42 protein-coding genes are annotated in these 49899 nt (G+C 43.3%); 38 read left to right on the forward strand and 4 right to left on the reverse strand.

Features of this window, described 5'->3' with window-relative positions; genetic code table 11:
* Positions 1-329: 329 nt before the first annotated feature.
* From AB5903_RS12600 to AB5903_RS12770, 35 genes are all read left to right on the forward strand, one after another.
* Entirely contained in the window at positions 330-2858 is a 2529-nt protein-coding gene (locus tag AB5903_RS12600; protein WP_005652812.1) for a glycoside hydrolase family 88 protein, read from the forward strand.
* A gap of 26 nt (positions 2859-2884) precedes the next feature.
* Positions 2885-5650, forward strand: a complete 2766-nt coding sequence (locus AB5903_RS12605) for a glycosyl hydrolase (RefSeq protein ID WP_368117901.1) — start codon at positions 2885-2887, stop codon at positions 5648-5650.
* On the forward strand, positions 5647-7482 hold the full coding sequence (locus AB5903_RS12610; protein WP_368117894.1) for a silent information regulator protein Sir2: 1836 nt from the start codon (positions 5647-5649) through the stop codon (positions 7480-7482). The genes AB5903_RS12605 and AB5903_RS12610 overlap by 4 nt, the downstream gene beginning before the upstream one ends.
* Positions 7483-7540: 58 nt before the next feature.
* Positions 7541-9061 (forward strand): glycoside hydrolase family 28 protein, encoded by a 1521-nt coding sequence (locus AB5903_RS12615; protein ID WP_117666772.1) that lies wholly within the window; start codon positions 7541-7543, stop codon positions 9059-9061.
* Positions 9062-9192: 131 nt separating this feature from the next.
* On the forward strand, positions 9193-10659 hold the full coding sequence (locus tag AB5903_RS12620) for a rhamnulokinase family protein (protein ID WP_117902113.1): 1467 nt from the start codon (positions 9193-9195) through the stop codon (positions 10657-10659).
* Positions 10660-10690: 31 nt separating this feature from the next.
* A complete protein-coding gene (locus tag AB5903_RS12625; protein WP_368117895.1) occupies positions 10691-11944 on the forward strand; it encodes an L-rhamnose isomerase in 1254 nt (417 codons plus the stop codon).
* 90 nt (positions 11945-12034) lie between these two features.
* Positions 12035-13066, forward strand: a complete 1032-nt coding sequence (rhaT, locus tag AB5903_RS12630; RefSeq protein ID WP_005652803.1) for an L-rhamnose/proton symporter RhaT — start codon at positions 12035-12037, stop codon at positions 13064-13066.
* Between the two features lie 35 nt (positions 13067-13101).
* On the forward strand, positions 13102-13911 hold the full coding sequence (gene rhaD, locus AB5903_RS12635; RefSeq protein ID WP_005652802.1) for a rhamnulose-1-phosphate aldolase: 810 nt from the start codon (positions 13102-13104) through the stop codon (positions 13909-13911).
* A gap of 11 nt (positions 13912-13922) precedes the next feature.
* The gene (gene fucO / locus AB5903_RS12640; protein ID WP_368117896.1) at positions 13923-15077 is read left to right on the forward strand and encodes a lactaldehyde reductase; all 1155 of its coding nucleotides are present in this window, start codon (positions 13923-13925) and stop codon (positions 15075-15077) included.
* Between the two features lie 17 nt (positions 15078-15094).
* Positions 15095-16417 carry a glycoside hydrolase family 105 protein gene (locus AB5903_RS12645; RefSeq protein WP_005652800.1) on the forward strand — a complete coding sequence of 441 codons (1323 nt, stop codon included), beginning with the start codon at positions 15095-15097 and terminating at the stop codon, positions 16415-16417.
* Between the two features lie 147 nt (positions 16418-16564).
* Positions 16565-17491, forward strand: a complete 927-nt coding sequence (locus AB5903_RS12650) for an AraC family transcriptional regulator (RefSeq protein WP_005652799.1) — start codon at positions 16565-16567, stop codon at positions 17489-17491.
* A gap of 242 nt (positions 17492-17733) precedes the next feature.
* On the forward strand, positions 17734-20976 hold the full coding sequence (locus AB5903_RS12655) for a TonB-dependent receptor (protein WP_117741578.1): 3243 nt from the start codon (positions 17734-17736) through the stop codon (positions 20974-20976).
* A gap of 17 nt (positions 20977-20993) precedes the next feature.
* On the forward strand, positions 20994-22973 hold the full coding sequence (locus AB5903_RS12660) for a RagB/SusD family nutrient uptake outer membrane protein (protein ID WP_117741603.1): 1980 nt from the start codon (positions 20994-20996) through the stop codon (positions 22971-22973).
* Between the two features lie 131 nt (positions 22974-23104).
* Positions 23105-24394, forward strand: a complete 1290-nt coding sequence (locus tag AB5903_RS12665; protein WP_272710871.1) for a polysaccharide lyase family 1 protein — start codon at positions 23105-23107, stop codon at positions 24392-24394.
* A gap of 115 nt (positions 24395-24509) precedes the next feature.
* Positions 24510-27371 carry a glycoside hydrolase family 2 TIM barrel-domain containing protein gene (locus AB5903_RS12670; protein WP_368117897.1) on the forward strand — a complete coding sequence of 954 codons (2862 nt, stop codon included), beginning with the start codon at positions 24510-24512 and terminating at the stop codon, positions 27369-27371.
* Between the two features lie 134 nt (positions 27372-27505).
* A complete protein-coding gene (locus AB5903_RS12675; RefSeq protein ID WP_117741575.1) occupies positions 27506-29653 on the forward strand; it encodes a hypothetical protein in 2148 nt (715 codons plus the stop codon).
* A gap of 196 nt (positions 29654-29849) precedes the next feature.
* Positions 29850-33134 (forward strand): DUF4450 domain-containing protein, encoded by a 3285-nt coding sequence (locus tag AB5903_RS12680; RefSeq protein WP_272710869.1) that lies wholly within the window; start codon positions 29850-29852, stop codon positions 33132-33134.
* Between the two features lie 23 nt (positions 33135-33157).
* Entirely contained in the window at positions 33158-33424 is a 267-nt protein-coding gene (locus AB5903_RS12685; protein WP_368117898.1) for a hypothetical protein, read from the forward strand.
* 156 nt (positions 33425-33580) lie between these two features.
* A complete protein-coding gene (locus AB5903_RS12690; protein WP_005652754.1) occupies positions 33581-34846 on the forward strand; it encodes a site-specific integrase in 1266 nt (421 codons plus the stop codon).
* A gap of 1 nt (position 34847) precedes the next feature.
* Positions 34848-35645 carry a hypothetical protein gene (locus AB5903_RS12695; RefSeq protein ID WP_005652752.1) on the forward strand — a complete coding sequence of 266 codons (798 nt, stop codon included), beginning with the start codon at positions 34848-34850 and terminating at the stop codon, positions 35643-35645.
* An 87-nt stretch (positions 35646-35732) separates the two neighbouring features.
* Positions 35733-36041, forward strand: a complete 309-nt coding sequence (locus tag AB5903_RS12700) for a helix-turn-helix domain-containing protein (protein ID WP_005652751.1) — start codon at positions 35733-35735, stop codon at positions 36039-36041.
* A gap of 14 nt (positions 36042-36055) precedes the next feature.
* Positions 36056-36334: a hypothetical protein gene (locus AB5903_RS12705; protein WP_259830816.1), complete on the forward strand. Its 279-nt coding sequence runs from the start codon at positions 36056-36058 to the stop codon at positions 36332-36334.
* Complete coding sequence (locus AB5903_RS12710) at positions 36327-36617, forward strand: hypothetical protein (protein WP_005652475.1); 291 nt, start codon at positions 36327-36329, stop codon at positions 36615-36617. Before AB5903_RS12705 ends, AB5903_RS12710 begins: the two co-directional genes overlap by 8 nt.
* Entirely contained in the window at positions 36614-37936 is a 1323-nt protein-coding gene (locus AB5903_RS12715; RefSeq protein ID WP_368117899.1) for a DUF3987 domain-containing protein, read from the forward strand. The genes AB5903_RS12710 and AB5903_RS12715 overlap by 4 nt, the downstream gene beginning before the upstream one ends.
* Before the next feature lie 125 nt (positions 37937-38061).
* Entirely contained in the window at positions 38062-38943 is an 882-nt protein-coding gene (locus tag AB5903_RS12720) for a BT4734/BF3469 family protein (RefSeq protein ID WP_005652473.1), read from the forward strand.
* A 2-nt stretch (positions 38944-38945) separates the two neighbouring features.
* Positions 38946-39137, forward strand: a complete 192-nt coding sequence (locus AB5903_RS12725) for a hypothetical protein (RefSeq protein WP_005652471.1) — start codon at positions 38946-38948, stop codon at positions 39135-39137.
* Between the two features lie 33 nt (positions 39138-39170).
* A complete protein-coding gene (locus tag AB5903_RS12730) occupies positions 39171-39776 on the forward strand; it encodes a hypothetical protein (RefSeq protein ID WP_005652470.1) in 606 nt (201 codons plus the stop codon).
* 12 nt (positions 39777-39788) lie between these two features.
* Complete coding sequence (locus AB5903_RS12735; RefSeq protein ID WP_005652468.1) at positions 39789-40052, forward strand: hypothetical protein; 264 nt, start codon at positions 39789-39791, stop codon at positions 40050-40052.
* A 110-nt stretch (positions 40053-40162) separates the two neighbouring features.
* Positions 40163-40498, forward strand: coding sequence for a hypothetical protein (locus AB5903_RS12740; RefSeq protein WP_005652467.1), 336 nt, complete (start codon positions 40163-40165; stop codon positions 40496-40498).
* On the forward strand, positions 40495-40893 hold the full coding sequence (locus tag AB5903_RS12745) for a hypothetical protein (RefSeq protein WP_005652465.1): 399 nt from the start codon (positions 40495-40497) through the stop codon (positions 40891-40893). The genes AB5903_RS12740 and AB5903_RS12745 overlap by 4 nt, the downstream gene beginning before the upstream one ends.
* 18 nt (positions 40894-40911) lie before the next feature.
* On the forward strand, positions 40912-44934 hold the full coding sequence (locus AB5903_RS12750) for a hypothetical protein (RefSeq protein ID WP_005652463.1): 4023 nt from the start codon (positions 40912-40914) through the stop codon (positions 44932-44934).
* Between the two features lie 148 nt (positions 44935-45082).
* Positions 45083-45637 carry a hypothetical protein gene (locus AB5903_RS12755; protein WP_005652461.1) on the forward strand — a complete coding sequence of 185 codons (555 nt, stop codon included), beginning with the start codon at positions 45083-45085 and terminating at the stop codon, positions 45635-45637.
* Between the two features lie 14 nt (positions 45638-45651).
* Entirely contained in the window at positions 45652-45969 is a 318-nt protein-coding gene (locus AB5903_RS12760; protein WP_005652459.1) for a hypothetical protein, read from the forward strand.
* A gap of 217 nt (positions 45970-46186) precedes the next feature.
* Positions 46187-46372: a type II toxin-antitoxin system HicA family toxin gene (locus AB5903_RS12765; RefSeq protein ID WP_005652458.1), complete on the forward strand. Its 186-nt coding sequence runs from the start codon at positions 46187-46189 to the stop codon at positions 46370-46372.
* A gap of 93 nt (positions 46373-46465) precedes the next feature.
* Entirely contained in the window at positions 46466-46861 is a 396-nt protein-coding gene (locus AB5903_RS12770) for a type II toxin-antitoxin system HicB family antitoxin (protein WP_005652454.1), read from the forward strand.
* A 247-nt stretch (positions 46862-47108) separates the two neighbouring features.
* Here AB5903_RS12770 and AB5903_RS12775 read toward each other — a convergent pair whose 3' ends face one another.
* The 4 genes from AB5903_RS12775 to AB5903_RS12790 form a co-directional block, all read right to left on the reverse strand.
* On the reverse strand, positions 47109-47507 hold the full coding sequence (locus tag AB5903_RS12775; protein ID WP_005652452.1) for a hypothetical protein: 399 nt from the start codon (positions 47505-47507) through the stop codon (positions 47109-47111).
* Between the two features lie 167 nt (positions 47508-47674).
* The gene (locus tag AB5903_RS12780) at positions 47675-47878 is read right to left on the reverse strand and encodes a hypothetical protein (protein WP_005652450.1); all 204 of its coding nucleotides are present in this window, start codon (positions 47876-47878) and stop codon (positions 47675-47677) included.
* 3 nt (positions 47879-47881) lie between these two features.
* A complete protein-coding gene (locus AB5903_RS12785; protein WP_005652449.1) occupies positions 47882-48091 on the reverse strand; it encodes a hypothetical protein in 210 nt (69 codons plus the stop codon).
* Between the two features lie 31 nt (positions 48092-48122).
* Positions 48123-48395 (reverse strand): helix-turn-helix domain-containing protein, encoded by a 273-nt coding sequence (locus tag AB5903_RS12790; protein ID WP_005652447.1) that lies wholly within the window; start codon positions 48393-48395, stop codon positions 48123-48125.
* Between the two features lie 194 nt (positions 48396-48589).
* Between AB5903_RS12790 and AB5903_RS12795 the strand changes: the two genes are divergently transcribed.
* From AB5903_RS12795 to AB5903_RS12805, 3 genes are all read left to right on the forward strand, one after another.
* Positions 48590-48889 (forward strand): hypothetical protein, encoded by a 300-nt coding sequence (locus AB5903_RS12795; RefSeq protein WP_368117900.1) that lies wholly within the window; start codon positions 48590-48592, stop codon positions 48887-48889.
* 16 nt (positions 48890-48905) lie between these two features.
* Positions 48906-49088, forward strand: coding sequence for a hypothetical protein (locus AB5903_RS12800; protein WP_005652444.1), 183 nt, complete (start codon positions 48906-48908; stop codon positions 49086-49088).
* Positions 49089-49194: 106 nt separating this feature from the next.
* The gene (locus AB5903_RS12805; RefSeq protein ID WP_005652442.1) at positions 49195-49374 is read left to right on the forward strand and encodes a hypothetical protein; all 180 of its coding nucleotides are present in this window, start codon (positions 49195-49197) and stop codon (positions 49372-49374) included.
* Positions 49375-49899: the final 525 nt, after the last annotated feature.

A 49899-nucleotide genomic window follows, 5' to 3' on the forward strand; every position in this document is an offset into this window, starting at 1 on the left:
ACGCCATAAAGATAGGGGTGGTCTTGATTTTTTCATATCCCACTGGCATATAAATCGTGATTTATATCTAAATTTGCGACAACTTCAGACAGGTAGCCTGAAAAACTCAGTGTGGGGTAAGTGCAAGCTGTCTGCGTGCGGTTTATCTCTGGCTGCCGTAAGAGAAACGGCAAGTATAACCGTGTCTTGGGCGGGGTGGAGTTGGTGATAAACGACAAAAACAATAAGAGAACTGCCAAAAGGCTCAGAGTCCGTTTGCCGTGAAGCTCTTATTTTTGCAATACAGAATAAAGTTCATTTCTTAATTCTATTAAAACTATCAAAGGCACATGAAAAAACTACTTGGATTAATTTCCTTTCTTTTAGTATTGGCAGGTTCCGTTTCTGCCAAAGTGGTACTTCCGGCTATCTTTTCCGACAATATGGTATTGCAGCAAAACGCGCAAGTCAATTTGTGGGGAAAGGCAACGCCCGGTGAACGGGTTTCGGTAAAAGCGTCATGGACGGATAAAACCGTGACAACCAAGGCTGCGGCTGACGGCAAATGGACTGTGAAGCTGAAAACGCCTGCGGCTGCAAAAGGGCAGTCTGTTACGGTGAGCGGTGAGAATACGATTACTATTAATAATGTACTGGTAGGTGAAGTATGGCTCTGTACCGGACAATCCAATATGGAATATCCGGTTTCCAGGCATCCCGATAAAAAATGGATGACCGGTATGATAACGGAAGCCGAGGAGATGAAGGACGCGGATTATCCGGAACTTCGTCTGTTCCGGGTGGAACATCAGTTGGCTCCCGACGGTGAAATGGATGACTGTCAAGGCCGGTGGCTGGTGTGCACGCCGAAAAACCTGTATGACTTCTCGGCTGTGGGATTCGTTTTCGGACGCCGGTTGCATAAGGAATTGAATGTGCCGGTAGGTATGATACAGTCTACATGGGGAGGTACGCATGCGGAATCGTGGACGAAAATGAGTGTTATGAAGAACAATCCGCTCTATGCAGATGTACTTGAAGATTTTGCTTTGAAGAATGTGAAGCAGGAGAAGGGATATTGCAAGGTCCCCGCTACGCTTTGGAACGGTATGATTCATCCTATTCTGGGATATACGGTGAAAGGAAATATCTGGTATCAGGGAGAATCGAATGCCATTCGTCATGAAAAATATCAGCAGGTATTCACCAATATGATTAACAGCTGGCGGAAAGAATGGAAGCAACCCGACATGCCGTTCTATTTCATGCAGATTGCTCCGCATAAAGGACAGCCGGCCGGTATTCGTGAAGCACAGCTCAAAACATGGCAAAGCGGGCTGAAGAATGTAGGCATGGCGGTTGTTACGGATGCGGCGGATTCTACGGATATTCATCCGCGTAATAAGCGCGTGGCGGGTGAACGCATGGCTTTGTGGGCGCTTGCCAAACAATATGGGAAGGATGTGGCATACTCCGGCCCGCTTTTCAAAACGATGAAAGTCAGCGGCAATAAGGCTGTATTGAGTTTTGAATATGCCGAAGACGGTTTGATGACACCTGAGAATGCTCCGGTCAAGGGCTTTCTGGTTGCGGGAGCCGACCGGCGTTTCTATCCGGCGGTGGCTGTGATAAAAGGCAGCCGGCTGGAAGTTTCCGCTCCGCAGGTGGCGGAGCCGGTTGCCGTACGTTACGGCTTTTGTAACTTCTTCCGTGTAAATCTTTATAATAAGTCGGGTTTGCCCGCAGTGCCTTTCCGTACGGATACATGGGAACAAGGCTCGTATGCGCGTTGGTTTGCCGACTCCGAGATGATGCGTTTCCCGCAGGCTTACCGGTTGGATCACGGCAAGCGTCTGTTCTTCGGTTATGCCCAGGGAGTGGGTTGCTGCGCCATGTTGCAGATGTGGAAGATAACGGGCGAACGTCGTTATTATGATTATGTGAAGCAATGGGCCGACTCTCTGATTAATGAAAAGGGGGAAATCCATCTGTATGATAAGTCCACTTATAACCTGGATTTCATTAACTCCGGAAAGGTGCTGTTTGACCTTTACCGTGAAACCGGCGACCAACGATATAAAGCGGCAATGGATATCCTTATCAAACAGTTGAAGAACCAGCCCCGTACTTTGGAAGGCGGATTCTGGCATAAACTGATTTATCAGCATCAGATGTGGCTGGACGGACTGTATATGGCTTCTCCGTTTATGGCGCAGTATGGTGCGGAATTCAATAAACCGGAATGGATTGATGAGGCGGTGAAACAGTTCCGTCTCTGCCATAAACATACCTATGATGCCAAGACAGGACTGTATCATCATGCGTGGGACGAAAGCAAGAGCCAGCGTTGGGCGAACCCGGAAACCGGACATTCTCCCAACTTCTGGGGGCGCAGTATAGGCTGGTGGTTTATGGCGCTGGTAGATGCTTTGGACTATATACCCGAAAATCATCCGGGACGTGCCGACATGATTGGCTATATCCGCGGATTGGCGGAGACATTGCCGAAATATCAGGATAAAGCGGGACTTTGGTATCAGGTTATCGACCAGCCTAAACGCAAGGGTAATTTCCCTGAGGCATCCGTGACCACCCAATGTATGTATGCTTATGCAAAAGCAGTGAATAAAGGATATATCGATGCCGGATACCGCGCTGTAGCGGAAAAGGCTCTGAAGGGCTTGAAAGATAAATTGCTGGTGGAGAAACAGGACGGAACGCTGACTCTGACCCGTTGTTGCCAGGTTGGCGGTTTGGGAGGTCATCCGTATCGCGACGGAAGTTTTGAATATTATATAGGTGAAAAGATGAGAGATAATGACGCCAAAGCAACGGGACCGTTCATTATGGGATGTCTGGAACTGGAGAAAATAAAATAGGTATGAATCGATTGTTTTGTATTGCCATGTTTGCATTTTGTGCAGTTTTTTTGTCTGCACAAGATGTTTCGTGGCCGGAGATTGGTTTGGATGCCAAACCGGCTGCACGCTGGTGGTGGATGGGAAGTGCGGTGGATAAGGAAAACCTGACCCGTAATCTGGAAGCATATGCTGCGGCGGGAATGGGTACGATGGAGATTACTCCGATTTATGGCGTACAGGGAAATGATGCGAAGGATATTCCGTTTCTCTCCCCCCGATGGATGCAGATGCTGCAATATACGGAAAGTGAAGCGTCCCGTCTGGGCATGCAGATTGATATGAACACCGGTACCGGCTGGCCTTTCGGAGGCCCTGAAGTGGGGATAGAGGATGCCGCCTGCAAACTGTTTGTTACGGAATATCGGTTAGAAGGCGGGAATACGCTTGATCAGAGAATAGAGGTTGCCGATAAAAAACAAAAGCCTTATGCCAAACTGGAGCGTCTGATGGCCTTTTCCGATACGGGGAAGTGTCTGGATTTGACGGATAAGGTAAAAGACGGAATGTTATGCTGGAAAGCTCCGAAAGGGAACTGGCGTTTGATTGCCGCCTTTTGCGGCAAGACTTTGCAGAAGGTGAAGCGTGCGGCACCCGGCGGTGAGGGGTATGTGATGAATCATTTCTCGGCCCGTGCCGTGAAAAACTATCTCGGACGCTTTGAACGCGCTTTTGACGGAAAGTTCAAGGATACGGCAGGTGGTGCTACAGCTTATCCCCATAATTTCTTTAACGACTCCTATGAGGTTTACGGGGCGGACTGGTCGGAAGGACTTTTTGATGAGTTTCTGGCGCGTCGCGGTTATAAACTGGAAGAACACCTGCCGGAGTTTCTGGCGGCAGGGGAGCGTTCGGACAAGACCCGGCGCATCATCTCCGATTATCGTGAAACTCTCGGTGAACTGTTGCAGGAGAATTTCACCCGTCAGTGGACGGAGTGGGCACATCGGCACGGGGCTAAAACCAGAAATCAGGCTCATGGCTCGCCGGGAAATCTGATAGACCTTTATGCCACGGTGGATATTCCGGAGTGCGAAGGTTTCGGTTTGTCTGATTTCGGTATACGGGGATTGCGTAAGGATTCGCTGACGCGTCCCAATGATTCCGACCTCTCCATGTTGAAATACGCATCTTCGGGCGCTCATATTGCCGGTAAACCTTATACCTCTTCGGAAACTTTTACTTGGCTGACGGAACATTTCCGCACTTCTCTGTCACAGTGCAAGCCGGATATCGACCTCATGTTCGTTTCCGGCGTCAATCATACTTTTTTCCATGGTACGACTTATTCTCCTGCTGAGGCTGCCTGGCCCGGCTGGAAGTTTTATGCTACAGTGGATATGAGTCCGACGAACAGCATCTGGCGTGATGCGCCTGCTTTCTTTCAATATATATCCCGTTGCCAGAGTTTTTTGCAGATGGGACAGCCGGATAATGACTTCCTTGTGTATTTGCCGGTATATGATATGTGGCAGGAGCAGGACGGACGTCTGCTGATGTTTGATATTCATAAAATGGCACGGCGTGCTCCGGGTTTTATAGAAGCGGTGCACCGCATTAACGATGCCGGTTATGATATGGATTATATTTCCGATAACTTCATTCGTACGGCCACCTGCCGTGATAAGAAAATTGTGACGTCAGGCGGAACAGCTTATAAAGCATTGGTTGTTCCCGGTGCACGTTTAATGCCTGCGGACGTACTTGCCCGCCTGCTCGAATTGGCAAGAGAGGGGGCGACTGTTGTGTTTCTGGACCGGTATCCGGAGGATGTTCCGGGGTATGCCAGGTTGGAACAGCGCCGTACGGACTTTAAGGGTACTCTGGAGCAGGTAAAGAAATTAGGAAATAAGCAAGGTAAAGGTAAGACGGTGTTCTTCGGTACGGATTATGTCCGTACACTGGCGCAGACTGCTGCTATACCGGAAGCGATGAAAACTTCTTTTGATTTGAGTTGTATCCGTCGGAAGAACCCGGAAGGTTATCATTATTTCATTTCCGCACTGACCGGAAAAGATACGGAAAGTTGGATACCGTTGGCTGTGCCTGCACGTTCGGCCATGCTTTATAATCCGATGAACGGTGTTTCCGGCAAGGCTCGTTTGCGTCAGAAGGATGGAAAGACGGAAGTTTATTTGCAATTGGCCTCCGGAGAATCTGCCATATTGAAAACTTTTACGGAAGCTGACGTACAAGCTCCGGAATGGAAGTATCAGACTGCTGCACGGGGAGCTGTCGAACTGTCCGGCTTATGGAACCTGCGGTTTGTGGAAAGCGCTCCTGCGGTACATAGTGTGCCGGATTCCGTTGCTTTGGGCTCATGGACGGATTTATCCTTTGAAGGTGCTAAAACGACGATGGGAACAGGCTGTTATACAACCACTTTTGTGATTGAAAATCCGGCCTCGGCCCAGGACTGGTTACTCTCACTTGGCGATGTCCGTGAAAGTGCCCGTGTACGTATCAATGGCCGGAATGTTGCCACTTTATGGGCTGTGCCCTATTGTTGCTCCGTCGGGCAATACCTGTGTCCGGGAAAGAATACTTTGGAAATAGAAGTAACCAATCTACCTGCCAATCGCATAGCCGATATGGATCGCCGTGGAGTGAAGTGGCGCATCTTCAAAGATATAAATATTGCAGCGCTTGGTTATAAAAAAGGGACTTATGCCGGTTGGGAACCTGTGCCAAGCGGATTATTAGGCCCTGTACGTATTATACCACTGAAGATAACTAAAAACGAAATGCAATGAAAAAAATCAGTCTGGGCGGAGTAGCGCTTGTTTGCGCTTTCTGCTCCTTATATGCTCAAGACCCGCGTGAACGAAACTATTTCTATGAAATCCTTGATCCTAAGCATGAACCGAAACCGTTGGTAGAGGGATTTGCCCAAGAGCGGATTACTGAAAATTTAAATCGCGGACTGGCGGTTGCCCCTTCCCGGGACGGCAAATCCGTGTATCTCAGCTGGCGTTTGCTGGCATCGGATGCTCCCGCCACGGCTTTCCATGTATATCGTGAGGTGGGCGGAAAGGCTTGCCGCCTGACGAAAAAGGCCGTTTCCCGTACTTGTGACTTTGTGGACACCGCTCCTCATGCACAAGCCGTCTATTGGGTGGAAGCTGTTGTCAAAGGACAGAAGCCGGTTGTATCGAAAAAACGGAAGGTCGTGTTATCCGATTTGAAGCCTTATACATCTATCCGCTTGAAAGATAATGCAAAAGCAGGAAAGATAGCATTGGCCGACCTGAACGGGGACGGAACTTATGATTATATCGTCCGTACTCCCGAAACGAACGTAGATCCGGGCATGCCGGGTGATACTACCGGGAAAACGTATAAAATATCCGCTTATTTGAGTGACGGTACTTACCTATGGACATACGATATGGGACCGGGGATTGAACCGGGTATCTGGTACTCGCCTTTCATCGTATACGATTTCAATGGTGACGGTAAGGCTGAGGTGGCGATTAAAACAGCGGGTACTGACTATGTGAAAAACGAGAAAGGACGTGTTTGCGGCGGGAGTGAATATCTTTCCGTACTGGACGGCATGACCGGACAGGAGATAGACCGGGTGGATTGGCCTGAGCGCAATGACCGTTACGGAAATCTGATTCGTCAGAATCGTAACCAGATGGGGGTTGCCTATTTAGACGGAAAGACCCCGTTTATATTGGCGGCACGCGGCACTTACAAGCTGATGGTTGTGGATGCCTGGATGTTGAAAAACGGTAAATTGGAACGTGCATGGCGTTGGGACGGTGATGAGGAGAATCCTATTGTCCGTAGTATGGGTGCGCACAGCATGGTTACTGCCGATGTGGACGGTGATGGCCGTGATGAGGTTATGTTAGGTTCCTGTATGCTTGATGATAACGGAACACTTTTGTGGTCTTCGGGCTTGGGACATAGCGACAAGGCATATCTTTGCAAGTTGCATCCCGATAGGGAAGGCATGCAGGTGTTTATGGTAAGTGAACCCAAAAAGGAAGATGGCCGTGGCGTTTCAGTAGTGGATGCGGCTACGGGTAAATTGATATGGAGCATCGGTCATACTACTTATCATGTAGGTGACGGTATGGTAACGGATTTTGATCCTGTTCATCCCGGTTTGGAGTGTTTTGCCAGCGAAGACCGTAAGGGGGGAAGTACCGACAGATATTTGCTTACTGCCGACGGAAAGAAACTGCAAGTAGCTCAAGATGAGATTCCCGGCTGCCGTAACTGGATATGGTGGGATGCTGATTTGTTGCGTGAGACATTTAAGGGAGACGATAACCGTTGGGGAGCAGGCTCCTCTTCCGGTGGACGTAGTCAGAGCATCTGGAAATGGAAAGGTGAGATATTAACGGAAAATATCAAGGGGGATATATTACTGATGGCTGATGTGGAAGGTGACTGGCGCGAGGAACTGATAACGGCTTTGCCCGGCGAACTGCGTATTTACCGCACCGATATTCCTGCGACAGACCGTAGGGTAACGTTGATGCAGGACGCTTTGTACCGTAGTTATGTGGCCCATCGTAGCATGGGGTATCCTCAAGCACCCGTACCGTCTTATTATTTAGGAGATAATTAATACATGTATCGGAATAAGATGTTTCGGTATGTTTGCTAACTTTAAAACGCTATTAAGAATGACAAAACCATTGTATGTAATTGCTGCTGTTTGTTTATGGATATTCAGTTCTTGCCAGTCTACGGACTATAAATATGAAGCTGTCTATCGTAACCTGCCTTTTGACATGCCTCGTGTGGAAGCGCCGAGATTTCCTGACCGTACGGTCAATCTGAAAGAGTTTAATGCCGTCGGTAATGGGGAAACTCTATGTACATCGGCCTTTGCCGATGCAATCAATGCTCTTTCCGAACAAGGGGGAGGACATCTTGTTGTTCCTGCCGGTGTTTGGCTTACAGGGCCGATCGTATTGAAAAGTAATATCGACTTGCATTTGGAAAAAGGGGCTGTTATCCTTTTCTCTCCTGATGTGGACCTCTATCCTTTGGTGGAAACAGTGTTTGAGGGGTTGGATACCCGCCGTTGCCAGTCTCCGATTTCCGGCCGTAACCTGGAAAATGTAGCTATAACCGGCGAAGGGGCAATTGACGGAAACGGCCATTACTGGCGTCCGTTGAAGCGTGAGAAGGTTACGGAGAGCGTCTGGAAGCAGACAACAGCCCGTGGCGGTGTATATAAACGTCCTACCTACTGGTTCCCTTATCCTGAAACTTTGAAAGGGGATACTATCAGCAATATGAATGTCCCCCAGAATCTGAAAACGGAAGAAGAGTGGCAAAGTGTCCGTCATTTCCTTCGTCCGGTGATGGTGAGTCTGATAGAGTGTAAGAATGTGTGGTTGCAAGGGGTGATTTTCCAGAACTCTCCGGCATGGAACCTGCATCCGCTGATGTGTGAGAATGTGCTGGTTGAAGATGTGCAGGTGCGTAATCCGAGCTATGCGCAGAACGGTGACGGACTGGATTTGGAATCTTGTAAAAACGCGCTGATTGTGAATTCTACCTTTGATGTGGGGGATGACGGAATCTGTCTGAAAAGCGGTAAGGATGAAGATGGCCGCCGTCGTGCACGTCCTTGCGAAAATGTAGTGGTAGATGGCTGTACGGTATTTAAAGGCCATGGCGGTTTCGTTGTCGGCAGTGAGATGAGTGGCGGGGTACGTAATGTATCCGTCAGCAATTGCCAGTTCCTGGGAACGGATGTGGGACTACGTTTTAAGAGCAAGCGCGGTCGTGGTGGTATTGTTGAAAATATATGGATTACCAATGTGTCTATGATGGATATTCCGACCGAACCGATTACTTTCAATCTTTATTATGGTGGAAAATCTGCCGTTGAAGTGTTGGAGAGCGGTGAAAAAGTTCCGGCTAAAGTAGAGCCTCTTCCTGTGGATGAAACAACTCCTTGTTTCCGGAATATTCATGTGAAGAATTTGGTATGCGCAGGCGCCCGTCGTGCATTGTTCTTCAACGGTATCCCGGAAATGCCGATTGAAAATGTGGTTTTGGAAGATGTTGATATAACTTCCCGATTGGGAGCCGAATTTGTTTATAGCAAGGCCGTTACGATGAAGAACGTAACCATCCGGAATACGGAAGGCGAGCAAATTGTCACCCGTTTTTGTGAGGATGTGAAATAGAAGACCGGATGTGGTAATAGCGGATGAAACGGATTGTCAAATCTGACACCCTTTCAGTCAAAATAAGTACAAGGAATAGGGGATGATTCCCCTATTTTTGTATCATGAAATAGCGACTAAAACTAATTACCATGAAACAATGTTTTTTTGCGGTCGATTTGGGAGCTACCAGCGGCCGTACCATCTTGGGAACTTTCACACCGGAAGGATTGGAAATGGAAGATGTGAATCGGTTCCCGAATCATCTGATTGAAACCGGCGGACATTTTTATTGGGATATATATGAGCTTTACCGGCATATTATCGAAGGACTGAAAATAGTCGCTCAGAAGAAGGATGTGGAAATTACTTCCATCGGTATTGATACATGGGGAGTGGATTTTGTCTGTGTAGGTAAAGACGGCGGATTTCTTCGTCAGCCTTATTCGTACCGTGATCCTCATACAGCCGGAGCGCCTGAGGCTTTCTTTAAAAAGGTTGCCCGTAAGCAGGTCTATGAGTGGACGGGTATTCAAGTGATGAATTTCAACTCTTTGTTCCAGCTTGATACATTGAGACGTAATAATGACAGTGCATTGGCCGCTGCCGATAAATTGCTTTTTATACCGGATGCTTTGAGTTATATGCTGACCGGTGAAATGGTAACGGAATATACCATTGCCAGTACGGCGCAGTTGGTCAATGCAAACACCCGTAAACCGGAAGATGCTTTATTGCGCGAACTCGGACTGACGGAAAGTAATTTCGGCCGTTTTGTTTATCCCGGTGAGAAAATAGGAACATTGACAAAGGAAGTACAGCGCATGACCGGATTGGGAGATATACCTGTAATTGCAGTTGCCGGGCATGATACGGCTTCTGCTGTGGCTTCGGTTCCTGCAATGAATCCTGATTTTGCCTATCTGAGCAGCGGAACCTGGTCTTTAATGGGAGTGGAAACGAAGGGGCCGGTTATTACAGAGGAAACCGAATCTTTGAATTTTACGAATGAAGGCGGTGTGGATGGCACTATCCGTCTATTGAAAAATATTTGTGGGATGTGGCTGTTGGAACGCTGCCGTGCGGCGTGGGGACAGACATCTTATCCGGAACTGATAGCCGAAGCGAATGCCAGTGAGCCGTTCCGCAGTCTGATTAATCCTGATGATGTCCTGTTTGCTAATCCTGCCGATATGGAACAGGCTATACAGACGTTCTGTTCGGATTCTCATCAGCCTGTTCCGCAGACACGGGGGCAAATTGTACGTTGTATCTTTGAGAGCCTTGCTCTGCGCTATCGTCAGGTTTTGGATAATCTTCGCACTCTTTCTCCTCATCCGATAGAGACACTTCACGTTATTGGCGGAGGAAGCCGTAATGAATTATTGAACCGTTGGACAGCCAATGCTGTCGGTATTCCTGTTGTGGCAGGCCCGTCTGAGGCTACGGCAATCGGTAATATCATGATTCAGGCATTGGCGGCGGGAACGGCAAAAGATATTGCTTCCATGCGCCAGTTGATCAATCGTTCTATTTCTTTGGAAACTTTCTATCCGGAAGATACGGACGTGTGGGATGCCGCATATTTACACTTCAAACAGGTGACAATGAATCATTAATGTTTAAAATAATATTAAATAAATCAGTATCATGAAAGAAGAATTAATAACAAAGGCTTATGAAGTGGCAAAGGAACGTTATGCTGCTCTTGGGATAGATGTGGAAAAGGTAATGGAACAGCTCCAGAAGGTTGCAATCTCCATGCACTGCTGGCAGGCCGATGATGTTATCGGCTTTGAGTCGGGCAGCTCGCTGACCGGCGGTATCCAGACTACAGGTAATTATCCCGGTAAGGCCCGTAATATGGAAGAATTGCGTAGCGACATCTTAAAGGCCGCTTCTTATATACCGGGCAAACATCGCTTGAATCTGCATGAAATTTACGGTGATTTCGGCGGTACGTTTGTTGACCGTGACCAGGTGGAAGTGAAACATTTTGAAAGCTGGATGCAATGGGCGGCTGAAAACGGGATGAAACTGGATTTCAACTCGACTTCTTTCTCACATCCTAAAAGCGGTAACTTGTCTTTAGCCAATCCGGATAAAGGCATCCGTGATTTCTGGATTGAACATACCAAGCGCTGCCGTGCCATTGCGGAAGAGATGGGACGCCGTCAGGGCGATCCTTGCATCATTAATCTTTGGGTACACGACGGTAGCAAGGATGTTACGGTAAACCGTATGAAATACCGTGAACTGTTTAAAGACTCTCTCGACCGGATTTTTGCTACGGAATATAAAAATATGAAGGACTGTCTGGAATCTAAAGTATTCGGTATCGGTCTGGAAAGCTATACAGTGGGCTCTAATGAATTCTGTGTAGGTTATAGCGTGCAACACCAGAAACTGATAACAATCGATACGGGTCACTTCCATCCTACGGAGAGTGCTGCTGATAAAGTTTCGTCCATGTTGCTGTTCGTACCCGAACTGATGCTTCATGTAAGTCGTCCGATACGTTGGGATTCCGACCATGTGACTATTATGGATGACCCGACTCTCGAACTCTTCCAGGAGATTGTCCGTTGCAATGCTTTGGACCGTGTACACATCGGTCTTGATTATTTCGATGCTTCCATCAACCGTATAGGCGCTTATGTCATCGGCACCCGTGCCGCACAGAAATGTATGTTGCGGGCATTGCTGGAACCGTTGGCTAAACTTCGCGAGTATGAGGCTGCCGGTCAGGGCTTCCAGCGTCTTGCCCTGTTGGAAGAAGCTAAAGCTTTGCCTTGGAATGCCGTTTGGGATATGTTCTGTTTGAAGAATAATGTTCCGGTAGGTGAAGAATTCATTGCTGAAATAGAAAAATACGAAGCTGAGGTTACATCCAGACGTAACTAAGTTTATCAGAGTTAGTGATAGTGTTTAGCGGGGAAAGCATATCTTTGCCCGCTACTTTCATTACTCATAGAACATTAACCGTTGATTATCATGAATACACTAATAGGATTATTAATTATCGCTGTGGGAAGCTTTGGGCAGAGCAGCTCGTATGTACCTATCAATAAAGTCAAAGGTTGGTCCTGGGAAAACTTCTGGTTGGTACAGGGCATTTTTGCCTGGCTTGTTTTTCCGCTGCTCGGCGCTTTACTTGCCATTCCTGCCGATGGCAGCCTGATAGAACTTTGGGGAGCCGGTGGTGCATTGCCGGCTATTATTTACGGTGTCCTTTGGGGTGTCGGCGGTCTGACATTCGGATTGAGTATGCGCTATTTGGGCGTTGCTTTAGGACAAAGTATAGCTTTGGGTACCTGTGCCGGTTTCGGAACCCTGTTCCCGGCTCTGTTTGCAGGGAAAGATTTGCTGCACGGTGACGGTCTGATGCTCCTTATTGGTGTTTGCATCACTTTGGCGGGAATTGCCATTATCGGTTATGCGGGCAGCCTACGCTCCAGAAATATGAGTGAGGAGGAAAAAAAGGCTGCCGTGAAAGATTTTGCGTTGACAAAAGGGTTGCTGGTTGCTTTGCTGGCAGGTGTGATGAGTGCCTGTTTTGCCCTCGGCCTGGATGCCGGAACGCCTATTAAGGAGGCGGCGCTGGCAGGTGGGGTGGCTCCGTTGTATGCCGGACTTCCTGTTATCTTTCTGGTAACTTTGGGCGGGTTCTGTACGAATGCGGCTTATTGTATCCAGCAAAATATAAAGAATAGGACGGGTAAGGAGTATTTGTCGGTCAGCGGTGATGTCCTTGTGAATAATGTTTTGTTCTGTGCTCTTGCCGGAGTATTATGGTATTCGCAATTCTTCGGTCTGGAAATGGGTAAGAGTTTTTTAGGCGGCAGTCCGATATTGCTTGCATTTTCCTGGAGTATACTGATGTCGCTGAATGTTACATTCAGTAATGTCTGGGGAATCCTGCTGAAAGAATGGAAGGGGTGCGGTTCCCGTACAATAGGCGTATTAATATTGGGATTGGCCGTTCTCATTGCTTCTATCATTGTAGTGGCGATGGCGCAAGCATGAAAATAATATCTAATAAACTGTAATTAAATAGACACATGAAATCAATTCTTGAAAATCGTCCCGAATTGGCTTATGAAGTCAATCAAGCGGCAGAAGTGGCCGGTTATCTTTGGCAAAAAGGTTGGGCGGAACGTAATGGTGGTAATATAACTTTAAACATCACTGAATATGTAGATGATGAAATCCGGGCTTTGCCGGCTATCAGCGAAGTAAAACAGATAGGAAAGGTACTCCCTTATCTGAAAGGTTGTTATTTTTATTGTAAAGGTACTCAGATGCGTATGCGTGATTTGGCACGTTGGCCTATGGCAAACGGTTCAATCATCCGTATTCTGGATGACTGTGCCAGCTACGTAATTATAGCAGACCAGCCTGTAATGCCTACATCGGAATTGCCTTCTCATCTTGCCGTGCATAATTATCTGCTTGAAAAAGGCTCTCCTTACAGAGCATCCTTGCATACACATCCTATCGAATTGATTGCTATGACCCATAACAAGAAGTTCCTGGAGAAGGATGTGGCTACCAATCTGCTTTGGAGTATGATTCCGGAAACAAAGGCGTTCTGTCCTCGTGGATTGGGTATAATCCCTTATGAATTGCCAAGTTCGGTAAAATTGGCTGACGCTACTATTGAGGCTTTGAACGATTATGATGTAGCTATGTGGGAAAAGCATGGAGTCTTTGCTGTAGATGTGGATATTATGTCTGCTTTTGACCAGGTAGATGTGTTGAATAAATCTGCACTGATTTACATTGCAGCTAAAAACATGGGCTTTGAACCGGACGGAATGAGTCAGGAACAAATGAAAGAGATGACCGTGGCTTTTAATTTACCCAAATAAAAATGAAGTATATGTACAGAATGATATTGAACGAAACCTCTTACTTCGGAGCAGGCTGTCGGAAAACAATTGCGGTGGAAGCCATGCGTAGAGGTTTTAAGAAAGCGTTCTTTGTGACAGATAAAGACCTGATCCGTTTTAAAGTCGCAGACAAAATAATTGAAGTTTTTGAAAAGAATCGTATTCCTTATGAGCTTTTCAGTGATGTAAAGGCAAATCCGACGATTGCGAACGTACAGAATGGCGTATCCGCTTTTAAAGCATCCGGTGCTGATTTTATTGTAGCGCTGGGCGGTGGCTCTTCCATTGATACGGCAAAAGGTATCGGCATTGTTGTGAATAATCCGGATTTTGCAGATGTGAAGTCATTGGAGGATGTAGCTGCAACCCGTCATAAGGCTGTCCCGACTTTTGCATTGCCTACAACGGCTGGAACAGCCGCTGAAGTCACTATCAATTATGTGATAATTGATGAGGATGCAAAGAAGAAGATGGTCTGCGTAGACCCTAATGATATTCCGGTTGTGGCGATTGTAGACCCGGAACTGATGTATTCCATGCCGAAAGGGCTGACTGCTGCAACAGGAATGGACGCTTTGACGCATGCCATTGAAAGCTATATAACACCGGGCGCCTGGGCGATGTCCGATATGTTTGAGTTGAAAGCCATCGAAATGATTGCCGCTAATCTGAAAGCTGCGGTAGACGATGGCAATGATGTCGCTGCTCGCGAAGCGATGTCACAGGCTCAGTACATTGCCGGTATGGGATTCAGTAATGTAGGTTTGGGTATTGTTCATTCCATGGCGCATCCGTTGGGCGCTCATTATGATACTCCGCATGGAGTTGCCAATGCATTGCTGTTGCCCTATGTGATGGAATATAATGCAGAGTCTCCGGCTGCCCCCAAATATCTTCATATAGCTAAAGCTATGGGAGTAGATACGGTGGGTATGACCGAGGCAGAAGGAGTGCGTGCGGCTGTGGATGCAGTCCGGAAGCTGTCATTGAGCATTGGCATTCCTCAAAAACTACATGAGATAAATGTAAAAGAGGAAGACTTGCATCAATTGGCTGTTGATGCCTTCAATGACGTTTGCACGGGCGGTAATCCTCGTCCTACTTCTGTCGAAGATATTGAGACTTTGTATCGTAAAGCTTTTTAATTATAATTTGAATTACCATGAAGAAAACTATTATTTCATGTGTGCTGTTTTTAACAGCCGTCACTGCTTTTTCGCAAACACCAATGAAGACGGCAGCAGAAGCTAAGCTTTCGGCTTCTGACCTTGCTGTGAAAATAGCAGACCGTATCCTTGCAACTACTACTTATGAGTTTAAGAATACCAAGACCGGTAAAACCTATAAGTCTGTCAAGAACTTGCCTTTGGATATGAATGTCAAGGTTGCATGTAAATACAATAATTGGCATTATACCAATGGAGTAACCCATATCGCTTTAATGGAATTGGCCGATAAAACGGGAGCGAAGAAGTATGATGATTATGTTCTTAAAAATATGAATTTCGTATTTAACGAGGGTAATCTTGATTTCTTTAAGAAGCAGTATGAGCAGGCAATGAAAAATGAAGGATGGTATGGCGTTCGTAAGTTGAGTTGGCACATGATATTCCGTGGAAAGCGTTTGGATGATAACGGTCCTATGGGAGCCAGCCTGATTGACCTGCAGATGAAGCATCCGAATAATTCTTTCTTGAATTATATTAATGAAACAGCCGAGCACTTGAACTATGGCGAGCCTCGTTTGGCTGACGGTACTATTGCCCGTATCTGGCCTCATGAAAATACCATCTGGGCTGATGATGCTTTCATGGCTATCTCTTTCCTTGCACGTATGGCTAAGATGACCGGTGACATGAGTTATATCAATGATGCTGCCAATCAGGTAATCAAATATCACAAATATTTGTGGTGTCCCGAAAAACGGATTCTCTATCATTGCTATCATACGGATACGGACGAGCACGGTGTTGCTCATTGGAGCCGTGCCAACGGTTGGGTTTTCATGGCAACTGCCGATTTGCTTGCAGTGATGCCGCAGAATCATCCTATGCGTCCTGAGGTTTTGGAGTGCTTCCGCCGTCAATGTAGCGGTGTAGTGCGTTATCAGGGTAAGAACGGTCTTTGGCATCAGCTTCTTGATAAGGAAGATTCCTATGAGGAAATTACGGGTACGGCCATGTTTGTTTTTGGTATCGCACGTGGTGTAAAGCACGGTTGGCTGCATCCTGATTTCATTTATGCTGCCGAGCAGGGGCTGAAAGGAATGATGACACTGATGTCCGACAAAGGCGATGTGACCAAAATCTGTGTCGGAACGGGTATCATGCCGTCGCCTGCATACTACTACAACCGTCCTACCCAAGAGAATGATCCGATGGGTGAAGGACCTGTTCTCCGCGCATTGATTGAAATGATGGATGCGCCGAAGTATACAGAGATTAAGGCTGAACAGCAATACGATAAAATTGTAGTCAAAAAGTAATAATCCTTTTAGATAGTATGTTAATCCCGTCTGGAAACACAAAGATACTTCCAGACGGGACTTTTTTTATTAAATCTTCCATAGGTATCTCTTATTTCACAAATATTTCCTATTTTTGTCCCGAATCCATCATGAAGGACACGTGGTATGACTAAGAATTACAATGATTTAGGAGTGGAATTTAAGTACCTTATCGTAAATGACATGGACCAAAAGTTTGGTCTGTGGGTAAATACTGTCGGCTTTCAATCCATTCAGCCGGACTCTCCGTATCCATTGAAGGATCATCCTTCCGGTTATTTCTTTAATGCCCAGAAAGGACGTGTCTTGCGTGAGTATCAATTGGTTTATATCACGAAAGGACGGGGATTGTTTTCTTCGGAAACAACGCCGGAAAAGCAGGTATGCAAAGGACGTCTGATGGTATTGTTTCCCGGTCAATGGCATACTTATCACCCTTATCGCCAAACCGGATGGAACGAATATTATATCGGTTTTGAAGGTCCTGTCATTGATAATCTGGTGAAAGGCGGTTTCTTGTCTAAAGACAATCAAGTGCTTGAGGTGGGTTTGAATGAGGAGTTGGTGTCTCTTTTTTCCCGTGCTTTGGAAATAGCGGAAGCGGATAAAATATCTTCCCAACAGTATCTTGGCGGTATAGTGCTGCACATAGTAGGTATGATACTGTCCATTTCTAAAAATAAAATTTTTGAGGTGGGCGATGTTGATCAGAAGATTGAGCAGGCCAAGATTATAATGAATGAGAATGTCTTTAAGGATATTGATCCTGAAGAGTTGGCTATGAAATTGAATATCAGCTATTCCTGGTTCCGGAAAGTATTCAAGGACTATACAGGTTATGCACCGGCTAAATATTTCCAGGAGTTGAAGTTGCGTAAAGCCAAACAATTATTGGTTGGTACTTCTCATTCCGTTAAAGAGATTTCTTTTATGCTCGATTATAAGTCTACCGAACATTTCTTTTCATTATTTAAAAAACGCACAGGGTTTACCCCATTGGAATATCGCTCTTTTGGTCGGGAGACTGAGGTGGAGAACGAGGATTTTGATTAATGTCAAAATGAATAGTCTACTATCAAAATTGTTATAAAAACTTTGATTGTCAGATTTTTATTGGGTGAAAAGCTTCTTTTTTCTTAGGAGAAAGTCAAAAAAGAAAGTATTTGTGTCAGCAGTTATATTTTTGTAAGGTATGATTATATTTATTTTTGCGCTTACAAGTTCGATACTCAATAATAGTTGTATCGGGCTGTTAATCTTGAATTAATTAATCAACCAATTTATATTAATAGTCTATGAGAATTTTACACAAAAAACTATGCTTGTTGATGCTTCTATTAATAAGTTTTCCTTTTAGTCTTTTTGCTCAGAACAAAACAATTACAGGTACAGTTCGTGATGCAGTGGATGTCGTGATTGGCGCTTCTGTTATGGTAAAAGGCAATACTGGTGTTGGTACTATTACTGACATGGATGGTAAATTTACTCTCTCTTTGCCAGCTTCTGCAAAGGAACTGGTCGTTTCGTTTATCGGTTATGATAACCAAACAGTGGTGATTGGCAACAAAACCCACTTTGACATTACATTGAAAGAATCTTCAGTAATGTTGGAAGAAGTGGTTGCAATTGGCTATGCAAAGGTAAAGCGTAAAGAATTAACAGGCTCTTCCGTTTCTGTGGGTAGTAAAGAATTGGCTATGGCTCCCGTTACAACTGCTGCACAGGCATTGGCAGGTAAAGCTGCTGGTGTTAATATAGTTCAGCAAAGTGGAGCTCCGGGTGCTGAAGTTAATATTACTGTACGTGGTGGTACATCTATAACACAAGGTACACAACCGTTATATATTGTAGATGGTTTTCAAATGGAAAACGGTCTTCAAAATGTTGACATAAATGATATTGAGAGTATTGATGTGATGAAAGATGCTTCTGCTACAGCTATTTATGGTGCTCGTGGTTCAAATGGTGTTGTTTTAATTACTACGAAATCTGGTAAATCGGGAAAAACCGAAGTTTCTTATAATGGATTTGTTAGTTTTGACCGTCTCGGCAAGAAATTAGATTTGCTGGGTGTAGAAGATTATGTAAAGTACCAGTATGAGTTTCAGTTGCTTCGCGGCAATCAAAGTAGTTTTGCCAATCTATTTGGAGGAAATATCAATGATGCAGATTTTTATACGGGTGCTTATAGCCGTATTGCTCAAGAATATGGTAATCGCGCAGGTATTGATTGGCAGGATGAAGTTTTTGGCTCTACAGGTGTTACGCAGAATCATAACGTAAACATAACCGGTGGTACTGAAAAGACTAAGTATATGTTAAGTTATAATTATACTGGTGAAGATGGTATTATGGATAAGCATGGCTATCAGAAGAATAGTATCCGTGCTAAAATCAATCACGAATTGTGGAAAGGTGTACGTTTTGATTTTTCTTCAAGTATGCAGATGACTAAAGTTGAAGGTGGTGGCTCTTTAGGTGGAAAATTGAAGCAGACTATTTTGCAACCAATTACAGGTGGTGTGAAGTTTACTGAAGAAGAAATGTTGAATAAGGATTTGTCTGACGCGTATTCTGATATGCCGGGTGCTGATAATTATGATATTAATAATCCTTTGTTGGACAATATGGCTATTGCACAAGAAAAGTATACCCGTATGGCTACTGTAAATGCAGGATTGGAAATTGATTTAATGAAAGATTTGACATTTCGTACGGCCGCTAGCTATATGTGGCAACAGATTCGCGAGGATTATTGGGATGACGGCTCTACCAGACAGGCTGATGCAAATCAAAGTCCTTATGGATATGGTTATCGTAATAACGGTGAAAAGTTTTCTTGGCAGGTTACGAATACATTAAACTATTCGTTTAATTTGGATGATAATAAACATAACTTTAGCGTTTTGTTGGGACAAGAGACTTATTATCAAGAGAAAATGAATTTAGATAATGAGTACCGTAAATTTCCTTCTGGTAATTTTGAGCTAAACGATGTGGCTATGGGTACTCCTTATGAATGGAAATCAGGAAAGAATAAGGAAGGTTTGGTTTCTGTTTTTGGTCGTTTGTCATATAATTTTAAGGAACGTTATTTATTTACAGGTACATTACGTGCTGATGGTTCGTCCAAGTTTGCAAGAGGAAACCAATGGGGTATTTTTCCCTCTGCTTCAGCTGCATGGCGTATTTCAGAAGAGGAATTCTTGAAAGATGTTGATTTCTTGAATAATTTGAAATTACGCGTAGGTTATGGTACGGCCGGTAATAATAACATTGATGATAATATGTATACTACGGGCTATGGTTCAGGTCATTACGGTATAGCAGGTCAAGATTATATCACATTTGTTCCAGGTTCAACATTGGGAAATAAGGATCTGAAATGGGAAAAAACTACTACTACTAATGTAGGTTTGGATATTTCGTTATTCAACAGCCGTGTAAACTTAGCTTTGGACTGGTATAATAATGAGTCTTCTAATCTTTTGATTAAAAATAAAATTCCTACTACTACAGGTTATGCAGACCAATATCAGAACTTAGGTTCTATTCGTAACCGTGGATTTGAAATAGTATTGAATACAACCAATATTCGTACTAAGGATTTTACTTGGAGTACAGATCTTAATATTGCTATCAATCGCTCTAAAGTATTGGAACTATATGGAGATGAGAGTTTGGATTATTTTATACAAGACTATGAGTCGCGCATGGGGTATAAGATTGAGGTAGGAAAACCATTGGGACAATACTATGGACTTCTGTATGACGGAGTATATACAACTGATGACTTTAACCAGCAGGCTGATGGTACTTATAGAATAAAAGACGGTGTCGCTTCTTTGAAAGGACTTGATCGTAAGAAAATTAAACCGGGCGATGCCAAGTACGTTCCTACAGCTGGTGAAACAGATAGCAATGGTAATCCTGTATGGTCAACAAACGATCGTACTGTGATAGGAAATGCAGCTCCAAAATTTACCGGTGGATTGAATAATACTTTTACCTACAAAGGTTTTGACCTTTCTATTTTTATGAATTTTGTAGTAGGAAATGATGTTTTCAATATGAGTACACAACGTTTTATAGGCCCTTATCTGTCTAATCAGAACTCATTGGCGATTATGAAAAACCGTTTTACATTGGTTGATCCGCAAACAGGTAAGGAAACTACAAATTTGGCTCGTTTGGCAGAGTTGAATCCTGGGCAATTTGGCAAAAATGTAATGTGGAATATTTCAGAGAATAATAAGACTGCTATCAGTGATCATAGTAGCTATTATATTGAAGATGGTTCTTATTTACGTTTTAGTACAATAACTTTAGGGTATACGTTCCCTAAACAATGGATACAAAAAGCAAAATTAAGTAATGCACGTATTTATTGTACATTGAATAATATTGCTACAATTACAGGTTATAATGGTTACGATCCGGAAGTATCCGCTTCAAGTAGTGCATTGACTCCTGGCATTGACAATTCGGCTTATCCCCGTTCAAAGAGTTGGGTTTTAGGCGTTAATTTAACATTCTAATTATCGAAATGAAGGTCATGAAAAAAATAATAACTATTTTAACTGCGTCAGCATGCTTGTTGACATTTACTTCTTGTCAGGACTGGCTGGATATGCCTTCCGAATCAAAAGCTGATAGTGAGACACTGTTTGAAAATCTTGGACGTGCAGAAATGACTGTAGTTGGTGCTTATCCTAGCTTGTTTACTCAAGAATTAGGTTATCAACTATTAGAAGGAACAGATGAATCTAGTTCTTCAGAAACTAATTCTAAGTATAATGTTTCCAATTATGATTATACTTCTACTTCTTCGATGTTGAATTCTACATTTTCAAGTATGTATAAGGCAATAGAATACAGTAATGTCTGTATTAAAAATTTGCCGTTAATGAATGTGGCAGAAGGAGAAAAAAAGAAACGTGATGCTCTTTTAGGCGAAGCATTGGCTATTCGTGCCTATGCTTATTGGAATTTGGTACGTTTTTATGGTGATGTTCCTTATTCTAACATACCTACTTCTGAGTTGAATAGTTATAGTTCATCTCGTGTAAGTCGAGATGAAATTTGGGATAACTGTGTGAAAGATCTGCAAGATGCAATAGAATTGTTGCCTTGGAAAAGTGAAGGAATGGTAAGCACTCCGGAACGTTTCACTAAAAATTCTGCTTATGGTATTTTAGCGCGTGTGGCATTGTATGCAGCCGGATATTCTTTGCGCTGGGATTTGAATACTGTGCCCTATGATGCAGCAACTGTTAGAATAGCACAACGTGATGATCAAAATCGCATCAAAGAACTTTATCAGATAGCTGCTGATGCTTGTTACGAAATAATAAAGCAAAAGGAAAATGATTTGTTGGATAGTTATGAAGAGGTATTTCGTGATTTAGCAACCAAAGAGTATAATAAAGAAACGATGTTGGAATATGGTTGGTATGGTGCAAATTCGTCGGATGTACGTACTGGTTATGTAAATGGTATTCCTACAAATGGTTCTGGTGGCACTTTTGGTAAAGGTGGTGCACAAATGATAGCAATGCCTACTCTTTATTTTGAATATGCCGATGGTGACCAACGTCGTGATGTTTCTGTATGTAATTATGGCATTTATACAGATGGCAAGTATCAAATGAATACATATATTGGCGCAGGGGTAGGTAAATATCGTATCAATTGGTGTAAAGACAGAGGTACTTCCGATAGTCGCCGCGATATTAATTTCCCGTTATTGCGTTATTCGGATGTACTGTTGATGTATGCAGAGGCATTGAACGAATTAAATGGATATGCTACTCCAGATGCCGTTGATGCTTTGGAAAAAGTCCGTTTGCGTGCTTTTAAGAAAGATGCAAGTAAGATTAAGCCTATACCTACGGAGTATACAGCTTTCAAGAATGAAATTATTTTAGAACGCAAGTTGGAACTGTCTAATGAATCTTTGCGTAAAACAGATTTAACGCGTTGGGGAATTCTTTATGATCATTTGATGGCTGAAAAAGATAAATTATACCAGTTGGCAAGACGTGAAGGTAAATATGCAGATGTTGATGTCTACCGTGCCTATAAAGGCGGTAAAGCTGTTTACCAAGATCCTACAGTCGCTTTGCCTTATATTACATTAAAGGAATCAGATTTTTCAAAATTTGGTTTAACTAACGATGAAATCAAAACGCTGAAAATCCAAAATGATGGAGTAAACGGTGGTTTTGTAGAAAAGGAGGTTTATGAGGATGTAAATGGCAATATTTATTTAACAAAAGATGACATGCCTGAGGCGCAGCAGGAGAATGCTACTGCCGTAACTTATACTATTTTAAATATGTTCGGTTGTCACACGATTAAAAACAAGGGTGGACTTTCTGTTGAGCAGGTGGAAGGTATAAGTGATGTAAATAACTTCATTACTAATATGTTCTATGGTTTGGAAAAGAATAAAGTAGAGATTCTTCCGTTCAGTACAACAGCTATTATTGATGTTAATCCTGGTTTAAAAGATCAGCAACATCCTTGTTACTAAAAGTAATGATTGGATATTAGATTAGTAAAGAGAAAAGGTGGATACTCGGTACTTGAGTTCCACCTTTTCTATATTATATTTAACCCAAAAACGGAATATACTTTATGCCTTTTCAATAAAAAACTTGTTTTATGAAGAAAGTTTGTTTTAGCATTATCTTGCTTATTGTAGCTTTTTCTGTGCAAGCGCAATCTCTTGCTTTTCCTGGTGCTGAAGGTTATGGCAAATACACTACTGGCGGACGTGGTGGACGAGTATTAATAGTAACCAACTTGAACGACAGCGGCGAAGGAAGTTTGCGGCATGCTGTAGAGCAAACAGGAGCGCGTATCGTAGTCTTTGCCGTAGACGGTAATATTGAATTGAAATCTCCACTTCGAATAAATAACGACAGCATTACCATAGCCGGTCAATCTGCTCCGGGTGATGGAATCTGTTTAAAGGACTATCCGTTAATTGTTAATGCAAGCAATGTTATTATCCGTTATGTCCGAGTCCGTGTGGGCGATCGCTATCGCTTAGATAGTGATGGTTTGAGTGGAGGACGTTATGGGCAGAAGAATGTAATTCTGGATCATATTTCTGTAAGCTGGAGTATAGACGAATGTCTTTCTATCTATAAAACAGAAAATCTTACCGTACAATGGTGTCTGGTAACACATAGCCTGAATTCTTCAGTCCATACGAAAGGTAATCATGGATTTGGCGGTATTTGGGGAGGGTATAAGGCTACATTCCATCATAACCTGTTGGCAAATCATGCCAGCCGTAATCCCCGGTTTTCTTCTGTCGATGGAACTAAATGGGTAGACTATCGTAATAATGTGGTGTATAATTGGGGATTTAAAACTGCCTATGGTGGTGGACATCATGGTGAGATAAATATGGTGGGTAATTATTATAAGCCGGGGCCTGCCTCTCAGCATCATCGTTTACTTGATGTGGCTGAAGACGGTACCGGCCGTTACTATGTGGCAGAAAACGTAATGGAAGGGGATGATACTGTGACTTATGACAACCATCGTGCTGTGATGGATAGATTTTCTTGTTTGGTTGATAGTCCTTTTCCGTATGAGCCCATTGAAGAAGATATACCGGTGGTGGCCTATCATAAGATATTAAAGGAGGTAGGGTGTAGTTTCTCGCGTGACATGTACGATAAAGAAGTTTTGCGCCAAGTAAAGAAAGGGCTTGGAACATTTGGTCTAAAAGGGATTATCAATTCTCCGAAAGAGGTAGGCGGATGGCCTGTGTTGAAAGTTGGAAAGCCTTTACGTGATACTGATGCGGACGGAATGCCTGACGTGTGGGAACGTCGGTACGGATTGAATGCGGATGATGCCTCTGATGCTTCCACCTATACGTTGGATAAGAATTATACTAATATTGAGATTTATCTGAACGGACTTTTGGAAAAATGAACATTATTTCCCTTGGTATTTCTGACTCTGTACAAAATCAATATATTACTTACACTGATTTTATATTGAATTCAAATTTATTATTTTCGAGAATTAAAATCCATATAAAAGAAGTATGAATATAAGAATCTTTTTTACTGTTTTAGGACTATTGTCCGCTCTTTGCGTATGGTCTCAGCAGACAGAGCGCCGTTATCTTTCCGGTACCGGACTGGGCGATGGCGTAACCTGGCAGTTTTATTGTTCCGAGGGTAGGAACAGCGGGAAGTGGAGCAAGATAGAAGTGCCTTCTCAATGGGAACTGCAAGGTTTTGGTGAATATACCTACGGGCGTTGGTATAAGAAGAAAGGGGTTAAGAATCCCAGTATAGAAGAGGGGATTTATCGTCATACATTTCGTGTACCGGAAGATTGGAGAGGTAAGAACATACGTTTGTGGTTTGATGGGGTTATGACAGATACGGATGTGATTGTAAACGGAGTTTCGGCCGGAGAAACACATCGGGGCGGATTTTATCGTTTTTCCTATGACATAACTTCTTTGTTGAAATATGGTGCTGCCAATAAGCTGGAAGTACGGGTAAAAAAACATTCTGGAAATAAGTCGGTGAATGCGGCCGAACGTAAGGCGGACTGGTGGTTGTTTGGGGGGATTTACCGTCCTGTATGGTTAGAAGCCAAACCTCAGACACGTATCGAACATATTGCAGTGGATGCGAAAATGGATGGGGAAATGCAGCTTTATACCGAGCTGAAAGGAGTGAGAGGCAAGGAAAAATTAACGGCAGCTTTACATCCTTTGGATGGAACGGACGTTTGTTCGGAGGTTTGGACGTGGGACGTGGGGCATGACAGTGTGTTTGCTCATATTTGGAAAAATGTAGAACCTTGGACTCCGGAAAAACCTCGGCTTTACAATCTCATTGTTACCTTGCGGAATGAAGAAGGGGAGGCTTTACACCGGACATCTGTCCGCGTCGGATTCCGTACCGTTGACTTTCGTCCACGCGACGGTGTTTATCTGAATGGTACGAAACTGGTGATGAAAGGCATAAACCGTCATTCTTTTCACCCCGATGGCGGGCGTACCACCAATAAGGAACTCAGCATTCAAGATGCCCTGCTCATTAAAGAAATGAATATGAATGCCGTGCGTTCCCATTATCCACCCGATGAGCATTTTCTGGATGCTTGTGATTCGTTGGGATTGCTCTATATTGATGAACTTGCGGGCTGGCAGAATGCTTACGACACTGTTACAGGCAGCAAGTTGGTAAAAGAAATGATAGCAAGGGATGTAAATCATCCATGTATCGTACTTTGGAGCAATGGAAATGAGGGCGGGTGGAACATGGCTACGGACAAACTGTTCTACCGTTATGATCCGCAGCGCCGTCATGTCATCCATCCTTGGGCGGACTTTGATGAATTGGATACACACCATTACCCGGCTTACCTGACCGGTGTAGGCCGTTTCACCAACGGATATAAGGTTTTCATGCCGACAGAGTTTATGCATGGTCTGTACGACCAGGGACATGGAGCCGGACTGGAGGATTTCTGGGCGCGATATACGGCACACCCTTTGTTTGCCGGAGGTTTTTTATGGGCATATAGCGATGAAGCTGTACGCCGGACAGACTGTAATGGCATTTTGGACAGTGAAGATTATAATGCGCCTGATGGTATTGTAGGTCCTTATCGGGAGAAAGAAGGCAGTTTCTATTCCGTACGGGAAATATGGTCGCCTATAAAGATAAAGCCTCTCCAGCTAACGCCTTCTTTCAATGGTCGTTTTTTAGTGGAGAACCGTTATCTGTTTACTAATTTGAAGGAGTGTTCCATGCGCTATCGCGTCCTTTCCTATCCTTCCCCGCTACAGAGCCGGGCAGAGGGATGCACAGTAGACAGCGGCCGGGTGAATTTGCCTGCTTTGGAACCGGGTGAAACCGGATATGCCTGTATAGCTGCATGGGAGAATCCGGAAATCCGGGAAAAATTCTTCTCTAAGGGAGATGTTTTGGAATTGGAGGCTATAGGAGTGGATGGAAAGAGCGTGTGTACACGTACGTATCCCATCAGTTTTGCGAAAAGCTATTTTGAAGGGCAACTGGCTTCTTTGAAAAGAACAGGAAAAGGTTGTTGCGTGAACGAGACTGATTCTTTAATAACGTTGTGTTCCGATTGGGTGGACATATCCTTTCGCCGAAACGATGCTACCATATATTCTGTATTGCGGAAGAAAGACAACCGGATAATTCCGTTGAAAGACGGTCCGCTGCCTGTAGGAATGCAAATGAAACTGGTGTCCCTTTCCGCTCGTATGGAGCAGAGAGGTGATGCTGTCCTTTGTGCCCGTTATCGGGGCGGAGCGGATTCCGTTGTGTGGCGTTTGCGTCCGGACGGGCTGTTGAAGATGGATGCCGTATTGCTGAACCGGGCATCGGGCGGTGATGGCTTTGATGATGCTTTTACGGATAATGCCATACTTAACTTCGGGTTTACCTTCTCTTATCCTGAAAGCGAATGTACAGGTATGCGTTGGTTGGGGCGCGGTCCTTACCGTGTGTGGAAGAACCGTATTCCGGGCACGAATTACGGTATCTGGCAGAAAGACTTTAATAATACTGTTACCGGAGAGAGTGCGGACAAACTGGTCTATCCGGAATTTAAAGGGTATCACGCCAATCTTTATTGGGCCACAATTCAAGGCAAGCAGAATGCTTTTACCGTCTATGCGGCTACGGACGGAGTGTTCTTTCGTGTATTCACTCCGGATGAACCTCGTGGGCGTCAGGATGGTATCCATACAATGCCGGACTTTCCGGCCGGGGATCTTTCTTTCTTATTGGATATTCCCGCCATTCGCTCTTTCAAGCCGATAAGTCAGCACGGGCCGCAGAGTCAGCCTGGAACTATCCGTATCAAAAAAGGGGATGAGGGATTGAAACTGGAGTTGGCATTTGACTTTCTGTGACAGCTTGGGCAGTGTATGCCCGATAATCATTTCTCTTAGCATTTCCGCCAAACCGGACAGAATCGGTTTGGCGGAAATGCGTTATCTTTGCTTCGTTCACAACTATGAGATATATTACTTACACTAAAAATACCATGAAAAAACTGTTTTATTCTCTACTTGCAGTCGTCTTGGCAGCTTGCGGTTCGGAAAAGCAAGCGCCGATAGATCGTGAGGCGCTGGTTGCCCGTAACAACCCTCAGGTATCTTCGTTTGATTCGTTGGCGTCGTTGTCGGTCGGCAACGGTGAGTTTGCCTTTACTGTGGATGCTACCGGTCTACAGACTTTTCCTTCAGTATATAAGAAAGGCGTGCCATTGGGTACGCAAAGTCAATGGGGCTGGCATAGTTTCGGTAATCCCAATAAATACAAACCGGAAGAATACTTGAAAGAACACGATTTCGGTCGTGGACATAAAGAAATATACGCTTGTCAGTTTAAAGAAGACGGACGTCAGAAAGAAGCTTCCAATTGGTATCGCATGAACCCTCATCGCCTGCATTTGGGTATCGTGGGACTGGAGTTGGGCGATGATGTGAAGACTTCTGACATTACCGATATTGCCCAGACATTGGATATGTGGAACGGTGTCATCAACAGTCACTTCACACTGAAAGGTAACGCCTTTGATGTACAGACCGTATGTCATCCGCAAATGGACATGATTTCAGCCAGTATCACCAGTCCGGCACGTGCTGGGGTGAAACTGCATTTTCCATACCCTACGGGCGCTCATGCCGATGATGCCTGCAATTGGGATGCCAACAACAAACACACTACAGATATAGTCTTTGAGAATGCGCAAAGTGCAGTTCTCAAACGTACACTCGATTCTACCGTTTATTATGTATCTCTGCGTTGGGAAGGAAAAGCTTCCCTCAAGGAGAAGTCTGCAAACTATTTTGTACTGACACCGGCGGAAGATAAACTCGCTTTTTCTTGCAAGTTTACGTCTGCTTTTCCCGGAACTGTATTCGAGAGTGAACCGGCTGTCTATACATCTGCCGATACTCTGCCTACTTTCGCCGAAACTCTGGCAGCCGGCAACAGCTATTGGAACAATTTCTGGAAGAACGGTGCGGCTGTAGACTTCTCACATTGTACCGACCCGCGTGCCAAAGAACTGGAACGCCGTGTCGTATTGAGCCAATACCTGCTCGCCATTCAGTCGGCAGGCAGTGTTCCGCCGCAGGAAACAGGACTGACCTACAATTCATGGTTTGGCAAGTTCCACCTCGAAATGATATGGTGGCATCAGGCTTGGCAGGCACTTTGGGGGCATCCCGAATTGCTGGACCGCACACTCGGCTGGTACGAAACGGTAGAACCTGTTGCCCGTGAGATAGCCCGCCGTCAGGGATTCGACGGAGTGCGTTGGATGAAAATGACCGATCCCAGCGGAACGGAAGCTCCGTCTAATGTAGGCAGTTTCCTGATTTGGCAGCAACCGCATTTTATCTATTTGGCCGAACTCGTTTACCGTGCCAATCCTTCGGATGAGGTGATTAAGAAATACAATCATCTGGTGCAGGAAACTGCAAAGTTCATGTATTCTTTCGCCACTTACGATGAATTCCATGGACGTTTTATCCTGAAAGGCGCTATTCCCGCACAAGAAACATTGCGTGCGGCTACTACCATCAATCCGCCGTTCGAACTCTCTTACTGGCATTATGCCATGAATGTGGCTCAGCAGTGGCGTGAACGTGCCGGTGAAAAGCGTAATCTGGAATGGGATGAGATGATAGACAAACTCTCTCCGCTGGCCTATAATGAAGACTGCCTTTATCTGGCTGCCGAAAATGCAGTGGATACTTACAAGGATATCCGTTTCACCAGCGACCACATGGCAGTGCTTGGCTCTGTGGGTATCCTGCCGATGAACAAGCTGATACGTGCTGACTATATGAAGAATACGCTTCATTGGGTGTGGGACAACTGGAACTGGGGCAAGACATGGGGCTGGGATTACCCGATGACCGCTATGAATGCCACTCGGCTGGGTGAACCCGAAAAGGCTGTAGGCGCCTTGCTGATGGATAAGCGCACCAATACCTACTTGTTGAACGGACACAATTATCAGGACGGACGTCTGCGTTGCTACCTGCCGGGCAATGGCGGCTTGCTGACTGCCGTAGCGCTGATGTGTGCCGGTTGGGACGGGTGTGAGGTGAAGAATCCCGGTTTCCCGCAAGACGGTACATGGGATGTGCGTTGGGAAGGATTGAAGCCGATGCCATAATTGCCTCTTTGTATATAAATATTATTATATATAACTAATCTGGGACTACTCCGTACTACCCCTTTTCTGAATAGCTTGCAGAAGGGGTGCATTCAGTATACGACTGATATAGGTTCAGTCGTATACTGAATGTATTTCAATCGTATAGTGAATGGCTTTCAGTTATGCCTTCATCCTTTGAATTAAATAAAACCTTATGAACCGTATTTCTGTTTTTGCAATTATTTTTACTCTGTTTATCCCTTTGGGGGCTTACGCGCAATATGCTTCTTCGTCTAAAACTCCGAAGAAAGCAGGTGATTTGATAGAATCCACTTCCTACAATGACCATAAGCGGGGAGCTCCCCGTATGTTGCAATACTTGCCGTCCGGTGAAGAGTTTGTCTGCGTCAACGGCAAGAACCGCTACACACGTGCTTTGTATGGCGGACATACGGCATGGCGCCTGGAAACCGGTGACCGTCCGATATTTGCCACGTATGTCAAGAACGACTGCCGTAATATCCGTTTTCGCCTGCACCTGCCGGACGGTACGGTTACACCGTTGGAAGAAACCGATTGGTGTGAGGCGCGTTATAATCCGGGTACACGTACGTATGCCTTGAAAGACAAGGCATGGGGAGAAAATTGCAGCCTGAAAGTTTCCGTATTGGCAAGTCTTACGGAAGAGATGGCCGTTTGGGAGCTTTCCGGTGAGTTGCCTGCCGGCTGCGAGCTGGAAGTGCTGAATTCGCCCATCCGCCGGAAGAAGCTTTCCCGTAGCGGAGATATGGGGGCAGACCCGCCGGGATGTTTTGAGCCGGCAGAAGACGGCACAGTGCTGCAAATACTGAAATGCCGCTTTCCGGCCGACGGGCATTTGTATGTGGGCATTTCCGGTAATGAACTGAAGGAAATGCAGGATGGTGGTGTACAGTATCTTGCCCTTCAAAAGGCTTGCCGTGAACTGTCCGGACGCATCAGAATCACTACTCCCGATTCTTATTTCAATACGCTTGGCGGTGCACTTGCCGTTGCTGCCGATGGTATCTGGGGGGAAGAGGGCGTGTGGCTGCATGGAGCTGTCGGCTGGCGTATGCCGTTGAGCGGCTGGCGTGCCGCATACGTAGGCGATGTGTTGGGCTGGCACGACCGGGCACGCACTCATTTCGACAACTATGCTGCCAGTCAGGTGACCGAAGTTCCCAATACGATTCCGCATCCGGCACAGGATTCTGCCCTTGCGCTTGCACGTTCAGCCAAGATATGGGGAACACCGCAATACAGCAACGGATATATCTGCCGCAATCCTCGCCGTAACAATCAGATGCACCATTATGACATGAACCTCTGTTACATAGACGAACTGTTGTGGCACTTCAACTGGACGGGCGACCTTGAGTATGCCCGCCGCATGTGGCCGTTGCTGACACTGCATCTTGCTTGGGAAAAACGCAACTTCGATCCGGACAACGACGGCTTGTACGATGCCTACGCCTGCATTTGGGCAAGCGATGCGCTGTATTATAACAGTGGCGCCGTTACGCACAGCTCTGCCTATAATTATCGCGGCAATAAACTGGCTGCACTGATTGCTGAGAAGATAGGCGAAGCCCCCACACCCTATCGGGAAGAGGCCGATAAGATATTGAAAGCGCTCAACACCCGTCTCTGGTTGCCGGAGAGAGGACATTGGGCGGAATTCCAAGATTTCATGGGTCATCGCCGTCTGCATGAAGATGCTGCCGTATGGACCATCTATCACGCTCTCGACAGCGATGTGGCCGATCCGTTTCAGGCATATCTTGCCACAAGTTACATAGACCGTGAAATTCCTCATATTCCTGTCGTAACTTCGGATGATGTGCTTGCCGCCGATGCTGTTTTGCCTGTCAATGCAGGCCCGTACGCTCATTGGCAGGAACAGTTGAAGGCAGCGGGTGCTGCCGTCAATGCCGGAAAGTATGCCACTGTGGCCACTACCGACTGGATGCCGTATTCATGGAGCATTAACAATGTAGCCTTTGCCGAAGTGATGCACACGTCGCTCGCTTATTTTCAGGCAGGACGCAGAGAGGCAGGTTTCAAATTGCTGAAAAGTTCTGTTCTGGATGGCATGTACCTGGGCGATAGTCCGGGCAATTTCGGGCAGATAAGTTTCTATGATGCTGCCCGGGGCGAATGTTACCGCGACTTCGGCGACCCTATCGGAGTGGCTTCCCGCGCATTGATTCAGGGGCTTTACGGAATCTTGCCCGATGCTTTGAACGGTCGTCTGCTGATAAAACCCGGTTTCCCGGAAGAGTGGGAGTATGCTTCACTGCATACGCCGGATATAGACTTTGACTTTAAAGCGGGCGAAGTGGCTACCGGTAAGTATTCTTCCCGCGACTGTTCGCTTTATACCGTTACACACCGTTTGCCTGCCGTACGGAATCTGGAATTGCAATTCCCAGCACGTCGTTCGGCTGTGGCGCGTTTGACAGTAAACGGCCAGAATGCAGCGTGGAGACTGGTTGAAAATTCAGTTGGACGGCCCATGCTTTCCGTTTCCGTTCCTGCTGCTTCCGATGAGGAGGTAACAATCAATGTCGCTTGGGAAGGAGAGTTGCTTGAAGCTCCTGCTTCTGTCGATGCTTATCCTGCAACTCGCGTCCGTAAGGCGGGACCCGTCAGTTTCATTGCTATGGAACAGGGACAGATGAAATGGTGGGCGCCGGTAGAGCACCCGGTATCCGATAAGGGTAAGAAACCTGTTCCGGCAGGTGATTTTAAAGCAGTCGATTCAGCCCGATGCACTCCTGTCGATATGCAGAAAGTGTTCAATGCGAATGTAACGGATATTTTCCGCAATGAATACCTGTCGCCGCGTTCTCCGTACACCACGTTGCAGTTGCCCAAACAGGGAATAGGCGAGTGGTGTCATCCGCTGAAGACAGCAGATATAGATGATTCGGGTTTGCGTGCCGCTGTGCGTAAAGGCTTGTTGGAGACAAAGCTCGGGATACCTTTCCGTACTCCTGCCGAAGGGCATAACATTGCTTTCACCTCTCTTTGGGACAATTATCCGGACAGTCTGCAAATTCCCCTGCAAGGCAAGGCTTCCCGTGCCTATTTACTAATGGCAGGCAGTACTAACCACATGCAGTGCCATATCGACAATGGCGTAATCCGTGTGTATTATGAAGACGGTACTTGCGACACCTTGTCTTTGGTAAATCCGGACAACTGGCCGCCCATCGAACAGATATTCTTTGAAGATGGAAAGTCTTTTAATCGTCATGCACCGTCTCTCTATCGCCTGCGTCTGAAGACCGGTGAACTGAGCAATAATTTCGGTGAGGAACTTGGCTTTACCGGAGTGTCTCGCGAGGTGGACGGTGGTGCCGCCGTACTGTTGGAAATGCCGTTGAATGCAGGGAAAAAGCTTTCGCATCTTGTACTGGAGACACTCTCCAATGAGGTGGTGATAGGAATAATGGGCATTACGCTTCAACGATGAAACCGTATTTTAAATAAAAGATTATGGAACATTTCAAGAGATTTGCCTTTTGCATGCTTTACCTCTTTACCTTTATCTGGCAGCTCAGTGCACAAGTAAAGAAGATTCCGCAGTGGGGAGCGGTTCGAGATAGTGTTGCAAGGTACTGCCAAAGGAACCTTATATCTGATGTTGCGGGTGATAATATAAATAAAAAACCACTGCTTTTACAGTGGTTTTTTCATGTCGGAATGAGGCGACTTGTAACCTGTTTTTCTTCTTTTTCTTCTATTTTGTTTTTGTTTGTGTAAATTGTATGTTTATCAATGTCTTATGAAAATGCTATCAACAAAGAGAAACAAAGATAAAACAAATAAAATAAAGAATTTGCGGAACAAAAACGGAACAAATATAGGAATTGTTCCGCTAATCATGTATCTTTGCTTTTGGATTTAAAAGTGAAGAATATGGCAAATATAAAATTTCTCATCCGTGATATGAATGCCGACAATGAGCAAACCATATACATAACTTCCCGCTTTGGTAGAAATGAAAAGCTCATGTATGCCACACCATTGAAAATTGAACCTTTGTTTTGGGATGAAAAGAAAGAGTGTGTTAAAAATTCAAAGTATTGTGTCAATAAGGACGAGATTAATGTAGCCCTTAAAAGTATTGAAGGGAAAATAAACTCTTTCATTGCAGAAGCAACAACAAAAGGTGAACCAATTACTAAAGACAGTCTTAGAAATTTTCTTGATATTCACTTCGGAAAGAAAGTGGCGGCTGCACATGATTTTCATTCGTTCTTTGAGGAGTTTATCCGGTTATGTGATACAAGAGTAAGCCCACGTAGAGGCGGTCAGACTATCGACTATAAAACGAAACGTGAGTATGCACGCACTTACTATTATATTCAAGAATACGAGAAGAAAAGGAAAATACGACTGGAATTCCGAAGTATAAATCAATCTTTCTTTAGTGATTTTGTTGCTTTCTTGCAAGAACTGGGATTGAGCACTAATACTATTTGGCACAAAACAGTAAGCCTTAAGGCTGTAATGAAAGCAGCTAATGAGCAGGAACTAACGGATAACACTAAATATCAACTATTCAAAAATGTATCAGAGGAGAGCCAGGCTGTTGCTTTGAGTGAGGATGAACTTGATACGCTTGCATCTTTTGATTTTTCGCATTCTCCCCGATTGGAACGAACACGGGATTTGTTTCTCGTAGGTTGTTGGACTGGATTACGGTTCTCTGATTTTACACGTATTAGAGAAGAAAATATAAAAGACGGGATGATAACCATTCAACAACAGAAAACGAATGAGTTTGTAACCATTCCTTTGCATCCGGTATTCTTACGTATTTGGGAGAAGTATAACGGCAATCTTCCAGGTAATATAAGCAATCAGAAATTCAACGATAATTTGAAAGATGTATGTAGGGAAGCCGGGTTAACGGAACATGTGATGAAATCAATAACCAAAGGTGGTAAGAAGCAAACTACTATTTATGAAAAGTGGCAACTCGTTTCTTCACATACAGCCCGGAGAAGTTTTGCAACCAATCTATATAAATCCGGTTTCCCAAGTATTAGCATTATGCAGATAACCGGACATAAGACAGAAAATAGCTTTCTGAAATATATCAAAGTGACTAAAGAAGAACATGCTAAGATGCTGATGGTGCATTGGCAAAAGAAAGGTAGTTTATTAAAAACTGTATAATATGGAAAATGCAAGAGCTTTTTTTGATTATGTACGTGATTACATGATAGAAGAAATCAAAAAAGGAGAGACGTATAAAGTAAAAGAAGAACTTTATCCATCTTTAGGAAATGTTGACTATTATAGGCTTACTGAATATGTTGAAAAAGTTGCTAATAAATTATTTTCAATGTGTAAAGAAGACCGACCGATTTATGCAAAACTAATGATAGAGTGTATAAATATTTATTATGGTATTTGCTATGATAGTGTGGAAATGGTTACGACTGACGTTATAAATAAGAAGACAGGTAAATCCCGAAAAGAAAAGGAGTATGTTTATATTTATGAATTTAAGGGGGAGAAATTTGATATGTCTGCTGCTATGTCAGATATTGATGATTTTGTGGAAGCTGTATTTGGGTTATTCTTAGATTTTGGGGTAGATGTCTATTCTATAATAAAAAAATTAGAAGAAAAAGCCGCTCGTTCCGATTGTTATGATGAGTTAGAGGACATATTAGCTTTTGCTGCTAACGGTCCAGTTTTTAATTTGAATAAAGGAATACGTAAAAAGCTGCCAAGAGCAAAAACAACGGAACAAGTGGATGTTATTAGAACTTTTATCAAAAGTGCTGGTGTAAAGTATAAGGACGATACAGCCTTAGCGGAGTTTATATCGTGGCTTTGTGGCGGCACGGAGGATTCTGTTAGAAAGAATGGAATAGTGCCTAATACCGGTTACGGAAATGAAAAGGAATTGAAGAAGCAATTTGCCAATATTGGAATAGATTATGATAAAGGCACTATAAAACATTGATGTGATATAAAAATTGTCATATGACAATGAATGTGACACCATAAAAATCACTATATTTTTGCATCCATAGAGTTAAAATAATAGCTTATGGATGCAAATTTTTTATCCCCCAATGCAATGTTAATTCAAGGCGCAACAATGAGTGACCTTGAGAATATGATGAGCCGCATTCTTGATAAGAAGCTGGCTAATATAATAGAATCTACTCCCAAAGTAGAGGACTTTCCGAAAGACATACTGTATAAACGCAAAGACGCAGCTATACGGTTGCAAATTTCCTTACCTACCTTAGACGCATGGACGAGAGCTGGCATTATTAATGGCCGCCGGATAGGTACACGCATTTACTACACAGAGAAGGATATTAACAATGCTTTGAAAAAGGCGTGTAAATAATGGAGGGCGTGACTATGAAAGAAAAGAAAAAGGTAGCCTCATCGACTACCAATCTCCCCAACTACGAGGGCAAAGATACTAATTCTTCCCGAAATATCAGGGCTGTCAGAAAACTATTTTTATCAGGCGATAAATTTACAGCCAGGCGGATTAATGAACTGGTAGGCTTTAATGATGCCCGTAAGGCTATTTCTGAATTACGCCATAAGGAAGGCATGAACATCCAGGATATTCGGTTGTCAAACGGTTGCAAATTATACTGGCTGGCAGAGAAAGGGGGACACAATGAATGAAGAAAGTAAAATCTCCCAAATAAAACTGTTATCAGAGTGTTTTGCGGAATCCCCTAAAACCATGTATCAGGCCGAGCGGGAAACAGGTGTAAGGATTGCCAATATTTGTCGTTTTATAGACAAGATGAAGAAAAGCGGCAATATCCGTAAGGTATCATCCGGCAAATGTCCCATATCACACAGGAAAGCCGGATTCTATACGAGCAACCGGGAATACTTCAAAGACGATAAACAGCCTTCACTTTTTTGTGATTTCTGGAACGGTATAAAATTAAAGCCATGAACATAAGTGTAAATAACAAAACTTTGTCCGATGTGCTTGTATTACCTATTGACGGGCTTTCAGCAAATGCACAAGAGATAATTAGAGAAGTGTCGGAAGTGTATCAGTGCAGCCGTGATATAGTACTGGCTGCAATGTTTAGTGCGGTCGGTGTAGCAGTCGGCAAAAAAATAAGGATTTCCGATAGCAAGTATTTTAACTATCCGTGTCTTTGGGCGTGTGCAGTCGCCCCGTCCGGTTCTAACAAGTCCACCCCTGTACGCTTCATTCTGCAACCTTTAAAGGATAGGGACGCAAACGAATACAAGGCATACAGGGAAGAGCTGAAGGTTTTCAAGGATTCAAAGGATGAGCATAAGGAAAGACCGATATTCAGGCAGTTGCTTTTAAGCGATTCCACACCCGAAGCGAGGAACCAGGTATTATCTACCAGCCACAACGGAATATTGCTTTACAGGGACGAAATAAAGGGCTTTCTTGACGATATAGGACGATATAACAAGAGTGGCGAGGTAAGCCAATTATTATCGGTCTTTGATTCTGATAACATTGTAATAAACCGAAAGTCAGATGATACGCTATTAGTCGAAGAGCCATTTATGGGTGTTTTAGGAACAATTCAGCCTGACGTACTTGCGGACACATTCGGTAACGACCTGCTTATGAACAACGGCTTTAATCAAAGGTGGCTATTCGTTTACCCGGATGAAAATCCGTCTGCAATGTATTCGGAGAAGTCTATCAGCAAAGAGGTACGGGAAGCATGGAGCAGTTACATTAATGCTTTATTGGATGCAGATTTCAAGGCTGGTGGATGCGATACGGTCTATATCATTGATGAGGCAAAACGTCTCTATATCGAATACTATAACGAATTACAGGTAAAGAAGCAAAGTACGGATGATAGCTACATGTGTGCCGTATATTCAAAACTGCAAATCATAGTGGAACGCTGGGCTTTGATAACACACCTGTTAGGAGATAATACGGGTATGAGCCGTATTTTGCCGAAAGAAATGGAGTATTCAATCAGATGTATGGGTTACTTCGAGAGATGTGCGGAAAAGGTGTATATGAAGCTGACGGAAAACAGAAAACAGCCGGAAGCGAAAACAATGGGTAAAGAGGAAATGATAGCTAATGTTTACCATTTGACTAACCCGGTCAGTCAAAGCGCTGTTGCTGATGCGATTGGGGTTTCAAAGCAATACATATCAAAATGCCTAAAGAAATACCCTAAGTTGACAGGTTGTCGGTTGACAGATACTGAAAGTGTTGATATACAACAAGATATAAACAAAACTGCGTCAACCTTGTAACTTGTGGTTTTTCAAAAGCTTAAGCATAGAGATAGACTGATAAAATTGCATAAACACCTATAAATTAAAAGTTTAATAGTAACAATCCGACAACCGGTCAACCGTCTACTAATTTTTATAAGATTATGAAGAAAGATATTTTTGATGTAGAGATTTCCGTTTATAACGGTGTGAAAGATGTGTACGGCACAACGTGCAAACTCCGTGATTTCCTTTTCAGCAAGAAGCACGTTTCGGAGATTGAACGCCTGCGTTCTTTGCCGACAAAGGAAGAAAAGAACGAGGTAAAGAAGCGTTTGCCTATGGCTTGCATAAGTGGGTTATTCCAGCCGACACGGAAAGCGGAAAACCTTGTAAGACATTCCGGGCTTATCTGCGTGGATATTGACCGAAAGGATAATTTACATATAGATAACTGGGACGAAATAAAGCAGGAGCTTTGCAAGTTGAAAGAAATAGCCTATATCAGTCTTTCGGTAAGCGGCAACGGCTATTTTGTCATTATTCCGTTGAAATACCCCCACGCACATAAAGGGCAATTCGAGAAGCTGAAACAGGACTTTGCACGGATAGGTATCATTATAGATCCTGCTTGCGGTGATGTAACCCGGATGCGCTGTTTGTCCTATGATGCGGAACCTTATATCAATGTTGAGGCAATCCCCTACGATGGATATTACAAAGAGCCACGTCCGACAAACAGTTATCAATATTCAGGCGGTGATAACGTATTGGATAAGGTGGCAAAGTGCTGTGAGAAGATAGAAGCCAACGGAATAGACATCACAGGCGATTACAAGGACTGGTTTACGGTCGGTTGTGCGTTGGCTTCATTGGGTGAAAGCGGCCGTTCCTTCTTCCATATATGCAGCAGACAGAACACAAAGTATAAATACGCTGAAACCGACAAGAAGTTTTCCAACCTATTGCGTACTGGGAAGCGTATCGGAATCGGCTCTTTCTTCGAGATATGCAAGGATTACGGGATAACCTACAAAGATGCTTAGGAATGGAAGTAGAAATCATACACGGTCAAATTGTTGCCAAAGCCAACGGTTATGAGTCAGTAGAAGATATGGCGGAAAAGACTATCGGTCAGGCAAAGTTCAATGAGATGTTCGGGGGCGTGCCGGAATGGATTAGAACCGATGCAGAGGGAAATTTCATATTCGTAGGGATGAATCCTATGTTATTTAACTAAATACTTATTTATTAATAATTTAAATTTTATTTCATGGAAAAGATTAGAAAAAACGGACTGGAGAAAGTAATCAACCGTCATAAGGCGGAATGCAGCAAAATTCAGCCTATTGTAAACACGATGCTTGAAACCGGTTTCTGTTTTACGACCGATGAGCTGAAAGATTTGGCATCCGTATGTTCCAAATTGTACAAACAGGCTGAAAATATGGCTAAGGAAGAAGCGGCACGCTCGAAGGTCAAATTTCGGAGTAATGCAGATTATACCGAAACTCTGGAATATCTAAATGATGCTGTCTCACGGAATGCAGACGCATTGAGAAAAGCGTTGCTTTACCACACGCAGAACCCGTTGGAAATTAAGGCATACGAGGTCACGGACGGAGTTGTACAGGTCTCTTCCCGTTGGATTGAGGAGAAAGATGCGGAATATACCATCTTGCCGACAGAGAACAGAGAACAGGCGAAACTGCTTGTGGATAATGTCCGGCAGGCAATTGACGAACTTAACGCACTTGTCAGTCACAACCGTTTCTTCGGTAAGGGTATCAGTACATCACTGGATTCTCGGAGATGTCTTTGCTGGCTCGATGGAGACGGCAATTTCCACGAGGAAAAAGAAAACTATGAATTTATTTAAAACCAACAAAAAATGACACAAGAAGAACGGAAAAAATTCGATGCCTTTCAACGGCAATTGAATGAAAGCCCGGTTAATAGAATCAACTTCTTTGCCGGGATGGATGAAAAGTGTGCGATTGCAAACACCCCCTATGAACAATGGGCTTTGCAGTCGGAATATGAGAACAAAGCCATTTGCAAACATCTGGGCATTGAATATCGAAAGGAAGATTTTGCGGTATCGGCAGAAGGGCTTGCAAAGCAATGGGCGGGCGGATTACCCGACATGGAATAGCAAGATAGAGATGTTGGTTTATGTCTATTGTCCCGACAAAGCCAACATCTCTTGCCAACCATATTTAAACGGGACATTTACGGATTGTAGAATAAAACAATTGAACAATAATGAATAATACAATAATTATCGCACAACGGGCATACGATTGTACGTCTGTTTCAGTAAACAACATAAGTAAGGCATGTAAGGAAATACAAGAACTTTCTTTGCACTGTAACAACATTACGGAATTATGTAACAGCATGGACACACCGACAATATGCAATGCATTGTCTCTTCTGCTTGCCGGGAACCTCTCTTTGGCGAAAGACTTTTCTTTAGGTCAAAGAACCGAACTTGAAGATGCCTTTCAAATCTTATTTTCAGACATCTTGCTCAATGCCCAAAAATACGGAATTATGGCACAGAAGATATGTGAAATGACAGCAACGGCGAAAAAATGAAAGTAGAAGTTGATTTTTCCGGCTTAGATGAGTTCTTGGAAGATGCAGAGAACGAAATCAAACAAGGTATGATAGAAGTAGCCCATGCCGGCGTGGACTACTCAAAAGAAACGGGGGACTACCAAAACCATACCCACAACCTACGTAGTGCACCCGGTTCGGCAGTCGTGATAAATGGTGAAATCGTAGATATGTATGTACCGGCAGAACCCGGACATGAGGACGCCAAAAGCAAGACGGAGAATCTATTGATTTACGGTAAGCGTCCCCAAAACGGAATTATCATTGCCGATGGTATGGAATACGCATCTTACGTTGAGGGCAAGGGACGTGAGGTCATTTCTCAGGGCGCTTTACATATCGTTACGGAAGTCGGTAAGAAATTTAGTAAATAACCATTATTTTTATCAGTTATGGCAGGATTGAGATTTAATATAGACGCAGATATTGCAAGATTTACGCAGTTGGTAAAACGCATACAGGAAGTGCGTAAGGAGATGGATAAGTTAGCAAAGTTCTCTCCGAAATACGATAAACTGTATGAAGAGTTTAGAAAAATAAAGACGGAGCTTGACACCATGCAAAAGAAGTTTGCGGAAATCCAAACAGCTTTGGCGCAAGTGGATATAGCCAAAGGGGTTGTTGACAGTTCCCAAAAGATACGGAAAGAAACAGATGAAACGAGCGATAGTATAAAACATTATGCGGATTCCTTGAGGGGAGTTAAAGAACAGCTTAAATCTGTAACTGACGAAATAGATATGATGTCGGCGGCTCAGAGAAGCTCGGTTTCCGGGGCAAACGCTGTAAAACAGTATGCCGGGCTGAAAGCACAGTTGAAGGTTGCGGCTGACGAAATGCGTTCGTTTGCCAAAGAGCAGGAGAATATTATAAAAGTCCAAAAGGCGGCTGATGGTTCCATTGCCCAGCTTCGCAGACAACTCTCATTGCTGACGTTCCAATATGACAATCTATCACGTGGTTTGCGTAACGGTGCCACCGGCAAGGAACTGATTATACAAATTCAGTCGGTGACAAAGGAACTTAACGAAGCGGAACAGGCATCTATGAGATTTTACCGAAATGTAGGCAACTATGCTTCAGGTTGGAACGGTCTTAATGTACAGGTGCAACAACTGGCTCGTGAACTTCCGTCTTTAGCAGTTTCCATGAATACTTTTTTCCTTGCTATTTCAAATAACCTTCCGATGTTGATTGATGAAATCAAGTTAGCGCAAGACCGTCTAAAAGCACTAAAGGATGAAGGGAAACAAGGCACTCCGGTATGGAAACAGCTTGCAAAATCATTATTAGGATGGCAGACGGCTTTGGTTGTCGGCATTACTCTCCTGTCCTCTTATGGTAACGAACTTGCAGACTGGGTGAAAGGATTATTCAAGGCTAAAGAGAATATAGATGTACTTAAAGAGGCGTTAACTGCATATAACGATGCAAGTTTAGAAGGACGTAAAGAAGCGCAGGAACAACTAACAAGGTTGAGACTATTGTACAATGCAGCCGTAGACGCTTCTAAAGGGACGGAATCGCAGACTAAAGCGGTCAAAGCATTAAAAGAAGAATTTGCCTCTTCTTTTGAGAGTATGAGCAACCAAACTATTATGCTAGGAAAGGCTAAAGCTGCTTATGATAGTCTGACACAATCTATAATAAATAACGCCAAAGCGAGGGCTTATGTTAGTAAAATTACTGAAAAACAAGAAGAACGCATAGAACTGGAAGAACAGTTGCTACAAGCAAAGAAGAACCTTGAAGAAACAAAAAGTTTACAAGATTTACAGGAAGCGGGCAATGTAAGGAATACGGCGGGCGCTGCATTTGCCCCGATTACTGCTGGTTCTAAAGAGCTTGCTGATGCAGCTGGGGATGTAAGTAAATTCTCTAAAGAAGTCGATGTTTTAACGACAAAAATTGCAAGCATTGATGAAACGATTAAGAGGCTGGAAGATTCAATAAATATTTCTGACCTTCTTTTTGACCCAGCAAAAACACCTGAAAAGGACAAGGAGGTCAAATATCTTGATTCCTATTTGCAGCAGAAAGCCATAAAGAAATCCGAGCAGGACATTTTAGACACCATTACCCAAAGCCAACTGAATGCGCAAAAAATGGTAGCGGATTTGATGCAAGACGGGAATGTGAAAGAGTTGGCACAAATAAACGCTAACTATGACACCAAAATAGTGGAAATTCAAAAAAGGGAAAGAGAACTTTTGCAGACTTTACAGGATGCGGAATATGAACAGTGGAAACAGGCAAACCCTGATTATCAGAAGAAAGGATTACAGTTCACATCCACTGTTACGGAGTTGCCACAAGATAAACGGACAGAATTGGATGCAGAATATTCAGCAGCATATCAGCTACAACAGAGTGCCACCGCAAAGCTACTATCCAATACTCTTGCAAAATACCGTGATTTTGCGGCTCAAAGGACTGCCATTGAGAAACAGATGAATGATGATATATTTTTCTTAAGGAGACAGCGTACAGAAAGCAATGCAGAAGAAATAGACCGTGCCATACAAGTAGCCAAAGACAAGGCAAAAGAAAGCATTCAGGCAGTGACAGATGAGGAGAACAAAGCTTTGGCTAACCAAGATAATGATTTTTTAAGGATGCTCTTCGGGGATGTCTCACAAATGGCGTTTTCCGATTTGTCCGAATTACTGAAACAGGCACGGCAGCTAAGGAGCTATCTTTCAGGGAAAGATAATAAGGAAGGTATTACGTTCATATCCCCCGAACAACTCAAAGCCATAGAAGAAAGTCCGGAAGAATTGGATAAACTTAAAAAGGCACTTGATAAACTGTTAGGGGCTGGGAAGAAGCAAAACAAATGGAGCAATATTTTCGAGACATTCAAAACGGGTTTTGCCGACTTAAAAAGCGCACAAGGTTTTAAGGAAATTTCCGGTGCTATTGGTATGATTTCCGGTGCGGCAGGGCAAGCGGCCGGAGAGATAGCCACAATGTTTGAAGCTATGGGCAAGGACAGTGCCGCCAATGTTATAGGAAGTTTGGGAGAAGTCTTGAGCTCGATTTCCAATATCGGCCAGGCTTTTGCAACGGGCGGCCCGGTAGCCGGGGCTTTTGCGGCTGTCGGTGAAATATTCTCTTTGATAGGGAAAGGAGCACAAGAAACAGCTAAGCACAGGCAAGTCCTTGAAGATGTAATGAATGATACAATAGCGCAACAAAGGGAATATAACCTGCTTTTGCTGGAACAAAATCTCTTGTATGAGAAAGCCAGTACGATATTTGGCGTTGATTCTTATGCCAAAGCAGAAAATGCGGTTCGTGTATTAAAGGATGCCATATCAGATTTAAACAAGGAATTGGCAGGAACTACGGAACAGCAAAAGAAATTTGCATATAGGAAAACCGGCAGTGTAGCTCTTGATAAAGTTTTTAATAGGAATTATTCCCAATCGAAAGACCGTTATTCCGGTCTTGCCGATATTGAAATTAAGACCGGAAGCTATACTACTGGTGCATGGTTCTGGAAAAAACAGCATGATGTCTATACTTCCGTTCTTGATGTCTATCCTGAATTAATAGATGCCAACGGAGAATTCAATAAAGAATTGGCGGAATCTATCATAAATACCCGTGAAATGTCTGACGAGGATAAAGCCGCCTTGCAAGGAATGATAGACCTTGCAGAACAGGCAGAAGCCGCATTCGATTCTTTGAATGATTACATGACGGATATTTTCGGAGAACTGGGAGGCAGCATGAGCCATGCGCTCGTAGACGCATTCAAGAATGGCACAGATGCGGCTGAATCATTTACACAATCTGTTTCTGAAATGTTGGAGACATTAGCAGAGCAGATGATTTATTCCGTTACGCTTGGCCCGTTACTCGAAGAAGCACAAAAAGAAATGATGACCGTGATGAAAAATCAAAATCTTACGGACGAGCAAAGGTTCTCCCAGTGGACTAATATACTTAAGGGACTGACGAATGATGCAGTCGCCAAACAAGATGAGGCCAAACAGCTATACGAAGCTTTCCGTCAATCGGCGGGAGATATGGGATTTGATGTGTTCTCTCCTGATTCCACCCGTGAGGCTTCACAGAAAACGGGAATTACAGCATCGCAAGATAGTGTAGACAAAATAGACGGAATGGCTACAACAATGATGGGGCATACATACTCCATCAACGAAAATGTCAACCGTATGGCTAATGGCATTGACAGTCTTTTGAACTATGCCTCTTCCGGTCTTTCATTAACTACGGATATAGAAAGAACGGCTAAAGCAATTGAAAGCCAAAGCAGGGATGCTCTTAACCACTTGGCAAACATTGATAACTATACGTCTAATCTTGTAGAAATGAGGGAATACATGTATGCCGTGAAAAACGGTATTGACACATTAAACACTAAAGGGTTAACACTTAAACGATGAAAGGATAAAATCCCTATCAGTAATTTATTGTCTTTCGGGTGGGTTTTCTATAATAGGGAAGTCTGCCCGAACCATTGGTTAGGGTATTTATGTATATGTACATGAAGAAAACGGATATTCGCTAAGTATTTAGGCAGAAATTTGAGATATGGCAACATTTATAGATTACATACCAAGAATTACATTATCAAACTTAAAGGAGTTGATAAAACGGCAATCAGAAACGGATGCAACGTTGTGTGCACGTTTCACTCTCAAAGGCATTCAATATACCGCCGTTGTTTTCTTGAATAAGAATGAAATGCTTTTTTATTGGGACTATGAAGGAGAGCACAGAAAGGTAACTGTTTCTCTCTGTTCAGAACCGAGCAATTTAGGGAAAGGGCAGGTTTGGTATTTCCTTTGCCCCTATACCGGGCGTAAATGCCGGACACTATTCCTTAACGGCAAGGTGATAGCCAGCAGATATGCTTTCTGTCATGTTTACAGCTATCAAAACGAGAGCAGAATAAACCGGCTTCTTTCCAGCTTTGGTAAAAACGATAGTCCAGAACGCAAGTACGGCAAGAAAACGTACAAAGGAAAAGTAACCCCTTACGGTAAGAGAGTTAGTAAGTACTACTCCAAGCTACACCGTTTTAATGTCATGCTGGAGAACTGGATGCTTTCCCGAAAACAGCTTGAAATCAAGTTGAAGGAGTAAAAAGATGTAGCGAAATGGGGAGAAAGCAGAAAAACATAATCGAAACGAACAAGCCTTTTTCGCTCCGTGTCATTTATGCAGGTGGCGGAATGTATGAAGTCGTTTTCGCTTATCAAGAAATAAAGCTTTATCAGCCACTTTCAAACGAACAATATAGGGAATACCGAAAACTGTGTTACCTGTACCCTGTAAGGGCTAAAAACTACCTTCTTGACTTTATAAACTTTGAGGGTACACCATACAAAAGGAGTGACTTTGAGTTTTTAGGCAAGGACAAGGAACCGACAAAGGAAATGATAACACTTTGGCAGGAGATAGAAAAAGGGTTATAGGCTGATTTACATGCCCTAAAACAGAATGAGGGCGGGTTACTTTGCCGGTTGCATTTTCGTAAGTCGTTGAAACAAAAGCTAAACGTATTTTTGCGTTGAGTGATTAATAAAGGCATGTTTTTCACAAATGTAGCAAAATAGTTATGTTTTTATTTGGTGAATTATAGCAAAAACGCTATCTTTGTATTGTCTTAATAAATAAACGGTCTTTTACATTATGAAGTACAATCAGTTTTTTGCGGAACTTACCGCAGCAGGTTGTTACGTTCTCAGGCATGGGGCAAACCATGATATTTGGTATAGCCCTAAAACGGGAAACAAATTTGCTTTGTCAAGGCACGGTAAACAAGAAGTACCTACCGGAATGGAACGTAAAGCAAGAAAGGTTCTTTTGGGGGAGTAATCCCCCGCCTTTGTGCTTCATACCTAAAAGGCTGTAAATGTTGAGGCAATGGGGTCGGCGTATTGCCGTCCCCTTTTACTAAAAAGAGGAAGTATGAAAGTAACTGTAATCATGGAAAAGGCGAGCGATGGGTATTACTCATGCTTTGTAGAGGAAGATTTGCCCGGCTTTGGTTTGGCTGGATATGGAGATACGGCAGAAGCGGCCAAAGAGGATATGATGAAAGCGTATGAGGAAATAAAAGAGATGCAGGCAGAAGAAGGTAAGGAAGTGCCGGAACTGGAGTTTACCTACAAGTATGATATGCAATCTTTTTTTAACTATTTCTCATTCCTGAATGTTACTAAGGTAGCAGAGTTAGCAGGTATCAACGCTTCATTGATGCGGCAATACACATCAGGTGTAACCAATGCCGGACAAAAACAGTATGACAAGATACGTGTAGCGGTGGAAAGGATTTCAAAGGAGCTTTCCGCAGCCACATTCTAAAGATAGTGTACCGCCGTGAGGCGAGACCGTTTATTAAGACAATGAAGCCCCGTTCCGGTTATTTCGGTTCGGGGTTTTTCCTTGCGACCATAAATTAAGAGGTTGACGTATATCCCTATGTAATTGTTTGTATATCAGTAGTTCTGACGATTATCAACCGTCAACCTGTCAACCAATACTATAAATTAGATAATTGCAGTATTTGTTGATTATAAAATCTTGCAACCACAATTCTGTAGCCTCGGTATCATTTTCTAATGATTAATTGTTCCACTTTATCAAAGGTGTCATAAACACTAAAATCTATAGAGTTATCAAAATTTTGCAAACGTCTGGTGAAAAAGCGCACAATTTTAGCATAATGTTCAGTCCAATATTCTTTTTTCCTTTCTGAACCATCGGTTAAAGTCTTATTATATAAATCGGAAACAAACATAAAAAATGCTTGCCGGTATAAATCTAAGGCCTTCTCTGATTCGTTCTTTAAAAGGCATATTTGAGCTTCTTCTATTCGTTTGTTATCAAGAAAAGAAAGTTGTTTTGAACTTATTTTCTTTACGTTATTAGCCATCCCCCATAATTTGAAAAACAAAATGATTTGCAGGAATGCAAATACAAGGATTGTAATAGAAATCAGGTTGTTCATAAGTATTATATTTAGTATTAGCAATACGCAAATATAGTGGAAAAGTTGAAAACAAGAAATTCTCCGACCTTACTATTCTGATGAAAACCTCAAAAAACGCTCACATTGGGAGATAAACAGAATGTGAGCGTTTGGCAGTTATGAGAAATAAATTATTCTGATTCTATCTATATGAAAATCTCCATTATTGTAACAGGGGGAAATTCATTTTGTAATATGCAATTTTCTGCTTCCTCTTTTGAATCAAAGAATTTGATTTTATCTGCATCACTGTATATGTCCGAAGTAGGTATTAGGCTATATGTTCCATAAGAATTTAAAAATAACACAGAGGAATTTAAAACTCCTTTTATAATATATTTCTTTTTCATATTTTATTTCTTTAGTTCTAAAATGTCAATAGGGAATCTATTATAATTTGGCAGATTATCATCCAAATTATTAGGACGGCATTCAGCATATCCCGTAGGAACTGAATGTTTTAAATCTGCATCATACACTTTTTCTATCCGAGTAATATAATATTCCTTCCCATTTTGTGTATTTATTACTACGTCAGATTCTTTGAATTTTTTTTCGCTCATAGTATTACCTCCTTATTTTATTAAGTTAAGTTTATAAATTCTCCGCTAACTTCTTAATATCATCCTTACTCGTAACCTTGTGGATAGTTCCGTCTAATTCAATGTAGCCGTTTATGTTGGTTGGTTCCTCGAACAGTTCGGTTATTCTCACATTTAGGGCACTGGCGATTTTCTCCAAAGTATCTTTGGTAGGATTACCATTGATTGCCTTAGATAACCCCACAGCTGATAATCCTATTCTTTCTGCTAACTCTTTTTGGGTTATTCCTGCTTGTTTGCAGATTCCCAATATTCGTAACTTCATAATTATACTTATAGTTTATTTCTTGCAAATATATAAAATTATAGTATTAGTTGCTATTCTTTGGATAAAAATATACTATGTGTATATTGAATTAGTTTTTATTAACTGTATAATGTTTGTTTGCGTTATAATTATAGTTATGTTTGCATCGTAATAATAAAACTAAATGTTTAACGATTAGCATACATACAATTATGAAACGCTACAACTTAAGCAAGATAATGAAAGAAGCTCATCAGATTAAGAAGTACATGAAGCTGTATTCCCTCACTCATGAAGTAAAGAATTGGGCGGACTGTCTAAAACTTGCTTGGGTTAACGAAAAGAAGCGTGTGTCTAATGAAGAGGCGATAAACGCAGAAAAAGAAGCAATGGAAGCTTATTTAGCCGAACCTGCAAGACGCAGCGTTTATGATGATTTATCAATCCCGACATCCGCTTACTATATCAATAACAACAAAGGGCGTTTCGGTTCTCATTACGTAGGTGATTAACTTAATACATTATATCATGGAAGAAAACAGACAACTTGTAGGCAATATTTGCGCCTCTATTGAAGAACTTGGTAATGTGATAGTAGATAATGTAGCTGCATCACACAAAGATTATGAAATAATGATTGCTTCTTTGGATAATTCGATAGCTGAAATAAAGAAGAGATTAGGAAATGTATTGCCACGTAAACAAGCATAGATGCACGTTGAGGTTCAACCAGCGAAATCACGTTATGACGTCCCGCCAGCAATACGGCTGGCGGGCAGATGGCAGAAATAACGACTAAAACAAATATTCATCTATTATGGAAATCAGCACAGCAATGATGCAACACATCCTCCGATTGACGGAAGGATATACGGATTTATTGAACGAACTTAAGGAAGTCAAGGCGGAACTTGCAGAACTCAAAGGAGCAAAGCCCAAGAAACCGACGATTCATGAAACCAAATACCCGCACATGAGTATAATAATGAAGAAATGATTGTATAAGGTAGGGCAACACCTTGCAAGATACGAAGGAATTAGACACACAAGAATAACACTTTACCTATTTCCCTATAGACGGACTGAACGGCACCAGGTAGCTAGAACCTGGTAGGGAGCAAAGCACACTTACCCAATACCTTTGCATAATCGGAGGCGAGATACAGAACATAAGCAGATGCACACAAAAATGTGTTGGAAGCGGTTCTTTCGTTTGTATGGTAGTAAAAGAGAGGTTATAACAATACCATAAATTAGATAGTTGACGTAGTTTTTGATGCAAACATCTATAATACAAAGTATTACAATACAGTCAACCGTCAACCTGTCAACCAATACTATAATTTTATGTGTTGCGCTTTGTTTTGGTTTAATACATTGTGTATCTGTTTTAAGTGCGACCGCAACCCGGCAACCTGGGGGACTTATTTAGATATTCTTTTTTTGGGTCAATGTAAAAACCTGAGGGGTAATATTTGTAAAAATCCTATCTTTGCATAAAACTAACTCAGAAATCTTATGG

The organism is Bacteroides sp. 2201st1_D9_2201SCRN_220225 (assembly GCF_040928965.1).
GTDB lineage: Bacteria > Bacteroidota > Bacteroidia > Bacteroidales > Bacteroidaceae > Bacteroides > Bacteroides stercoris.

Bases quoted from the DNA above. Each gene is read 5' to 3' on its own strand.
- AB5903_RS12675 (WP_117741575.1), top strand. From the start codon at position 27,506: ATGAAAAAACTGTTTTATTCTCTACTTGCAGTCGTCTTGGCAGCTTGC.
- AB5903_RS12715 (WP_368117899.1), top strand. From the start codon at position 36,614: ATGAACATAAGTGTAAATAACAAAACTTTGTCCGATGTGCTTGTATTA.
- AB5903_RS12745 (WP_005652465.1), top strand. From the start codon at position 40,495: ATGAAAGTAGAAGTTGATTTTTCCGGCTTAGATGAGTTCTTGGAAGAT.
- AB5903_RS12785 (WP_005652449.1), bottom strand. From the start codon at position 48,091: ATGAGCGAAAAAAAATTCAAAGAATCTGACGTAGTAATAAATACACAA.
- AB5903_RS12735 (WP_005652468.1), top strand. From the start codon at position 39,789: ATGACACAAGAAGAACGGAAAAAATTCGATGCCTTTCAACGGCAATTG.
- AB5903_RS12755 (WP_005652461.1), top strand. From the start codon at position 45,083: ATGGCAACATTTATAGATTACATACCAAGAATTACATTATCAAACTTA.
- AB5903_RS12600 (WP_005652812.1), top strand. From the start codon at position 330: ATGAAAAAACTACTTGGATTAATTTCCTTTCTTTTAGTATTGGCAGGT.
- AB5903_RS12775 (WP_005652452.1), bottom strand. From the start codon at position 47,507: ATGAACAACCTGATTTCTATTACAATCCTTGTATTTGCATTCCTGCAA.
- AB5903_RS12690 (WP_005652754.1), top strand. From the start codon at position 33,581: ATGGCAAATATAAAATTTCTCATCCGTGATATGAATGCCGACAATGAG.
- AB5903_RS12645 (WP_005652800.1), top strand. From the start codon at position 15,095: ATGAAGAAAACTATTATTTCATGTGTGCTGTTTTTAACAGCCGTCACT.
- AB5903_RS12765 (WP_005652458.1), top strand. From the start codon at position 46,187: ATGAAGTACAATCAGTTTTTTGCGGAACTTACCGCAGCAGGTTGTTAC.
- AB5903_RS12685 (WP_368117898.1), top strand. From the start codon at position 33,158: ATGGAACATTTCAAGAGATTTGCCTTTTGCATGCTTTACCTCTTTACC.
- AB5903_RS12695 (WP_005652752.1), top strand. From the start codon at position 34,848: ATGGAAAATGCAAGAGCTTTTTTTGATTATGTACGTGATTACATGATA.
- AB5903_RS12700 (WP_005652751.1), top strand. From the start codon at position 35,733: ATGGATGCAAATTTTTTATCCCCCAATGCAATGTTAATTCAAGGCGCA.
- AB5903_RS12795 (WP_368117900.1), top strand. From the start codon at position 48,590: ATGAAACGCTACAACTTAAGCAAGATAATGAAAGAAGCTCATCAGATT.
- AB5903_RS12615 (WP_117666772.1), top strand. From the start codon at position 7,541: ATGACAAAACCATTGTATGTAATTGCTGCTGTTTGTTTATGGATATTC.
- AB5903_RS12660 (WP_117741603.1), top strand. From the start codon at position 20,994: ATGAAAAAAATAATAACTATTTTAACTGCGTCAGCATGCTTGTTGACA.
- AB5903_RS12655 (WP_117741578.1), top strand. From the start codon at position 17,734: ATGAGAATTTTACACAAAAAACTATGCTTGTTGATGCTTCTATTAATA.
- AB5903_RS12610 (WP_368117894.1), top strand. From the start codon at position 5,647: ATGAAAAAAATCAGTCTGGGCGGAGTAGCGCTTGTTTGCGCTTTCTGC.
- AB5903_RS12770 (WP_005652454.1), top strand. From the start codon at position 46,466: ATGAAAGTAACTGTAATCATGGAAAAGGCGAGCGATGGGTATTACTCA.
- AB5903_RS12790 (WP_005652447.1), bottom strand. From the start codon at position 48,395: ATGAAGTTACGAATATTGGGAATCTGCAAACAAGCAGGAATAACCCAA.
- AB5903_RS12805 (WP_005652442.1), top strand. From the start codon at position 49,195: ATGGAAATCAGCACAGCAATGATGCAACACATCCTCCGATTGACGGAA.
- AB5903_RS12625 (WP_368117895.1), top strand. From the start codon at position 10,691: ATGAAAGAAGAATTAATAACAAAGGCTTATGAAGTGGCAAAGGAACGT.
- AB5903_RS12730 (WP_005652470.1), top strand. From the start codon at position 39,171: ATGGAAAAGATTAGAAAAAACGGACTGGAGAAAGTAATCAACCGTCAT.
- fucO (WP_368117896.1), top strand. From the start codon at position 13,923: ATGTACAGAATGATATTGAACGAAACCTCTTACTTCGGAGCAGGCTGT.
- rhaT (WP_005652803.1), top strand. From the start codon at position 12,035: ATGAATACACTAATAGGATTATTAATTATCGCTGTGGGAAGCTTTGGG.
- AB5903_RS12665 (WP_272710871.1), top strand. From the start codon at position 23,105: ATGAAGAAAGTTTGTTTTAGCATTATCTTGCTTATTGTAGCTTTTTCT.
- AB5903_RS12780 (WP_005652450.1), bottom strand. From the start codon at position 47,878: ATGAAAAAGAAATATATTATAAAAGGAGTTTTAAATTCCTCTGTGTTA.
- AB5903_RS12650 (WP_005652799.1), top strand. From the start codon at position 16,565: ATGACTAAGAATTACAATGATTTAGGAGTGGAATTTAAGTACCTTATC.
- AB5903_RS12800 (WP_005652444.1), top strand. From the start codon at position 48,906: ATGGAAGAAAACAGACAACTTGTAGGCAATATTTGCGCCTCTATTGAA.
- AB5903_RS12605 (WP_368117901.1), top strand. From the start codon at position 2,885: ATGTTTGCATTTTGTGCAGTTTTTTTGTCTGCACAAGATGTTTCGTGG.
- AB5903_RS12620 (WP_117902113.1), top strand. From the start codon at position 9,193: ATGAAACAATGTTTTTTTGCGGTCGATTTGGGAGCTACCAGCGGCCGT.
- AB5903_RS12680 (WP_272710869.1), top strand. From the start codon at position 29,850: ATGAACCGTATTTCTGTTTTTGCAATTATTTTTACTCTGTTTATCCCT.
- AB5903_RS12725 (WP_005652471.1), top strand. From the start codon at position 38,946: ATGGAAGTAGAAATCATACACGGTCAAATTGTTGCCAAAGCCAACGGT.
- AB5903_RS12760 (WP_005652459.1), top strand. From the start codon at position 45,652: ATGGGGAGAAAGCAGAAAAACATAATCGAAACGAACAAGCCTTTTTCG.
- AB5903_RS12720 (WP_005652473.1), top strand. From the start codon at position 38,062: ATGAAGAAAGATATTTTTGATGTAGAGATTTCCGTTTATAACGGTGTG.
- AB5903_RS12750 (WP_005652463.1), top strand. From the start codon at position 40,912: ATGGCAGGATTGAGATTTAATATAGACGCAGATATTGCAAGATTTACG.
- AB5903_RS12710 (WP_005652475.1), top strand. From the start codon at position 36,327: ATGAATGAAGAAAGTAAAATCTCCCAAATAAAACTGTTATCAGAGTGT.
- rhaD (WP_005652802.1), top strand. From the start codon at position 13,102: ATGAAATCAATTCTTGAAAATCGTCCCGAATTGGCTTATGAAGTCAAT.
- AB5903_RS12740 (WP_005652467.1), top strand. From the start codon at position 40,163: ATGAATAATACAATAATTATCGCACAACGGGCATACGATTGTACGTCT.
- AB5903_RS12705 (WP_259830816.1), top strand. From the start codon at position 36,056: ATGAAAGAAAAGAAAAAGGTAGCCTCATCGACTACCAATCTCCCCAAC.
- AB5903_RS12670 (WP_368117897.1), top strand. From the start codon at position 24,510: ATGAATATAAGAATCTTTTTTACTGTTTTAGGACTATTGTCCGCTCTT.